This window comes from Neorhizobium huautlense (assembly GCF_030811685.1).
GTDB lineage: Bacteria > Pseudomonadota > Alphaproteobacteria > Rhizobiales > Rhizobiaceae > Neorhizobium > Neorhizobium huautlense_A.
The window spans coordinates 1-57,671 of record NZ_JAUSRF010000010.1; the positions used below are offsets into that span (position 1 = coordinate 1).

29 protein-coding genes (1 of these 29 running past the window's edge) are annotated in these 57,671 nt (G+C 59.8%); 18 read left to right on the forward strand and 11 right to left on the reverse strand.

Translation table 11 applies throughout. The annotated features are described in order from the left end of the window. Positions 1-125 precede the first annotated feature (125 nt). The 11 genes from J2T09_RS15515 to J2T09_RS15565 form a co-directional block, all read right to left on the reverse strand. The gene (locus J2T09_RS15515; protein WP_306836224.1) at positions 126-857 is read right to left on the reverse strand and encodes a thioesterase II family protein; all 732 of its coding nucleotides are present in this window, start codon (positions 855-857) and stop codon (positions 126-128) included. Between the two features lie 80 nt (positions 858-937). Next, positions 938-1,150 (reverse strand): MbtH family protein, encoded by a 213-nt coding sequence (locus J2T09_RS15520; RefSeq protein ID WP_306836226.1) that lies wholly within the window; start codon positions 1,148-1,150, stop codon positions 938-940. After that, complete coding sequence (locus J2T09_RS15525; protein ID WP_306836228.1) at positions 1,147-6,942, reverse strand: non-ribosomal peptide synthetase; 5,796 nt, start codon at positions 6,940-6,942, stop codon at positions 1,147-1,149. Before J2T09_RS15525 ends, J2T09_RS15520 begins: the two co-directional genes overlap by 4 nt. After that, positions 6,939-9,752 carry a type I polyketide synthase gene (locus tag J2T09_RS15530; protein ID WP_306836230.1) on the reverse strand — a complete coding sequence of 938 codons (2,814 nt, stop codon included), beginning with the start codon at positions 9,750-9,752 and terminating at the stop codon, positions 6,939-6,941. Before J2T09_RS15530 ends, J2T09_RS15525 begins: the two co-directional genes overlap by 4 nt. Then, entirely contained in the window at positions 9,752-12,988 is a 3,237-nt protein-coding gene (locus J2T09_RS15535) for a non-ribosomal peptide synthetase (protein WP_306836231.1), read from the reverse strand. The genes J2T09_RS15530 and J2T09_RS15535 overlap by 1 nt, the downstream gene beginning before the upstream one ends. After that, the gene (locus J2T09_RS15540) at positions 12,985-19,623 is read right to left on the reverse strand and encodes a non-ribosomal peptide synthetase (protein WP_306836233.1); all 6,639 of its coding nucleotides are present in this window, start codon (positions 19,621-19,623) and stop codon (positions 12,985-12,987) included. Before J2T09_RS15540 ends, J2T09_RS15535 begins: the two co-directional genes overlap by 4 nt. Further along, positions 19,620-26,798, reverse strand: coding sequence for a non-ribosomal peptide synthetase (locus J2T09_RS15545; RefSeq protein ID WP_306836235.1), 7,179 nt, complete (start codon positions 26,796-26,798; stop codon positions 19,620-19,622). The genes J2T09_RS15540 and J2T09_RS15545 overlap by 4 nt, the downstream gene beginning before the upstream one ends. After that, a complete protein-coding gene (locus J2T09_RS15550) occupies positions 26,799-36,308 on the reverse strand; it encodes a non-ribosomal peptide synthetase/type I polyketide synthase (protein ID WP_306836237.1) in 9,510 nt (3,169 codons plus the stop codon). Positions 36,309-36,439: 131 nt separating this feature from the next. Next, positions 36,440-36,772 (reverse strand): hypothetical protein, encoded by a 333-nt coding sequence (locus tag J2T09_RS15555; protein ID WP_306836239.1) that lies wholly within the window; start codon positions 36,770-36,772, stop codon positions 36,440-36,442. A gap of 168 nt (positions 36,773-36,940) precedes the next feature. Continuing rightward, positions 36,941-38,383 (reverse strand): M81 family metallopeptidase, encoded by a 1,443-nt coding sequence (locus tag J2T09_RS15560; protein WP_306836241.1) that lies wholly within the window; start codon positions 38,381-38,383, stop codon positions 36,941-36,943. Positions 38,384-38,403: 20 nt separating this feature from the next. Beyond that, positions 38,404-39,537, reverse strand: coding sequence for an ROK family transcriptional regulator (locus J2T09_RS15565; protein WP_306836243.1), 1,134 nt, complete (start codon positions 39,535-39,537; stop codon positions 38,404-38,406). 124 nt (positions 39,538-39,661) lie between these two features. On the opposite strand from J2T09_RS15565, the gene J2T09_RS15570 reads away from it, so the two are divergent. From J2T09_RS15570 to J2T09_RS15655, 18 genes are all read left to right on the forward strand, one after another. Continuing rightward, positions 39,662-41,215 carry an ABC transporter substrate-binding protein gene (locus J2T09_RS15570; RefSeq protein ID WP_306836245.1) on the forward strand — a complete coding sequence of 518 codons (1,554 nt, stop codon included), beginning with the start codon at positions 39,662-39,664 and terminating at the stop codon, positions 41,213-41,215. Between the two features lie 54 nt (positions 41,216-41,269). Continuing rightward, positions 41,270-42,190, forward strand: coding sequence for an ABC transporter permease (locus tag J2T09_RS15575; protein ID WP_306836247.1), 921 nt, complete (start codon positions 41,270-41,272; stop codon positions 42,188-42,190). Positions 42,191-42,192: 2 nt separating this feature from the next. Then, positions 42,193-43,071 carry an ABC transporter permease gene (locus tag J2T09_RS15580; RefSeq protein WP_306836249.1) on the forward strand — a complete coding sequence of 293 codons (879 nt, stop codon included), beginning with the start codon at positions 42,193-42,195 and terminating at the stop codon, positions 43,069-43,071. Then, on the forward strand, positions 43,068-44,024 hold the full coding sequence (locus tag J2T09_RS15585; RefSeq protein WP_306836251.1) for an ROK family protein: 957 nt from the start codon (positions 43,068-43,070) through the stop codon (positions 44,022-44,024). The genes J2T09_RS15580 and J2T09_RS15585 overlap by 4 nt, the downstream gene beginning before the upstream one ends. Continuing rightward, positions 44,021-44,758, forward strand: a complete 738-nt coding sequence (locus J2T09_RS15590; RefSeq protein WP_306836254.1) for a copper homeostasis protein CutC — start codon at positions 44,021-44,023, stop codon at positions 44,756-44,758. Before J2T09_RS15585 ends, J2T09_RS15590 begins: the two co-directional genes overlap by 4 nt. Before the next feature lie 77 nt (positions 44,759-44,835). Continuing rightward, a complete protein-coding gene (locus tag J2T09_RS15595; RefSeq protein WP_306836256.1) occupies positions 44,836-45,498 on the forward strand; it encodes an HAD-IA family hydrolase in 663 nt (220 codons plus the stop codon). 134 nt (positions 45,499-45,632) lie between these two features. Then, complete coding sequence (gene ccoN / locus J2T09_RS15600; protein ID WP_306836257.1) at positions 45,633-47,255, forward strand: cytochrome-c oxidase, cbb3-type subunit I; 1,623 nt, start codon at positions 45,633-45,635, stop codon at positions 47,253-47,255. Positions 47,256-47,266: 11 nt separating this feature from the next. After that, on the forward strand, positions 47,267-47,998 hold the full coding sequence (gene ccoO / locus J2T09_RS15605; protein ID WP_306836260.1) for a cytochrome-c oxidase, cbb3-type subunit II: 732 nt from the start codon (positions 47,267-47,269) through the stop codon (positions 47,996-47,998). 11 nt (positions 47,999-48,009) lie between these two features. Further along, the gene (locus tag J2T09_RS15610) at positions 48,010-48,165 is read left to right on the forward strand and encodes a cbb3-type cytochrome c oxidase subunit 3 (protein WP_306836262.1); all 156 of its coding nucleotides are present in this window, start codon (positions 48,010-48,012) and stop codon (positions 48,163-48,165) included. A gap of 3 nt (positions 48,166-48,168) precedes the next feature. After that, positions 48,169-49,032, forward strand: coding sequence for a cytochrome-c oxidase, cbb3-type subunit III (ccoP, locus tag J2T09_RS15615; protein WP_306836264.1), 864 nt, complete (start codon positions 48,169-48,171; stop codon positions 49,030-49,032). A gap of 162 nt (positions 49,033-49,194) precedes the next feature. Then, complete coding sequence (gene ccoG / locus J2T09_RS15620; RefSeq protein ID WP_306836266.1) at positions 49,195-50,793, forward strand: cytochrome c oxidase accessory protein CcoG; 1,599 nt, start codon at positions 49,195-49,197, stop codon at positions 50,791-50,793. After that, complete coding sequence (locus J2T09_RS15625; RefSeq protein ID WP_306836268.1) at positions 50,790-51,281, forward strand: FixH family protein; 492 nt, start codon at positions 50,790-50,792, stop codon at positions 51,279-51,281. Before ccoG ends, J2T09_RS15625 begins: the two co-directional genes overlap by 4 nt. Continuing rightward, positions 51,278-53,566: a cation-translocating P-type ATPase gene (locus tag J2T09_RS15630; protein ID WP_306836270.1), complete on the forward strand. Its 2,289-nt coding sequence runs from the start codon at positions 51,278-51,280 to the stop codon at positions 53,564-53,566. Before J2T09_RS15625 ends, J2T09_RS15630 begins: the two co-directional genes overlap by 4 nt. Further along, complete coding sequence (gene ccoS, locus J2T09_RS15635; RefSeq protein WP_306836272.1) at positions 53,563-53,715, forward strand: cbb3-type cytochrome oxidase assembly protein CcoS; 153 nt, start codon at positions 53,563-53,565, stop codon at positions 53,713-53,715. Before J2T09_RS15630 ends, ccoS begins: the two co-directional genes overlap by 4 nt. Before the next feature lie 151 nt (positions 53,716-53,866). Further along, positions 53,867-54,778, forward strand: coding sequence for a glycine betaine ABC transporter substrate-binding protein OsmF (osmF, locus tag J2T09_RS15640; protein WP_306836274.1), 912 nt, complete (start codon positions 53,867-53,869; stop codon positions 54,776-54,778). A 36-nt stretch (positions 54,779-54,814) separates the two neighbouring features. Then, positions 54,815-55,993 carry an ABC transporter permease gene (locus J2T09_RS15645; RefSeq protein WP_306836276.1) on the forward strand — a complete coding sequence of 393 codons (1,179 nt, stop codon included), beginning with the start codon at positions 54,815-54,817 and terminating at the stop codon, positions 55,991-55,993. Further along, positions 55,990-56,925, forward strand: a complete 936-nt coding sequence (locus tag J2T09_RS15650) for an ABC transporter ATP-binding protein (protein ID WP_306836278.1) — start codon at positions 55,990-55,992, stop codon at positions 56,923-56,925. Before J2T09_RS15645 ends, J2T09_RS15650 begins: the two co-directional genes overlap by 4 nt. Further along, a protein-coding gene (locus J2T09_RS15655) for an ABC transporter permease (RefSeq protein WP_306836280.1) crosses the window boundary here: on the forward strand, positions 56,922-57,671 show its 5' portion. Its footprint extends 3 nt past the window's final position; the window shows 750 of its 753 coding nt (coding positions 1-750); it begins with the start codon at positions 56,922-56,924; its stop codon lies beyond the right edge, outside the window. Before J2T09_RS15650 ends, J2T09_RS15655 begins: the two co-directional genes overlap by 4 nt.

Below are 57,671 nucleotides of genomic sequence, written 5' to 3' on the forward strand. Positions count from 1 at the left end.
TGCGAGATGCCCCTCGGTCTCATCCGTGAAATGAACACGAATGCATTGGATCGACAATCGAGCGACATGGTCTGCGGCCTTCACCGCATGCTTACAAAGAACGACCCAATCCGCAAAATATACCGTTATGGCCGGACTGCTTCGTGAAATGACGCGAAGTCCGCAAGCTGAGTGGACACGATCCTCGTGACATCCCCGCCATGGCTTTGCAGAAAAAAATGACCGCCGCTGATGAGATGTCGGCTGGAACCGGCAGACGTCTGGCGGGACCAGTGCCATACGCTCTCCGGACGTACCAGAGTGTCACTGCGCCCGGCAAACAGCGTCATCGGCATCGGCAACTGAGATGGATCCGGTCGGTGAATATAGGTCTGGCATAACTTCAGGTCGGCTCTCAATGTCGGCCCGATCAATTGGACGAGTTCCGGATGATCAGCTAACCGAAGAGCTGGACCACCAAACTGTCGGACGCGAGACAAAAAGATCGTTTCATCCGCGTTATGGAAGGCGGGCTCGGTGGCCGCGACATCAGGTGCGCGGTGCGCCGAAAGAAAGAGCCGAAACGGCAGCGGCATGTTGCGCCGGCGCATGGCCCGGCTGATTTCATAGCATAACAGGGCACCCATGCTGTGCCCGAAAAAAGCATAGGGTTTATCCAGATAACCTGCCAGAACATCCGAAAGGATTTCGGCTGCATCATGCGCGTTATCGAAGGCGGCCTCGTTTAAACGGGCCATTCTGCCGGGTAACTGGATCGGACAGACCTCGACCGATTCCGGCAGCAATGCATGCCAATCGCGATAAAGAAGCGCGTTACCGCCCGCGAATGGCAAGCAGAAGAGGCGCAGCTTCGCCAACGGGCGCGATCTTCTGAAGGGAAACCACGTCTGCTCGAAACTTCCAGCGATGGCTTTACCGATTTCCACAGCGAGATCGACTATCGTTGCGCCATTGCCTGTCGCAGGCTGAGCGGACGCATGTCGACCCAGACCTCGGAAATATATTGGAGGCATTCCTCCCTCGACCGGGGGATGCCAACGGCTTTCCAGCCGAGTGGCGGTTGCCGTTCTGCAGGGTAGATGGAATATTGTTCCTCGTGATTGATGACGACATTGTAGAGGATGCGATCAGATTCGTCGGCATTACTCATTGCAAGCTCCCTTGGAAATAAGACGTGTTGGACATTGGTGTAGCAAGCTTTCCACGCGCCTGAAGTGATGAGAGAAACCGTGTCACCATGGAGCCGTCGATAGGGGGGCAACAGGGGAGAGACAGTGCATTCACGATCATTCGTGCATTTCTGTTATCGGCTCTGGCCTCCCGTGCCGCTTTCAGAAAATCGGGAGAGTTGGGAGAAAGAAGCGGAAGGAGCCTGAGCAAATCCTTGCCGGAAGTTTCCGTATCCGACGACAGAAGAGCGTCGAAAACCAGCGAGCGCCATCTGTCATATGCCAGAAGGGGCAAAGAATAACCTGCCTGTTTCAGCCAGGTCTGCATATCGGCAAAACGGGCGGGCATGACATTGTTGAGATGGTATGCCGTTCCGGATGCTCCTGATCCGCGTGCAATGGCCATGATCGTCCTTGCCACGTAATCAACAGGCGAGACATCAAGCGGAAGATCGAGAGATGGCAACGCGCCGGCGACGATGGAGGCACGTACGACAAGCCAGAGCAGATCGTCCGGTGGACAATCACCCGTGATCGAATGGCCTCCAATGCGCCCGGGTCTCAAGATGGTGTAGGGCAGGCCTTGCCGCCCCGCCTCGCGTATCATTTCCTCCGACACCCATTTTGTCTGGCTATAGGCATCATCGAGAGTTTGCGGAAACCCAGGAACCCTGTCTTCCATCAAGACATGCGCCGCTGTCATGTCGCCATCATCGAATACACCAAGACTCGAGACATGATGGAACGGCTTGGTGGAGCCTGTGGAGGCAAAGTGAAGCAGGCGGCGTGTCCCTTCGACATTGGCGGCTCGCAGAAGGCTGTAGGGTTCCGCGAAATTCACGCGGCAGCCCGCATGCAGGATCGTACCGACGGATATTGCCATCTCTTGAAATCTTTCCGGCGTCATGCCCAGTCTGTCATGGCCGAGATCTCCCGCGACGGCATGCAGGCGCCGTGCATGTTTGTCTTCCCAAAGGTCATGATCCATCAATGTTTGCCGAAGGCGTATCGCGGCTTCGGCATCATCCCCTGCCCGCACAAGGCAAAATACTGTGTCAAAAGCATCATCCTGCAATGCTTCTTTTGCCAGATATGCGCCCAGAAAACCGGTGGCGCCGGTCACGAACAGGCCACGACCAGGCTTTCCGCCGACATGAACCGAAAAGTCGGCGGGCAGATGAGCCTCTTGTCTCCAGTAAGCCTCGCTTTCCTCGGCATTTGCGCGGGCCGCAGGCAGTGCTGTCTCGTAAGCGGACATGGCCCGCGTAATGGTTGCGGCCATGCCGGCAAGTGTCGAATTGCGAAATAGTGTCATCAATGGCACGTGTATGCCAAAGGCCGAAGAGACTTCGAACATCAGCCGGGCCGCAATCAGTGAATGGCCGCCAAGATCCCAAAAATCGTCATCGGCCGATACCGCCTTTAAGCCAAGCAACCTGCACCATATTTCTGCAAGTCGTGTTTCTTCACCTGTTTCAGGGGCTCGCCCTTTCGTTTCAGTGAATGTGGCATGATTTCTCGGGGAGGGGAGTGCGGTGATATCGAGTTTACCGTTCGCAGTCAGTGGAATTCGGGACAGCGGAATAATGAAATCAGGCAGGAGATGCGCTGGAAGGTTCATGCGCAGAAAGGTCTGAATATCGGCCAGGATGCTGCGTTCGGTGGCAGTCGCGAGGGGGTTGCAGATGACCGGTTCCGTCTGTTCGGCGACCACCATTTCCGGCAATTGCCAGGGATAGTCGAAATCAGCTGCATCCTCATGCGTCGCCATCACATCAATCAGGGCGGGCGTGACCGGTGAGGGCGCTATCCGTATGGAGTAGCCAAGCTGCAGCCCAATTGCCCAGATCTGTTCCGGATCGATCGCGCCGATTTCGTTCGCGGCGTGGCGGGCCTTTGTGACCATCATGTCCAAGGTCTCGGCCGTGTCGATGCTCGGAGACAAAAGCCATGTCGCCAGCAATGTATCGACATATACGCGGTTGTTTGGAACGGACAAAACAGCGAATGTCGCGGGGCGTTGAGCGCTCACCGTTTGCACCAGTGCTTCAATGCTTCCGACAGTGCTCCACGCGCACAGCCATTCCGGCTGAATCATGGTCGATCTCCCCGGATACATGATCACATCGTAACGAAAGCATGTCATCTCGTTGTGATGACGACCGCGTTTGATCTGGACATCTGCCCACGCGCCACGAGTTCGGCAGTGATCGTGAAAGAAGGCAGGTGTCGCGCGGATTTCACGAACATTGTCAATGGCCTGGCGAAGCAGTTGGCTCGCATACGAAGACGTGGTTGAAGGATCAAGTTCACGGCATAAAATGCCTGCATACAAGGCCGGGAGAAGCCGCAGGTCGGGAACGTCGCCGACAAAGATCGTCCCCGCTTCATTCATCGCCCGCTTTGCCTGGTCGAGAACCCTGGTCAGATAGACGGGGTCCGGGAAATACTGGATGATGGAATTGAGCACGACAAGGTCGAAATCCCCGCGCCCGATGCCCTCGAAGTTTTCTGCCTCCCGCCATTCGAGGCGCACATTTTCAAGGTTCCTTCTTTCAGCCAGATGGCGAACATGTCGCAGTGCCACCTCGGAAATATCGGTCCCGGTATAGGTTTCGAAGAATTTCGCCAGATCGAGCAGAAGGCCCATGCCGCAGCCAATCTCCAGGACATGTTTTCCCGGCAAGCCGACAAGACGGTTGAGGGTTGCGTCCGCCCATTCACGCATTTCCTCAAAGCTCATCTTCAAGCCGGAACCGCTATGGACCCAGCCGGATATATCGAAATCGGCGTTTGAGATTTCTGCCTCATCGGGCCTGTATGTGTCGTCGAAGACATTTCGATATGCTGCAACGATGTTCCGGCGTTCTGTCTCGTCGATTTCGGCTGGGCGCGAAACGACATAGGCGACGAGACCAAGATCGCCGTCGTTGCGTTCCACTGTCCGCACGACGGCATCCATGACGTGCGGGTGGCGCCTGAGGCAGGCCTCCACCTCTCCGGGCTCGATACGAAATCCTCTGAGTTTAAGCTGCTGGTCGATGCGTCCCAGATAGCTGAGCCTGCCATCCGGCAGCCTTCGTGCCAAATCGCCGCTGCGGTACAGTCTTTCACCGGGAGAAGCGAGATCGGAGCAGACGAACCGCTCTGCCGTCAGTGCCGGGTCGTCGAGATAACCACGGCTGAGACCGGCACCGCCCACCAGGATTTCCCCCGGCATTCCATCCGCTACGGCCAAGCCGTGCTGATCGACCAAAAATATGTCGAGATCTGCCAGCGGCATGCCAACAATGCTATTGGCGCCTTGTCGGGAGATGGACTGTTGGCTGATCACCTCGTGCGTGGCATGGACCGTGGTTTCGGTAATGCCATACATGTTGACGGGTTTCGGACGCTGATCACCGAAGCGTTCGAACCAGGGTGTCAATATCCGCCTGTCGAGCGCTTCGCCGCCAAAAATGACCAACCGCAGGCTCTCGGGAATTCCGCCCTGCAAGGCTGCGGGGATGAACGAGCGGAATGCCGAAGGTGTTTGACTGAGTATGGTGACGCGTTCCGCGTGAAGTCTGGTGCAGAGCGCGATCGGATCGCGACTGGTCTCGGTGTCAAGAATGGCTACACGTCCGCCTGTCAGCAGTGCCCCCCATATTTCCCAGACAGAAAAATCGAAGGATGCCGAATGAAACATGCTCCAGACATCATGATGGTCCGGAGAGAAAAGCGGTCTGGTTGCGTCCAGCAGGCGCATGACATTGGCATGAGTGACGACGACACCCTTCGGTGTTCCGGTCGAACCGGAGGTGAAGATCACATAGGCGGCATTGTCGGGATAAATGATCGGGCGATTATCACCTGCCATCGTTCCGGCGGGGAGATCGTCCTCGGTCATGTCATCGATAAACAGCATGATGCCGGTATCGTGCATCAGCCCCTGACGGGTGATGATGATCTCTGGCCTCGCCAGATGAACGAGCAAATCCAGTCTTTCAGGTGGGTAGGCGGGATCGAGCGGAACATAGGCAGCGCCGGCTTTCAGAATGCCAAGCATGGCAATGATGAGTTCTGGTGATCGCGTGAGACATAAGCCGACCTTGGCTTCCGATCTCACCCCCTTGGCCCGCAGGCGGCGAGCTATGTTTTCTGCCCGTCGTTCAAGTTCGCCATAACTCACCATCGCGCTGTCAAACGACAGTGCCGGCGCATGCGGATTTTGTTTCGCCTGCCGTGCTACTGCAGCATGCAAGGTGTCGCCGACAATGAAAGACGTCTCCCGTCGTCCTTTTTTGACGACTTCGGACTGTTGACCGGCACTCAACAATCGAACCCGGGAAATCGTCTGATGCGATGATGCAAGGCCATCCTCCAGAAACGAACTGTATGAGGAAAGCAGTGTTCGAGCCGTTTCGGCAGACATGACATCGCCGGAGAAATCGAGTGTGACACGCAGCCCATCTTCGCCCTCGTGTAGCGAAAGCATGAGGTCAAAAGCGGCCGCGCCGGCAAAAAGCGGCTTTGGCTCGACCGTGATCCCGGATATTTTGACGGATGGTGTTGCAAATTGCTGGTGATAGGCGAAGGCAATCTGCACCAGGCTACGCCAGACCGTTGCCCATTCCGGCCGAACTTCCTTGACAATCGCTTCGAACGGCATGTCTGAATTTGCAAATGCAGACAGGACGACTGCTTTCTCTTTCTCCACCAGTTTCACAAAGGACGGATCATCTGACAGATCCGTGCGAAGCGGCAGCATGTTGACGAAGAAGCCGACATGATGCTCGGTTTCCGGCCTGCCACGGTTCGCAATGGGTGTATTGATGCATATATCGGTCTCCCCCGCCATTCTGTGCAGAACAGCCTTGAAGGCCGCAAGCGTGATCATGAAAGGTGTTGTGCGTGTTTCACGCGCGAAGGTCGCAATTTTTCCGGCGATTTCGGGTGACAGAAGTGCGCTTTCCTGCCCGCCTGCCGCAGTCGTATCTCCCGTACCGTCACGCCATGGATAGGCAGATGGGGGAAGGTGCAAAAATTGCTCTCGCCAGTAATCAAGCTGTTTGCGAAGCTGCGGATGATCGAGATGCCGTCGCTGCCAGATCGCATAATCGTAGTAGGACAAAGTCAGTGTCGGCGGCAGGGGATGGGTCGAATTGGTCTTTGCGCCATAGAAAATCGCGAGATCCCGTGTGATCACCTGTAGTGACCAGCCGTCGCAGGCAATATGATGTATTGCCATGGCAAGGATGAACCGGTTCCCCCCGAGCCTGTACAGGCAGGCCCGCAAGAGTGGCCCGTGTTCGAGATCGAAGGGTGCCGCCGCCCATTGCTGCAGGTCTGCATCAATATCGTCATCCTGATCGCCTTCAGCATCCGTTTCCGACCATGAAAATTCAGGCTCGCTTCCGATCACGGGGCACGGTTCGCCCTTCTCTGAAACGAAGCGCGTGCGTAACGTGTCATGACGCGCGACCAGAAGACTGAGCGCTTCCCGCAAGGCCGTGACGTTGAGTTCGCCATTGAGAATCATGGCGCCAGCCACGTTGTTCATGGCCGTGCCAGGCGTCAATTGCTCGAGGAACCACAAGCGCTCCTGTGCAAGAGACAGTTGAAGCGGCTCCGTTTCCTGCCGTTTGGGTATTCGCTGATCCAGCGCCCGCCCGTGGAGCAAGCGCCGCATAAGGCGGCTTTTTGTATCGGAAACGGGTGTTGCCTGCGGCGCTGATGGCTCGCGTGAAGGCTCTGCGGATGTTTGTTGATACCCGATATCGGCGGAGGTCATGGCTGCAGATCCTCCATGCCGTCCGCATCGGCGAAAACCGCTGCCAGCTTTTCGGCTTCCTCATCGCTCATCTGATCGATCGCTGTTTGCAGGTGGGCCTCAAGCCTTTCGGCAAGCGTGGCCACGGTGGTTGCTTCGAAAAAGATGTCGAGCGGGATCTCGACAGGCAGGGCGGCTCTCAATCGCGCAACGACTTTTACGGCGAGCAGCGAATGGCCACCGAGATCGAAAAAATCGTCATCCGAAGAAATTGGCGCCGTGCCCAGGACCTCCTCCCAGATGCCCGTGACAAGAGCAGCCAACCCCGAGGGAGAAGAGGCTGGCTGATGTAACAACGGCTGCGTTGTCGGTGAAACACGCTCAGCCGCAAAGCACGGTCGATGATCGTCAACGGGCCTGTCTCCCGGCGGATCGATCCAGTGGCGTTTGCGCAGCAAGGCGGAAGGAGACAGAGCCACGCGCCGCATGTCCACGTCGGCGGTAAACCAGTCGACATCATGGCCGTCGAGCCACAACTGACCCAGGACATTGTTGAATGAACGCACGCTGTCTGTCGATTTTGACAGGCAGGTAATGGCAGGCAAATCAAGCCGTTTCGCCGAGTTTACGAAGCCGTCCTCGGTGCCCACTTCGATGACGGCCAGATCGGCTTCCCGGATTGCCTGAAGGGCACGATTGTGGTCGCTCGTCTCAAGATCATACCGATGAGCAGAAAGAGGTTCTTCGACCGTAGTCCAGACGCCTGTTTTTCCCGATAGCAAAGGTATCTTGGCAGTGTTCGGCAGGGATATCTGCGCGGGGCCGGATAACGGGCTTTTCAAAAACTCTGCTGCAGTGTCGAGATCGATCGCGCCGGATATGACCGAGGCAACCAGTTCGCCAAGCCCGAAACCGACCAGTCCTGCAGGGGATCCGATACGATCGATCAGAAGGCGGCCGAGAGCATACTGGAATGCAAATGCGCCATAGGTGGCGGTCCCTGGCTGTTCCGCGCCGGCCGGTTGATCGAGGCAATCGACGCCGGAAATATCGAGAAAAGCTTGGCGGCAAATGTCGAAATACGCTCGAAAACCGGGTTCTTCGTCGTAGAAAGCGCGGCCGTATTGCCTGTACTCACGGCCCAGATTGGTAAAGGCCAGGATGATCGCCCGGTTGCGAAAATCGGGCTTTTCAGTCGCAGGTTCTGCGGTGGCGATTGCTTGCGGGAGCAACAGGTCTCCAAGTCCGGCAATGGCTTCGGGAAGGCTTCTCGCCACCAGCATTCGCCGATATGCAAGTCGCGCCCTGCCTTGCTGTAATGTGTAAGCTACATCCGAAATCGTCTCTGCCCGCGAATGTGCGAGATCATCGCGCAGATTGGCTGTGGCCGCTTCCAGAGCCTGCGGCGTATGTCCGGACAGAAGCAGAACCTGAACGGAACGTGATGCCCTCCGGACTTGTCCGCGCTCCGGCGCCTGTTCCAGCACGACGTGCACGTTGCTTCCGCCAATGCCGAAGGAACTGACACCGGCGCGGCGCGGCATTCCGCTGTCTTCGACCCAATGTTCCGGCTCGGTATTGATGAAGAAGGGTGCCCGGGGGAAGGGTGCAAGAAACGTGGTCACTGCCGAGCCCGGTTGCGAAAAATGCCGGCTCGGCGGAATGATGCCGTGATGCACGGCAAGGCACGCCTTTATCAGGCCGGTGACACCGGAGGCGACATCCAGATGCCCGACATTGGCCTTGGCAGTGCCAATCGCGCATCCCCCGGGCCGCCTGTCTCCGTGCAGGAAAACATCGGCGAGTGCCGACAGTTCGATCGGATCGCCCAGCGCCGTTCCGGTCCCGTGTGTTTCCACAAGGCCGATATCTGCCGGCGTAACACCTGCCATGGCCTGAGCCTCGGCAATCACACGGGCCTGTGCCGCCGCACTCGGTGCGGTCAGGCCGGCCTTGTCGGCGCCCTCGTTCACCAGCGATGTACCAGCGATGACCGCCAGAATGCGATCGCCATCCGCCCAGGCATCCTCCAGCCGTCGCAGGACCACGATCCCGACGCCGTTGCCGAAAACCGTGCCATCGGCGGTCACGTCGAACGGGCGGCAGCGACCGCTGCGTGACAGGATGGAGCCGGGATTGTGAACATAGCCGGCTTTCTGCGGTACGCGCAGCGTGATCCCGCCGGCAAGCGCCATGTCGCATTCGCCCGACAGCAGGCTCTGGCAGGCAAGGTGAACGGCGGTCAGCGAGGTGGAGCAGGCTGTCTGCACGCCCACGCACGGACCGCGCAAATCGTAATGATAGGCGGCGCGGGCCGTCAGATAGTCCTTGTCATTTGCCAGCGCCGTCTCGAACACGCCTGTATCCTGAATGAAACCCGCATTCGGGAGCAGGTTCGAAATCAGGTAGGAACTCATGCTGCATCCGGCATAAAGCCCGATGGATCCCGCGAGCCTTTTCGGATCATGGCCCGCATCGTCCAGCGCCGTCCCGACACATTCCAGAAAAACGCGGTGCTGCGGATCCATGATGGCGGCCTCGCCGGCGGAAAGACGAAATCGCTCGGCATCGAACATGTCGATATCGTCTATCAGCGCAGCCGCGCGGACATAGTCCGGTCTGTTTTTGGTGGCCTCGTTTATTCCGGCATCTTCAAGATCGTCGTCATCGAGCGAGACGATGGAGACCCTGCCTTCAACAAGGTTTTCCCAGAGCTTTTCGACTGTGGGAGCGCCTGGAAAACGGCCGGCCATGCCGACCACGGCAATGCCATTTCTGCGTAATTGGGCATCTGTATGATGGGCGGGCGCGAGGCGGGAAGAATTATCCATCACGATTTCCTTCCTCTTTGCATCCCGGCACCGGCCAGGCGCTGTCGCTGTGCGATACGGTTGACCTGCGGCTGATCGAGGGATGGCGCGTGATTTCTGCCCTTCCCTGACAGCTCTTCCGCAAGTGTGCGGATTGTCGGGAAGCGGAGAAGATCAATAAGATCAACGTCCATCGCCAGCGCATCCTGAATGTTCGCCTGAAGCCGCGCCAGAAGCAGCGAGTGGCCGCCGATGTCGAAAAAGTTCGCATCCCTGTCGATGAGTACCGGCCTGCTGTCATCACTGCTGCCGAGAGGGGACAGGAGGCGGCGCCATATGCCTTCGAGCTGTTGTTCGAGCCTGCCCGCTGGTCTGTTCGGCAAGGTCGGCAGAAGCTTGACCGGCACATCTGCCAAGGCGGCGCGGTCGATCTTGCCATTTGTGAGCCGTGGCAAGTGGTCGACAATATGGATTGCTGACGGTCGCATCGCCATCGGCAGCCGCTCTCGCAGCATGTCGGCTAGGGACGAGGCGCTACCAATTCGATCATCGGCCACAACATAGGCAAGGATGATCGGTGTGCCGGATGAGCCGGGACGTGTAACGATTGCCGCATCTTCGACGCCCGTATGGCTGCGGAGAATGTCTTCTATGGCGCCCGGCTGTATCCGTATGCCGCGGATCTTGATTTCATGGTCGAGCCGTCCGCCAAGTTCCAGCATGCCGTTGCCATTCAGCCGGCCAATATCGCCGGTCCGGTAAAGGCGTTCTCCTGGCCGACCTGCCGGATGGGGCACAAACCGCTCGGCCGTCAGCGCGGGCTGTCCGAAATAACCGCGCGCCAGACCCGCGCCTGCTGCATGGATTTCACCCCAGGCACCCGGAATGACTGCCCGGGCCTTTGGATCAAGAAGCGTGATCAGCGTATCCGCAATCGGCTCACCGATCGGTATCGAGGCAGAGCGCATGTCGCTATCCATCACCCGGTGGCAGGTGACATCGGCCGCAACCTCTGCGGAACCATAAAGGTTGAGCAGCGTCGCTTGCGGGCAACGTTTCATGAAAAGCGATGCCAGTGCATGCGGCAGACGCTCGCCGCTTGAAATGCACAGCGTGAGGTCGGGAAGGAAAACCTCGTCCTCTGCCGCGCTTTCGAGAAGTGCGCCGAGAAGTGCGGGCACCAAGGTCAGGCGCGAGACCCGCTGCCGGCGGCAGATATCCAGAAAATCACTCGGCATGTAGCCAATGCGGGCGGGCGCCAGGACGACGGTTGTGCCGGCAAGCAGTGGGCCAAAAAGGTCCCAGACCGAATCGACGAAATTCAAGGAAACATGATGGAAAGCAACTTCGTCGGGCTTGTAAGGCCAGCGCTCCCACATCCATGAAAGCCTGTTCATGATGCCGCGATGGGTTCCCATCACACCTTTCGGGCGGCCTGTGGAACCGGACGTGAACAGCACATATGCGAGGTTGTCAGGCTGTATTCCCTCGGATTGGTTTGAAGAGAATGCGCCAGCCTGGTGGTCGCGTAACACGGCTGAGACAGCGAGCAACGTGGCGCCGGTTGCCGATGTCAGCCGTCCTGACAGTTCCTCCGGGATATCGTCATCGACACAGATCACCGGTGGCCGAACTGTTTCCGCTATGGATTGGAGCCAGCCCGCCGGATAGTCCGGATCAAGCGGCACATAGGCCCCCCCTGCCGTCATGATTGCCAGAAGCGTTGCGACCATATCGGGCGAGCGGCGCATGAGGACGCCGACGGGCGTCTCACTGCCTACACCAAGCGATGTCAGTCGCTTGGCAATCTGCTGGACGCGAGCAGAAAGCAACCGGTAGGTCACAGTTTCGTCGGGGCAAAGGAGGGCAATGTCATCAGGGCGTGATGTCGCCGTCTCAAAGAAGGCATGCGGTATGTTGTGATGGCGATCCGGGGCAGGCTCCGTGCGCACCGGCAATATATGAGGCGCACTGACAGCGTTCAGACCGATATCCATGTCGGCAGCCGCAGCATCCAGCATTGTCAGAAGCTGAGCATTCCACCGTTCAACGGATGCTTCGTGGAAAAAGTCGGCTGCATATTCCCAGGTGAGTGTCAGCCCATCGCTTGTTTGAGCCGTGTAGAGTGTCAGGTCCGCGATTGTTTCCGATGGCGAAAGCGGCATGACGCTGGCCACCAGCGGTGGCGGTAAGGAGGCCGGAAGGCTCGCGGTCTGGTTCTGATGGACAAGCATGACGTTGAGCAAGGGTGTTGCCGTTGGCGATCTGTCCTGCCGCAATTCCTGCAAAAGACGGTCGAAAGGCATGTCGGCATGCGCAAATGCGCTCAGGCAGCTGCCGCGCACTCTTCCCAGCAGGTCGCGAAAACTTTCCGTCTCATCCATCTCGATCTTGATGAGGGTCGCATCCAGAAACAGGCCTAGTTCATCGCGCGTGGCTGCGTGACGGTTGGCCATGGGGCAGCCGACAAAAACGGTTGGCCGGTCGCAAAGCCGCCCGAGCAGCAGGGAAAAGGCGGCAAGCAGCACCATGTAGAGCGTCGCTTTTTCCTTCCCGGCGAGGCGCTGGAGGCGTTCCGTCGTAGTGGTCGGCAAGAGGGCGCTGTATCGTTTTGCCCTTAACGTGGCGGCGCGCTGCCGATCGAAATCCTTGGGCAATTCGCAGCCGGAAGGTGCTGCGCCAAGATAGGATCGCCACCATGCGGACAAGGCGGAAAGTTTTTCAGGTTCCAGTTCGCCTGGCAGACCGGCTTCCGGGATACTGGCTGCCGCCGTCACGGCGTGAGGATGACCGGAAAGACGCGCCGTGTAGATGTCGCAAAGCTTCCGCCAGAAAACCATCATCGACCAGCCGTCGGATATGATGTGATGCGCCACTACGCAAAACACCGATTTTTCGGGCGTTATCTGCAGCAGGATGAAACGAACAGGACGTTCGCGCCGGATGTCGAGCGGGCAATTGATTTCGTCGTGAAGGGTTGCCGCCAGATCCTGCTCATCGACTGAACGTGTCTCCAGCGCGCAAGCCGGCGTATCGAGCACGTACCGAACGGGGTGCCCGTCTTCCAAGGGGAATATGGAACGCCAGGCCTCGTGTCGCTCCAGAATGTCGAGAAGCGCGCAATCCAAAACGTCGAGCCGGAGTTTGCCCTCAAATCGCAAAGCCGAGGAAATGTGCAGGGCAGAGCTTTTCGGTGAAAGTGCTGAAATGAACCAGAGACGTTTCTGGGCCGAAGAAAGCGGCTGTGCTGGTTTCATGACACGCGCCTTTCCTGCTCGACTTGTGCCGTGCGAATAAGCCCGGCAAGGCTTCGTATCGTGGTGGCCTCGAACAGGCTTTGCAGCGGCAGGGCGACGGGCCAGCGGCTGCGAATGCTGTCCACGATATCGACGGCGATCAGCGAATGTCCGCCAAGATCGAAGAAATCGTCATCGAGCGTGATTGCTTCCACGCCAAGCGCCGTTTTCCAGATCTCCAGAAGTGACGTTTCTATCGTATCGCCTGCCTGCTCCTCCGGCATGCGCCGATGGCCCGTCGCGTCGGCGCGATCCGGTTTTTCGTCCTCGCCGATCCAGTGATGATCCTCGGCAAAGGGGTAGGATGGGAGGGATACATGTTGGCGATCGCCCGAACGGCGCATGAAAACCCGCCAGTCGATCGCGATGCCATGGGCCCAAAGCATGGCGGCAGTCGCCAATATATGGCGTTGCGCCTCCACGTCGGACGAGTTTGAGGGCAGGGCGGAAAGTGACATCAGCGAAACGGGCAGGTGACCGGGAGCTGCACGGTCCCCAGCCATGGTCAACACGATAGCCTGCGATATATCGCGTGGATTTGGAGCGATCATGGACCGGCGTAAATGGCCCGCATCGGTCGCCGATTCATATTCCTGCTTCAGTCTTTGAATGGCGTCCTCAAGCGGAGTGCCTTCCATGAGGCATGGCACGATATGTCTGGCCGATCCCGAAGCGATGATCGCTGTGGGGCGCACACCCCAGTCCATCCACGCGCGGGCCAGGGCATATTGGTTCGCCACCGACTTCAGCCTTGACGCAACGGGCGAGAGTTTTTGGTCGTGATCGACATCCTTCGGCGTATTGAGGTCGATGCCGGCAAGGCGTTCGGCCGTTGCCGTGAAATCCAGCAGGGCTTGACGGTATGCGGGCTCGTTCCGGTAAGGATGATGGCCGATCTCCGGCCGGGCATCGGTATCGTCGATGGCAAAGACGAGCCGGGAGGTTTTCGCCTGCGAGAGATCATGTGCCTCGTAAGTCCGGTTGCGCAGGCCTGCCACCGCCGCCTGTGGATCGGTCACCAGCAGATATCGACGATGGTCAAAACCGCGGCGGCCGGTTGCCAGACTGGCGGCCATGTCGACCAGCCGTTCCGCCGACATCGGCGCTGCGGCAAAGCTGTCGGCCAGCCGGTCGGCCAGAATATCAGCCGCAACAGCGGTTTTGGCGGACCAGATCAGGAGATATGGTCCGGTTGAATTGCTCCGGTTCTGCTTTTCAAGGGCAGGCGCTTCTTCAAGAACGACGTGCGCATTGGTGCCGCCGATGCCGAAGGAGCTGACACCGGCACGCCGCGGCGTGGCGGATTGCGGCCATGGGTGGGTTGCCGTCGAAATCGAGAAACCGCTTCGCCCCAGATCGATGGCCTGATTGATGTCACGAAAGTTTCCGCTGGCGACCATCGTGCGGTGTTGCAGCATCAGCGAAGCCTTGATGAGGCCCACAATGCCGGCGGCTGTATCAAGATGGCCGATGGAGCCCTTGACCGAACCGATCTCGCATCCTGACCCGGCAGCGGTTTCCGCATCCATGTTCGGCCGAAGCACACGCTTCAAGGCCTCCATCTCGATCGGATCGCCGATCGGCGTTGCCGTGCCATGTGCCTCCACGTAAGTGATCGAGTGAGGATGGACGCCGGCATCGCTAAGGGCGGAGCGAATGACATCCGCTTGGCCCTCTATGCTAGGGGCTGTGTAACCGACCTTGAGATCGCCATCGTTGTTGATGGCGCTGCCTTTGATGATTGCGACAATCCGGTCGCCATTGGTGATTGCGTCGGCAAGTCTTTTCAGGACGACGACCGCACCACCGTTGCCGCCGACCGTCCCGTCGGCCTCGTTGTCGAAAGGTGCACATCTTCCGCTACGTGAGCCGATGCCTCCCGGTTTGTAGCGATAACCCGTTCGTTGAGGGGTACGGATCGACACACCGCCGGCAATGGCGGCGTCACATTCACCTGACAACAGGCTCTGGCGTGCCATGTGAACACAAACAAGCGACGACGAGCACGCCGTCTGCACCACCACGCTCGGTCCACGAAGGCCCAGCCTGTAGGATGTCTGGGTGGCGAGATGATCCTTGTCGTTGGCGATAAGCAGCCGATGCGCGCCGATGCTCTCCACCAGTTCGGGGGATCGCCAGATATTGTTGAGAAGATAGGTGCTGACGCCAGAACTGGCGAAAACGCCGACATTGCTGTCAATACAGCCTGCATCTTCCAGCGCATGCCAGGCAAGCTGCATGAAGATGCGGTGTTGCGGATCGAGGATGGCGGCGTCTGCGGGCGACATCCCGAAAAACGCCGCATCGAATTTTGAAACACCATCGACAACACCGCCGGTTGCCACATAGCCGGGCAGGTCGATTGTGTCGTCCGCCACGCCGGACAGTCGAAGATCGTCACGTGAAAGCTGGCGGATACAGTCCTTGCCGCTGCAAAGGTTCTGCCAGAAGGTTTCGACATCGCCCGCTTCGGGAAAACGGCCTGCCATGCCGATGATGGCGATCGCGCCGTCGTCACGCAGATTTTCGGTCGCCTTGCGAGAGAGGCGCTCGAGTGGCTTCTCGCCGTCGCCCGTCCGGGCGTTGCCGAGATACTGCGCCAGTGCAGCGGGCGTACGATACTCGAACATGTCGGTGAGTGGGATCGGGCGATTCAGAAAGGTCTGCAGCCGCGCGTGAACAGTCAGAAGAGCAATCGAATTTCCGCCGAGATCGAAGAAGCCGTCATGCCGGCCTATCTGCTTTTGGTCCGGCAGGACGGATAACCAGAGATCGGCGATCTTCCTCTCAAGATCGCTTTCACAGGGAACATGGCTGTGCGACCTGTCCTGTTGTTGCAGGATATCAGGCAGCGGCGCCCGCCGATTGCGCTTTCCCCGCGAGGTCAGAGGAAGCCGATCGACGAATGCAACGCGCATCGGCACCATATAGGCCGGCAGAAATTCGCAGCACTGGCGAATGACGGCTTCGGCCGTCAGCGGCGACGTATATTGCAGGTCCCGGGGAGCCACACCGGCGAGAGATGGCGCCGCGTCTTCGCGGCGGGCATAGAGATAGAAGATCTTCTGTTCGTGGCCGACGGACCAGTCGTTCTCGACAATGACCTCGAAACCCTTGTCTTTCAGAAGGCCGGTCACGCGCGCAAGCCGGTCGTCGAAATCGTGCAATTCGAGCACGATCTGTTTGATGCGAGGCCAATGGTCGGCTCGCAGGCCGGCGAGAACCGCCTCCTCGCTTTTTTCGACGTTGATTTTCAGGAGGTCGATCGTTTGCAAACCGGCTTCGTCGATCAATTGCGAAAGAGGAATGACGTCGACAGGAAATTCTTGCGATGCCATTTCATGGTCGAGCAGCGCCCCCCATTGATCCTCGCGTGTGTCCTGAGGCTCCGGCCTTGCGTGGTGCTGATCCAGATAGGAGCGAAGGAGATCCCTGTCCTGTCGTGGATCGGAATGCAGCCCGGACAGGAGCGAAAGGTTCGGATAGAACGTGAAGGACGATGTCTCCTGTCGTTGACCGGCCGCAACCGGCCATAGTCTGGCATCTGGAGCATAAAGCGAGAGATTGTCGGTCAGAATTGTTTGAAGATGTGGATTGGGCTCCAGGCAATGTATGTCGAGATCGGCGGCCATGGCGCCGACGGCGAGGGAAAACAGGCCGATATTGGCACCGACATCAATCACGCAATCGCCGGCAGAAACGGCAATTCCATTGCGGAAATAGGCGTTGCGGACGAAAACTTCGTCGTAAAGGAATGCTGTTTCGTTGCCGTTCAGCTCCATCATGGCCAACCCATTGGGCATGACACGACGCATGCGCCCGCCGATCTGTGGGGCATGGGGTGGCTTGGCGACCACCGCGGCTACAAGCTGCGGGTGACCGACCGGCTGTTCAGGCACCCAGACCATCGCATCATCGATCAGAGGATGGGCGCGCAGTATCTGCTCGATCTCGCCCGGCTCGATGCGCAAACCGTGCAGCTTCAGCTGGTCGTCCTTGCGGCCGAGCCATTCGATTGTGCCATCGTGCCTGATCCGGCCAAGGTCGCCACTGCGATAAAGCCGCCTGCCGGGGTCGGTCGACAGCGGATCGCAGACATAACGTTCGGCCGTCGGTCCGGCTTGTCCGAGGTAACCCAGCGCCACGCCGTTGCCGCGGATGCAGATCTCACCGGCCGCTCCGTTTCTGACTGGCCTCAGTCCATCGTCCAGTATGACGATATCCGTTCCGGGCAGCGGTGTGCCGATATGAGGAAGATCGCCACTCACCTCCGCAACGCTGGCATCGACAGTGCATTCAGTCGGCCCATAAAGATTGAAACATTGCGTATGTTTCAGGGTGCCAAGTCTTGCCCATAGCGGTGTTGAAATGGCCTCACCTCCGACCAGCAGGGCTTTGAGAGCATCGTGGGACAGGTCGGCGAGACCGGCGTTCAGCAACAGTTCGGCCTGTGAGGGCGTGCAGTCGAACAGATCGATGCCTTGTTTCTCGACATGTCTAAGAACCTCTGCGGCATCAAAACCCTGTTGCGCAGCGGGCAGCAGAACGAGGCAATGCCCGAAGCCGAGCTGGACCAGCTGCTTGATAGAGGTGTCGAAATGTAGCGGCCCGTTCAATCCGATGTTCAGGCGGCCCGGAAACCTGTCGTGGATGCGATCCTTCAATCCCCATGCCAGATTGGACAGATTAGCATGGGTGACCGCCACGCCTTTTGGCTGTCCCGTCGATCCGGACGTATGGATGACATAGGCCAGTCCTTCTGCCTCGATGTTCCGGTGGCTGATCGTACTGGAGAGAGAGCCGGCTTCCGGGTGGCATAGAGATGTGATTGCATCCTCGTCCAGCATCAGGGCGAGCCTCTCTGCTGACGTGATTTTCGCGCGTCGGCCGGGCGGCATTGTGGGGTCAAGCGGAACATAGACCGCGCCGGCGAGCCATATTCCCAGCATGGTCACGACCGCATTCGTGGATCGCGGGGCGGAAAGGCCGATCAGGTCTCCCTGTTTTACGCCCCTGTCTTGCAGGTTTGCCGCCACGCTCCATGCCCGCTGGACAAGGTCCTCATATGTCAGTTCGGCATCACCTTCACGGATCGCCACGGCATTCGGGTGCTTTCGCGCCTGTTCCAGAACCATTGCGTGGATCGGCTGGCTGGCTGGAACGCAGGAAAATGGCTGAAGCGGCCTGCTTTCTGTCCATGGAGCCTTGCCGAGTGCATCGCATCGGATGCCCGGTGTCGCTGCGATGTCTTCGAGCAGGGCGATGTAATGGGCGATGATGTCGGCAATGCCATCGGCGTCGAACAGGTCCGTCGAATATTCGAGAAGGCCCTTCAGCCCGTTTTCCGTTTCGGCAATGTAGAGCCCGAGTTCGAATTTCGCGGTGTCGCAAAAAATGTCCATCACCGAAGCTGTCAGTTCCGGAAGGTCCACGCGCTGCAACACGCCTGGCTCGAACACGAACATCACCTGTGGGATTTGATGTCGATGAGTGTTCATGCCGGGAGCCAGATCGGTCAGCAGCCGCTCGAACGGCAGGTCCTGATTGTCCAGCGCTCCTGTCACCGTGTCGCGAACGGCGGAGAGACATGTGGTGAATTCAGCCGTGCGGTCGACGTGCGTCCTCAGCAAAAGCGTATTGGCAAAACACCCGACGGCATGCTCGAACCCACGCTTCCGACGATTGGATACGGCGGTTCCGACAACGATGTCGTCCTGTCCGGTCAGGTTGGCCAGAAGCAGCTTGAAGCCGGCAAGCAGTGTCATGAACAGGGAACTGCCACATGAGCGGCTGATCTCGTTGAGACGGTTGGTCAGCGCAGGCGGTATCGTAAAGACGGCGGTCTTGCCGGCGAACGTGGATTGAAGCGGGTGCGGGTGGTCGTAGGGCAGCAGAAGCCGCGCCGGCATGTCGGCAAGCTGCCCTCGCCAGAACTCCAATTGTGATGGAGCTTCCGGTGCCTGTTCTGAAAACTTTTGGGTCTGCTCGTCGATGAATGTGCCATAGGACGGTTCGGGTGGGGTTTGCGGCGTTTTTTGCCCGAGCACGAAGCGGCTATAGGCGTTGAACAGGTTCTTCATCAGAATGCCGGCCGACCAGCCGTCCATTGCCATGTGATGCCCGGTTATCTGCAGGACATGCTCCTGTGCCGACTGACGGAAGAGCTTTGCGCGCAGCAGGGGAGCGTCGGTCAGGTCGAAGGCAAGATTTGCTTCCTTTGCCATTTGGTCGTGAAGTTGTTCCTGTCCAGGGCCCTCGGATGACAGGTCGATCATCGGCAGGGAGAAGCGCGGGCCCCGAAGCGGCAGGCGTTTCGGCACACCTTCTTCGAGGATGAAACAGGTTCTCAGGGTTTCGTGATTGTCGATGAGTTCCTGAAAAGCCGCCTGAAGGCATTTGGCGTCGAGATGACCATAAAGACGGAAGGCTGCGGGAATGTTGTAGAAGGGTGATCCCTGCGCCATACGGTGCTGGAACCAGAGACGGTTCTGCACAAAGGAAAGATCTTCCCGTCCCGGATCTCCGCAGACATCTGGCCTTCGATCGGGCTGATGCAGGTCCTCTGCGGCTGAGAGATTGCGTTCGATGAGGTTCATGGCGCCCCTCCCGTTTTCGCGTCAACTGCCCGTCGCCCGCCCACAAACGAGTGGAGCAGGACATCGTCTGCCGCGAGGTGGAAGCGGTCTCTGATGCTTCCGAAATCCACATGGCCGATCGGGCAAAGGCCCAATTGCATGCCATTCGAGGTCCCGGTTCTCGAGGCTTGCTCCCTCAATATCTGTGCGATGGCACCGGCCTCGATTCGGCAAAATTCGATGGATTTCTCGCCATAGAGAGGCGTAACGGCCGGCATGTGGGCCACGAGAAAAATGGAAAACGCCGATTGTGCATAAAGCCGGCGGTTGGATGGGTCATGGATTTCGGCCCGGATACCGGGCTCGGTGTCCAGAAGGGTCAATGTGGCGTGCCACGGATCGAGGTAATAAAGCCCAGCGCTGAGATCGGCCACCTTGCCGCCCTCGACGTGCAGGTAGGTCCGCACCGCGTAGCGGCTGCCTGCCGACGCGTAGGTGAAACGATACACGCCCTCGTCATCCTGTGCCGCAGTCAACGCAGCCAGCAATGTCCGGATTTCGGTCAGTGTCACCGGCTCGGCGGCAAACTCCCTGGCGCTTGCATATATGTGGTCGAAGGAGGGTAGCGCGTGCCGCTCCCCATCCAGCGCAAGTCGTGCACTGTGGCTGTTCTTGAAGGCTTCGCGTTCGGCCGGATCGAGAAGGGTACCGTCGGTCACGTCCAGTCGCCCGCCGGAAGAGGCCGCGAGGCCGGCAGGTGTCGGTTGTCGATAGAATGTGACGAAGTCGAGCTTGAGAGAAAGCTCCTGATCCATCGCATTGGCCAGTTTCACGATATCGACGGATGTCGCGCCACATTCGATCAGGTCGTCTTGAGGACCAACGGCGATATTGAGAATGTCGCTCGCCAGCGCTGCTATGCGTGTTGCTGCGCCCTCACGAGATTTTACCGGCCCTGACACGGGCTGATCGGCCGCAATTCTGGCGGCTGATCGTTCCTGTGCCTGCGAAACCAGCTTGCTGCGATCGACCTTGCCGTTCGGCGTCAGCGGGAAGGCGGTTAGCGGCTGCAGGCTGGACGGCAGCATATAGGCCGGCAGGCATGTTTCCAGATGCCGGCGAAGACTTGCGCTGTCGACCGCGCGGTCTGGAGACGGCACGAAGAAGGCGGCAATCTCCCTGCGTTTCCGGCCGATGGCGACAACGATTGCCTCATCGACATGCGGATGCCGGCGCAGTCTTGTCTCGATCTCACCGAGCTCGACGCGATAGCCGTTGATCTTCACCTGGTTATCGGCGCGGCCGATGATGTCCACATTGCCATCGGGAAGCCACCTGCCCAGATCGCCAGTATCGTAAAGCCGCTCGCCTGTTGCAGGGTGAAGAAGAAAACGTCGTTCCGTTTCCTTCGGATCTTTCCAATAGCCATTTGCAAGTCCTGAGCCGGCTATGAAAATTTTCCCCTGTGCCCAGACCGGACGGGAATTGAAGTTGTCGTCCAGCACATGGATGGTCTGGTTGCGAAGCGGTTTTCCATAGGGAATGCTCGTCCAGGCCGGATCGATGCCATGGATGGGGTATGCGATCGACCAGATTGCAGCCTCGGTTGCTCCACCCAGGCTGATCACGTCCACTCGCCTTGGATGCGAGCGATCGAATATGCGTTGCGGCAGGCTCACGGGTATCCAGTCGCCGCTCAGCATCATCAGCCGAAGACTTGACGGAAGCGTTTCTTCACCGCGTTCGACGCAATCCACCAGCAGTTCCGCGAGGGCAGGCACAGAGTTCCATACACTGACATCGCATTCGCGCATGCGCGCAAGCCAGTGTTGCGGATCACGCGCGCCGGCGGAATGGGGAAGAACAAGTGCTGCACCGGCAGCCAGCGTTCCAAAGACATCATAGACGGAGAGATCGAAACTGAGCGACGATATGCCGAAGATGCGATCGCCCGGCCAGATATCGTGACGTTCGTTGATGTCGAGGATCGTATTGGCCGCGGCCCGATGTGTAATCTCGACGCCTTTCGGCATGCCCGTCGATCCGGATGTATAGATGACATAGGCAAGCGAATCCGGCTTGGGTCTTGTTCCTGCCGGCGTGAGGTCTTGTGGCTCTGTGATGTCCTGATCGACACGAAACCTGCGAATTGTGTCCCCCCATTCTAGTCGCGCATCGATCCAGGATTGCGTCAGCACGAGGGAGGTTTGCGAGATTTCGAGCAGTTCGTTTATGCGCGCCGGCGGCAGATCGGCATCGATGGGAAGATAGGCGGCCCCGCTCTTCAGGATGGCGAGCGCCGCCACGACCTGTTCCCAACCCTTCTGCATGACGATTGCGACCAGTGTTTCCGATCTGGCGCCATTGGCCGCCAGCCATTGACTGATACCGCCGGAAGCGTCGTCCAGCTCCTGAAAACTCAGCACACGCCTTGGCGCCAGTATTGCCACGGCCTCCGGCGTCTTGCGGGCTTGCGCCTCGAAGAGATCCAGCAACGTCAGATCAGGAAATGCGTTTCCGGTATCGTTGGCTGCGGCCTGCAGTTCGATCTGCCGGGCGGAAAGGTCAAGCGGGTGTTTTTCGTGCCAGCTTTCCGGTTCCGTTGCCAATCTGTCGAGAAGCGCGCGATAGGCCTCGAACATGGTTTCCCAAAGACCGGCGGGAAAGAGCTCTTCAACGATATCCCAGTTGTAGCGCAGTTCTCCTGCCTCTTCGTAGACCTGATGATCGCAGAAGATCTGCGGAGTCTGGGTAATGCCATAGACGAGTTCGCCCAACTCCCGGAGTGTCGATGTATCCTGCCCTTCACCGAATTGCGGCAGGATGCTGCTGAATACCACCGGCATCATGGCGTGGCCTCGGCGGCGAGCCAGCTCCCGTAAAACGTCCAGGCCGCTGTAATCGCGATGATCGAGATCATCGAGAAGCTGGTTCTGGATCGCCAGAGCCCGATCGACAAAATCGAGGGTTGGAAATGGCTCGACCGTCAGCAGGGTAAGCGAGGTGAAATCGCCGACAATTGCAGTCACGTCCGGATGCAAGGGCTGCCGATTGAACAGGGTGATGTTCAACGTGAAGCGCGGACTGGCCGACCATGCGCGTAGGACCTCGCTGAACGCTGTCATCAGCAGAGCGGAAGGCGTAAGGCCAAAGCCTGCCGCCCGTTTTTTCGTTGCGGCCCATAATTCGGCGGGCATTCGACCTGAATAGCGTTTAAATCCGCCAGCGACCTTTGTCGCGGATCTGCCGGGGGCAAAGGGAAGATCAGGAGCGGGCGCGATATCATCGAGGCGAGCCTGCCAGTACCGGACACTGGTCTCGTTGCGGTTCTGTCGCTCGGTCGTAAGAATGTAATCGCGAAAGGTAATCCCCGGCTCCGGCAATACGGCCTGCGGATGACCGGCCACCAGCCCCCATTCCCTGCAGAAATTGATCCAGCTCAGCGCGTCGCCGATCATCAGGTCGAAGCTGATATGCAGCCTCAGGCAATCGTCGAGTTGGCTGCTGCGGATATCGAACAGCGGCCACCTGTCCAGAGGAAGGATCTGGTGCGAAAGGTTTTCGCGAAACTCGTTCAGTGCGCGGGCCCTGACCTTCGGTGGAAGCTCCCGCATGTCCGTGTGCCGGATGCGGTAATGCGGCACGTCGGCAAGAACGCGCTGCGTCCCGTCTGCCGCAACGATGCATCGCAACATGTCATGCCGCATGATCAGGCGATTGAACGCATTTTCGATGGCGGCGTGTGAAAAATCCTTGCAGTCGATTTCGACATAAAGGTGTGCAGCGGTGCCGCCCAGCGTCATGTCGCTTCGCCGACCGATCCAATAGGCTTGCTGAACGGCGTTGAGCGGAAAGGGCTCGAACCTGTTTTTCGGATCTGCCTGAAAGGCCGCAGGTGCCGGCGTATGCGGTGCCGGCTCGGGATTGGGCACCGGCATGGCTTCCATGATGCGCGCCTGCGCCGCTATCGTTCTCGCCTGAAACAGGGTGCGCAAGGGAAGGGAAATCCGGAAGACATCGTTGATCCGGCTGACCAGGCGGATCGCGAGCAGCGAATGACCACCGAGGTCGAAGAAATCATCATCCGTTGCGATGGCCGGCACGGGCAACAATTCCTGCCAGATTCGCAACAGCCGTGCTTCGGCGACGGAACGGATAGGCCGCCCCTCGGACAGGACTTCGTTCGATTTCTGAACCATGGTTTCGAAATAGATTCGCGAACGATCGAGCTTGCCGCTACTGCCGCGCTGTAACGATGGCGCGATGCAGATCCGTGTCGGTACCATGGCGTCAGGCAGATTTTGCGCCAGCCTTGCCCTGATCGCTGCCGGATCGATTGCCGCCTGGTCTTGCGGGACGATGACGGCGACCAATCGATCTCCGCGCGGTCCGCCACACAGGCCGACAACAGCGTCCTTTATCTCCTCCTGTGCCGTCAGGGCGGTTTCGATCTCGCCGGGTTCGATCCGCACGCCGTGCAATTTGACCTGGTTGTCACGCCTGCCAAGAAAGAGAATCTCACCATCGGTGGAGAAGCGGGCGAGATCGCCGGTCGCGTATAGCCGCGCGCCCGGTTCCCCTGAGAACGGGTCAGGCACAAATTGAGTGGCGGTGAGCGCGGCTTCAAATGCATATCCGCGCGCAAGGTTGTCGCCGCCGATAAAAAGCTGCCCGGGTGCGCCGAGCGGAACGGGTTGAAGCGCGTCATCGAGAATATGAAGTTGCGTATTGGCGATCGGGTGGCCGATCGTCACTATCGGCCCATCGCCCGGTCGGCAGGATTTGCGACTGACGTCGATGGCGGCCTCGGTTGGCCCATAGAGATTTTCAAGTTGCGCAGCCGGTATGCGGCGCAGGCATTCGTCGCGCAGGTCGGCACTCAGCGCCTCGCCGCTGCATACGATAAGTCGCAATGCGGGAAATGCCTTTTCCTTCGTTTCCTGCAGGAAGAGTGACAATAACGACGGAACGAAATGCATGACGGTGACGTGACGACCGTCGATCGTCTCCGCCAGATGCCGGCTATCGGTATGCATTCCCGGCCTAGCCATGACGATGGCGGCGCCACTCGTCAGCGGCCAGAGAAACTCCCAGACAGACACATCGAAGGTGGCGGGTGTTTTCTGAAAAACGCGGTCGTCCGCCGTCAGCCGGTAGCTGTCCTGCATCCAGAGAATGCGGTTGAGCAGGCCGCGATGGGTGTTGACCACGGCTTTGGGCGTGCCGGTAGAACCGCTTGTGTAGATGATATAGGCTGCGGCGTCCGGATCGATCCGCACGTTCAGATCGATGCGGGACAGAGCCGCCTCCTGCTGCGGAGAAATATCAGGCAGAGCCATATCCCTGATGGAGGCGGATAAGCCGCTGTTTGCCAGATTGCCCAGAACGAGCCTAGCGTCGGCCCGGTGGATCATCGTTTCCACACGCTCTACCGGTAGCGAGGGGTCTATCGGCAGGAATGCTCCTCCGGCCTTGAGCACCGCGAGCATGGAGACGACAAGCTCCACGCTCCTGTCGAAATAGAGAGCAACGGGCTTTTCGGGGCCAATGCCGGCAGCGTTCAGGCGCCGTGCCAGCTGATCCGATGCGTGGTCCAGTTCCTTGAAGTCGATGACTCGTTCATCCGTCACGACGGCTTCGGCAGTCGGGAAAAGCTTCGCCGCCCGCCGGATGACCGTCACGATATCCGGAGCATCATCCGGCCACCGAACGGAAGTGTCATTCCATGTGGCCAGCTTGGCCGTGTCGCGCGCAGAAAGCGACGTCAAACTATCGATCCGCTGATCCGGATTGATGAGGCCCGCTTCAAGAACCGCCAGATAGTGGTCGAAAATGCGAGTGATCTCATCCTCGTCAAAGAGGTCCGTGGCGTATTCAAGCGTGAGTTCGTATTGCCCTTCCAATTCGATGATCTCGAGCGTGAGATCGAATTTTGCCTTGCCGGTTTTCACCGCAAGAGGTTTCAGGGACAGGCTTGCGAATTCCAGTGACGGAATGGTCATGTTCTGCATCACGAAGGCGGCCTGGAAGACAGGGTTGTAGGCAAGGCTTCGTTCGGGCTGCAGGTTTGCGACGATCTGTTCGAACGGCATATCCTCGTATTCGAATGCCTGAACCGACCTTTCCGCCGTTGCGGCGATGGCTCGCCGGAATGAAAGGGTTTCGTCGAAGTCGAGATTGAGTGGCAGCGTATTGACGAAAAAGCCGATCAGCTTTTCGGATTGCAGCTGGCGTCGATTGGCGACCGGGCAGCCGATCGTGATATTTCCCTGGCCGGAAAAGGTGCTGAGCGTGATCTTGTAGGCCGCCAGCAGGATCATGAAGGGGGTGACGGCAAGGGTCTTGCCGGCGAGGCCGCCCTTTGTTGCAGCGCTACGCAGGCGTGCGCTGAGTTCCGCCCCCAGTGTTCGTCGCTGTTGCGCACCCGAAAAACTCGGCAGTGCCGGCCGGGGTCTGTTCGCCGACAGGGACAAGGTTTCGTTCGATGGCTGCAGGACATCTTGCCAATATCGCAACATCCTGTCGGCTGCCGGCCCGCTCACGTGCCGCCGCTGCCAGTTGATGCAGTCGGAATATTGCAATGGCAGGGGTGGCAGCTCGGAGCCCTGATAGAGCGCCTTCATCTCCTCCACGAACAACATGAGCGACCAGCCATCGGCGACGATATGGTGCATCGTCACGACGAGAATGTGCTCGTTTTCGGATCTGCGCAGCAGCGCGCAGCGGATCAGCGGCCCACTGGCCAGATCGAATGGCTTGGTGACCTCGGCCGTGATCCATGTCTCCAGCCATGCTTCTTCAGCTTCGGATGGCATTTCCTCCGAGATGAAGGGAAGCCGGACGTCCGGAAACGTCACCCGGGAGGGTTGCCCTTCTATCGCCGGAAACGCGGTGCGCAGGATTTCATGCCGGGCCACGATCGAGCGGATGGTGTTGTGCAGTCTGTCCGCGTCGAGCGGGCCGTCTATCCGAAGAGCGAGTGGCACGATATAGGCACCCGTATCACCGTAAAGCCGCTCGAGAAACCATAGACGCTGCTGCGCGAAGGACAGGTCCGTTGGTGGCGCTGCCGGACGATCCTCCTCTGCCCCTCTTCGGTCTGTACCGTCGCCCTCGACCTTCGCGGCAGCCTGTCGGACGAGTTCAGCAAGGTGTTTTTGATCGATGACGTCGGTATGCGGAGGACGAGTGGACATTCACGATCTCCTTCCGGCGGCCGAGGCGGGTGGGGCCTCCTGCTGCGCAATTTCGTAGAGTTCCTGCAGGATCAGGTCATGTTGGCCGGCGATTGTCGGCGCTTCGAAGATCCAGCGCAGCGGCACATCGATCGACAAGGCGTCACGCAAGCGATTGGCAAGCTGCACAGCCTTGAGCGAGTGTCCGCCCAGGGCAAAGAAATTGTCCTCAATGCCGATGCGCCGCTTCGAGAGAACATCGCTCCAGGCGTCTACGATAAGCTGATCAAGCGCATCCCTCGGTGGCTTAATCTCTGCAACGCGTATGACCGAACGAGGAAGCGGCAGGGCGCCGATATCCAGTTTGCCATTGCCGGTGATGGGCAGGGCATCGATCACGATGACCGCGTCCGGCACCATGTGGGCCGGCAGCCTCTGGGCCACGTGTTGCCGCAGGGTTTCAGCAAGCGCGGTGCGCTGTCGATGTTGCTGTGGGTTTCCTGCAAATCGGCGCCAGTTTTCCGAAAGACGGGATGGTTCGATAAACATCGCAGCTTCGGCCGCGGGGCGCGAGCCGTGCGTCTGCGGAACGAAAAGGGCGTCGAACATGCCATTCGCATGGCCCTCGGTCCATTGCAGATTGGCCCTGAACCCGTGCAAGGCAGCGGTTTCGGACAAGGCGACGGGATCGATGCCGGCCATGTCTATTTCGGCGGGAACTGCATTCAATGCGCCGGCCCAGACCGATATACGGCTGTTGGTTATACCACGCAGGCCGCAGATTTCGGAACTCGGCCGTGAACTGAGCCATTCGCCGATATCGTCGACATCCGAGATCAAGCCTTGAGCGAAGTGCCAGTCCGGCGGCGATACCGGAAGGGTCTGCCGCTGCCGATAAAGCACGGCGTCGAAACGGAATCGCGTCATCTCGTTATCCGCATGCGTCCGTTTCAGATGAACCGCGACACGCGACAGGGCAGGATGGCGGCGTGGCAGGCTTCGGAAATATTCCGGCCCGATCGTCAACTCCTTGTCCTCGGCACAACGCTCGGCCACGAGTGCTGTCAGTGTTGACTGGTCGAAGCTCGCAATGGTGTCGGGGTCGTCATGCGCCAGTACGGAAAGGTGGAAGGCTTCCTGAACCGCGTGGTTGCGCACATCGCCCACGAACATCGCCCCGTCGGCGGTCAGCTTGGTCAGCGCCTTTGTGATGACCCTCTCGAGATAATCTATGCTCGGGAAGAGCTGGGTGACCGAATTCATGACGATGGTATCGACGCTGCCTTCGGCAATATCATCGAGCGCATCGGCCGCGCCCTCGACAAGGTCTATCCTGTCGATAAGATCTCCCATGGCCGAAAGCTTGTCTGCGATATGCGCCAGCCCGACAGCGGAAATATCCATGGCGATGTAGCGTTCGACAGTCGGCGCGAGCCGCAACAGCAGCATGCCGGTGCCGCAGCCGATTTCCAGAATTCTGCGCGGCTGCAAGGCTTCGATCGCTGACACCGTATGGTCTACCCATTCGCGCATTTCGTGTTGCGGGATCGGGCTGCCATCGTGGCTGCGGTTCCACCCGGAACTGTTCAATGCGTTCGGGGCAGCGGTGTCGGCAGGCGCCGCATAGGTGGCGTCAAACACGTCTCGCCATTCGGCGATGGTCGCGGCATCACCGCCATCACCGTTATCCCCGGTCCTTGCAACGACATAGGCGATCAGGCCTTGGGTATCCCCGGCCGGTGACGGTATGACGATGCAATCCTCGACCGCAGAATGCTGCTTGAGCACGGCACCGATTTCGGCAGGCTCGATACGATAGCCGCGGATTTTCAACTGAACGTCGAGCCGGGCGATATATTCGAGGGAGCCGTCGGCCAGCCATCGGGCAGCGTCGCCGCTGCGATAAAGACGAGCACCGGGTTGACCGGAATATGGGTCGGGCACAAATCGCTCGGCCGTCAGGGCGGGACGGTCAATATATCCCGAAGCGACCCCGCCGCCGCCGACATGAATTTCGCCCGGCACCCCGACCGGCACGGGCAGACCTGCGTCATCGAGAAGAATGACCGAACGGTCATGCAGCGGTCGCCCGATCGGATTTCGCAACGAAAGATCGGCCTGCGTCATGGTTTTTGCCGTGACATGCACCGTCGTTTCGGTGATGCCGTACATGTTGACCAATCGCGGCCCGCTGTCCCCGTAGGCCGCGAACCAGTCCGTCAGGACCGCCGGGTCCAGCGCCTCGCCGCCGAAAACGATGAGACGCAGCGACGGCAGCAGGTCCCCCGCCGACAGATGATGGGCGGTGAACGACCTGAAGGCTGTCGGAGTCTGGTTGAAGACGGTGACACGTTCGTTGCGCAGGATGTCCTGAACAGCCTTCGGGTCCCGGATCATCGGGGCTGCAGGAATGATCAGCCTTCCGCCGTTCAGAAGTGCCGTCCAGATTTCCCAGACCGAAAAATCGAATGCCGGAGAATGAAACAGCAGGCCGACGTCCTGATCGGAAAAACCGAATTCGCTTCCCGACATATCGACAAGCCGCAACACGCTGTCATGGCTGATCGCAACACCTTTCGGGGTTCCCGTCGATCCGGACGTATAGATGACGTAGGCGGTCGTGGACGAAAAGATGCCGGAGCGCTGCTGGCGTGGGGGACGCTCCGCTGCGAGTTCCCCTGGACGTCCATGATCATCGAGGACGAGCAGAGGCAGGCTGATTTGACCAGGTTTTGTCGCTGCCGCGCTGTCGCATACCAGAGCCACAAGCTTTGCGTCCGCCGCCAGTTGCGCCTTGCGCTGTTCGGGCCATTCCTCATCCATGGGCACATAGGCCGCACCTTCATGCAGGATCGCCAGCATCGCGACGATGCAGGCGGTCGATCGCCCGATATCAATGCCGACGAGATCGCCATGGCCGACCCCGATATTGCCCAGCGCGCCGGCCAGTTCCTTCGCGCGGGACAAAAGCTCGCCATAGGTCACGGATCGGATATCCGATGCGCTGCGATACTCGCGCAGCGCAATTGCCGTCGGGGCGTTTTCTGCGATCTTCTCGAAGCGGGAAAACAGGGTTTCGCTGGAACCGGAAACAAGGTCCATCCGCCCGAACGCAATCGCCTTACCGGCCTCCATATCCGTCGCCCGGAAAAGGCATGCCAGGCTGGTATCGGATGTCGGTGCCCCATTCTCCTGCTGATCCGCCAAACGGGACAGGATGGCTTCATAACGCTGCATGAAAGTGAGGATGTCCGCGTCGTCATAGAGATCGGTATCGAACTCGCATTCGAACACCAGCGCTTCGCCATGCTCGGCTGCCTCGATGATGAGGTCCGCTTCCGATGTGCCGTTGTCGATCTGGATGAACGGTTTGAGAAAATTTCCTGTCAGGTCAGCGGAGAACTGCATTCTGCGCGTGCGGCCGTCGAATGCATGCAGAACGAAGGACACAGAAAAGAGCGGGGCTTCACTGCCCTCGCGCCGGGAGCCGGAGGCCGCCACGATCTGGTCGAAGGGGCAACGCCCGTGTTCGAAGGCGTCGAGCGATTGGCGGCGAACTTCCGCGATCAGATCGTCGATGGAGCTCGTAGGGTCGATCCGGGTGCGTAGCGGTATGAAATTGGTGAAGTCGCCGAGCGTGGATTCGGTATCGCTTGTCCGGGTGGACAGGACCGTGCCGATCGTCACATCGGTCTGGCCGGTGAATTGGTGCAGGCTGGCCGTCAATCCGCTCAACATGGTCATGAAAAGCGTGGCCCCATGGCGGGTGGCCGTTGCATGGAGCCCACTCACCGAAACGGATCGGGTCTGGTAGGCAAGCCGCCGTCCCTGCATGCGGCGGGTCGGCGGGCGCCGTCGTTCGGATGGCAGGCAGGTCGGTGGCGGCAGGTCGACAAGATTGGCCTGCCAATAGGCCAGATCGGTTTCGCTCGCTCCACCCTCTGCGGCCGGATCGGCAATGTATGTCCCGCGCTTCGCCATTTCAGGTAGCGGATCGCCCGCCGCAAGAGCGGAATACCATGCCTCCAACTCCGGAATGACGATGCCGCCGAGAGACCAGCCATCGGCGACCATATGGTGGAATGTCAGGGCAAGGACATAGCGATCGTCGCCGAGCTTGATCAGCAGCGCGCGAAAAGCGGCTTCGGATGAAAGGTCGAAACGATAGGCTGCCTCGCCCTGCAAAAGCCTGTTGAGCGTTTGCTGGCGCATATCCGGCCCAAGGTCGGAAATGTCGATATACATCAGACCGGCGATGACGGGCTGCACGGTTAGCATCGGTTCGGCGGCATGATCCACGATATGCGTTCGCAGAACCGGATGGTGGTGCTGTAGCCGTCTCAGGCACTGATCGAGCAGCTGTCGATCGACCGGCCCGGACAGCTCGATCGCCGTCGGCAGATTGTAGGCGGGGCTGTCGGGATGCATTTGTTGTTGCATCCAAAGTCTTCGCTGTGACGAGGACAGCGGGTAGCCTCTGCTTTCCTGCGGCAGGGATCGCTCGCCGGCCACTCCTGCGGCAGGCTGTGCCGATGCGTGCGATTGGAGACGTCCGGAAGGGGCATCGAGCAGAATGGCAGTGATGGAGGCAATGCTGCCGCCGCCCAACAATCCGGCAAGCGGGATGCTGATGCCGGTCTCGGATCTGATCCGGTTGGCCATGCGAATGGCCATGAGCGAATCCATCCCATAAGTAAGAAGCGGTCGGTGGAGATCCAGCTCGGCGCCATCCAGAAGCAGGATCTGCGATATCGCCAGACGCAGGTAGGATATGGCGCCGGGCTCATCGAAACCGGCAAGGCTCAGGGCTTCAGGGGTCGTTGCCGGCTCCGCCGGTGTCTGGCTGGATATGGCGGCGAGTGAAGTCTCCATCCCGTCCAGCCAGTAGCGCTTTTTCTGAAATGGATAGCCGGGCAATGGCACGCGGCTTCCATCCTGCACGGCGGCGCAATTCAGCGGCGCTCCCGCTTCCCACAGACGCGCGAACGACTTCAATGCCGTGCGGGCCGGAGAACCGGTTTTCTGCAGGGATGCAAGGCAGCGCTCCTCAAAGGGCGGATGTTCCGTCGCAGCATTCGAGACAAGGCTGCTGCCCGGCCCCATTTCGATCAGCCAGAAATCCTCGCCTGAACGGGATGCGGTGGTCAGGCTGCTGATGGCTGCCTGGAAGTCGACCGTGCCACGGGCCTGCCGCCCCCAGTATTCCGATGGGATCGATGCGCCTGGAGGCAACATGACCACGTCATGGGTCGTGATCATGGCGGTGCCCAAGGCCGCGGCCTTCAGGTTCTCGGCAAAATCGGCAATCGAGGTTGCGGCGGAAGACATGGCCGATGTGTGGAAGGCGCGCGAGACCGGAAGCAGTCTCGCATCCACGCCGCGGATGTTTGCCCGTGACAACGCTTCGGTAATGCCGTCATGCGGACCGGCAATGACGATGTTGCGTGGGCCGTTTCTCGCGGCGATTTCGAGGGCATCCAGGCCATTTATGATTGCCGCGGCCTCCGCGATCCCGGCCAGTATGGCTGCCATGCTGCCCGGCTTAACGTCTTCCTGCATGATACGGCCACGTTCGATGGCAAATCGCAGGCCGTCGGCAAAATACAATCCGCCGGCCACACACGCGGCCGAAAGTTCGCCAATGCTGTGGCCGATGCAGAATTCGGGTTGAAGGCCGAAGGATTGCCATTGCCGGGCGATGGCCACTTCGATGAGGAACAGAGCCGGCTGCGTCCAGATCGTATCGTCCAGCCGCCTCTCGACATCCTCGCCGTCCATGATTGCCCGCAATGAAGGGATGCCATGCGAACGAGCGATGGTCTCGCCTTCTTCAAGGGTTGCGCTTGCGGCGGCACCAAGAGCGCAGGCATCTCGTGCCATGCCGACATATTGTGCCCCCTGTCCGGGAAACAGGAATACCGGCCGGGATGCGGCCATCGAATGTGCATTCCCCGGGCGCCGGGCCGAAAGGCGTTTTGCCAGTTCGGAACCGTCGCGACCGCTTAATGCCAGCCGGCATGGCAGTGTCGATCGTGCCGTTGCGGCGCTGAAGCAGATATCCGCCACCTCCTGCAAGGATGCCGTGTGCAGCTGCTGTCGATATCTGTCGACGAGTTCGGTCAGGGCGCCGGTGTCGGCGGCCGAGAGCGGCAGCAGGAAATCACCCGACAGTTTGCCCGTTTCTGTCCTGTCGAGATCATGCGTCACGCCCGGTGCCGTTCCGACGATCACATGCGCATTGGTGCCGCTGATGCCGAACGAACTGACGCCGGCACGTTGACCGGGGACCCATGCGGTAGCGGTGGATGGCAGGGCGAGAGGCGAGAGGCTCCAGTCGTGCAGCGGGCTCGGCCGATCCGCCGTGAGATGATGCGGTAGGGTCCGGTGATTGAGGGCAAGCACCGTTTTCATCAGTCCTGCCAGCCCGGCTGCCGCTTCCAGATGCCCGATCTGCGCCTTCACCGAGCCGACAGAAACCTTGCCGGAGCGCCCGCCAAAGACGTCGGCCAGGGCCGCGAGCTCGATCGGGTCGCCAAGTTTCGTGCCGGTGCCATGCGCCTCGACGTAATCGATCTCGTCAGGCAGCGTATTTGCGTCGGCAAGCGCCTGCTTGATCACATCCGCCTGCGCCTGGCGGGATGGCGCGGTCAGCCCGTTGCTGCGGCCGTCGTGGTTGACCGCCGATCCGTGCAATACGCCGATTATGCGATCATGGTCGGCCTGCGCACGCGCAAGCTCTTTCAGAACGATGACGATGCAGCCTTCACCACGGACATAACCATCCGCCCCTTCCGCAAAGGGCAGGCAATGGCCACCTCGGCTCAACATGCCTGTCTTGCAGAAATCCAGATAGGTGTCGGCTGCCAGCATGAGATTGACGCCGCCGACCAATGCCGTGTCTGCCTCGCCCTGACGTATGGCGCGCATGGCAAGATGCGTCGCGACGAGGGACGACGAACATGCCGTGTCCACTGTCATGCAGGGGCCACGAAAACCCAATGCATAGGAAATGCGCCCCGCCGCAACACTGGCGGCATTACCGGTGCCGCTCCATGCATCCAGCCCATCCTGTTTCTTGTGCAGCAGCCTGTAATCGCTGTTGCTCAGGCCCACAAAAACGGCTGTTCGTGTTGCTTCCCGGGTGTCGACGGCAATGCCCGCATCCTCCAGCGCCTGCCAGCTTGTTTCAAGCAGCAGTCTCTGTTGTGGATCCATCGCGCAGGCTTCCCTGCCGGAAATTCCGAACAGGCCCGCGTCAAATCCATCGATGCCCTCGATAAAGGCGCCGCGATCCGTATAGATGCCATCGGGTCGCAAAAGTGGCGCGACATCGAAGCGGTCACGCGGGATATCGCCGATCGCGGTCTCTCGCGAAAGGCATAGTTTCCAGAACGCCTCCGGCGAATCCGCACCTGGAACACGGCAGGCCATGCCGATGATGGCGATCGGCGCATGTTCCTGTGCTGCTCGCGGTATCGGTGCGGAACCCGGGCTGTCCTTCGTCATGGAAGGCGGAACGTTTTCGAGTGCGGCAACGAGCGTGCGGATTGTCGGGTGATCGTAGAGAAGCGTCGCCGGTAGCTGACGGCCGAGTTTCGCCTCAAGCCGTCCGATGATCTCCAGCGATGCACGGGAATTCAGTCCGCAATCCGCAAACGCGATATGATCGGCAATCTGCTCGGCAACAAGCCCGGTCCTGTCGGCGATTTCGCGTCGAAGCCATTCGTTCAGCGGCCATGTCTGGCTGACCGGCTGCGGTTTCGCTGACGTTGCGACCGGGGTTCTGTCCCAGCGGTTCGTTTCGGCAAGCGATGCGGACAGAAATGCGTCGCGGCAAGCCCGCCGTTCGATCTTGCCGCTGGTCGTCATCGGCAGAGACCGCGATTTTACGAAGACGAGTTTTTCGACGGTGAGGCCATGTTCGTCGGCAATCGCCGCCACCACGCTGCTTGCGATATCGCTGATCGCCACCATGTCGGCGGCGCGGGTGTTTTCGATGGCAATGATCAGTTGCTCGTCACCCTGATCATCGATCGAAAAGGCGGCGCAACGGGATGTTTGAAGGCAGGGATGTGCACCGATGACGCTTGTCTCGATATCCTGAGGGTAATGGTTTTGACCGGCAACGATGATGAGATCCTTGATCCGTCCGGTAACATAGAGATGCCCGTTCAAGCGGAAGCCGAGATCGGCCGTCTTCAGATATGGGCCGTCGCCGGCCGCGGTATGGGCATGGAACGTCGCCCGGGTAAGGTCCGGATCGTTGAAATAACCGAGTGCAACGCCTGGGCCTTTCAGCCAGACCTCGCCGATCTCTTCGTCGGCAAGCGGTGAAAGCGTGTCCGGGTCGACGATCAGCAATTGCATGGACGGCACGGGCATGCCGCAGCTCGAAATCGCCGTTTTGCGGATGTCGGCCGGATCGGTTGCCTGGAACCTGCCTGCCGCCAGTATCGTGCGATCGGCATCCTGCCGGATCGGTCTTGTCGCCTCGTAACAGCCTGTCGCCACCAGAACCGTTTCGGCCATTCCATAGGCGGGAGCGAAAGAACCGTAGCTGAATCCGTGGCGCGAGAACCTTTGCGCAAAGGCCTCGAGTGTTGCCGGCCGCACGGTTTCCGCACCCACCTGCGCAATTTTCCAGCCCGAAAGATCGAGGTCCGGCGTCTCGCCCTGATCGATACGGCGGACACAAAGATCGTAGGCAAAATTCGGCGCGCCCGAAATGACGGGAGAAACGCCGGATATGGCCTTCAGCCAGGAGAAAGGACGCTGCAGAAACGAAGCGGCCGGTAACAATTGGCAAGGATTGCCGTTCAGAACCGGTGCGATGACGCCATCCGTCAGGCCCCAGTCGTGGCTGTGCGGCAGCCACACGACCGAGCGCATATCGGAGGTAACAGGAAAGGCGGCACGGTGGCCGTGCCATTGGTGGATGAGGTTTGCGTGGCTGACCATCGCGGCCTTGGGTTCGCCGGTGGAGCCGGAGGTGAACTGCAGATAGGCAAGCGTGTCGTCACGCAGGTCAGGCACATACCAGTCGTTGGCGTCATCGCGGGGCAGGTCATCGACCGTCAGCCATGGCAGATCTCGCCATTCCCCGCTATGCGACCGTATCATCGCCAGACGTTCGAAGACGGCGGATGTTGTCAGCACGATTGACGGCGCGGCGCGCACCAGAATGCGTCGAGTTCGCTCAAGGCTTCGTTCCGAGCGGTCCCTGTTGTGGGGCCGAACATGCGGAATAGCCATCGGGACTGCGGTCACTCCCGCATAAAGGCAACCATAAAAGGCGGCATGAAAATCAAGGCCCGCCGGAAACAGCAATATGGCGCGCATGTTCGACGCGTCATGGCCGAGCGATGCGCGCAAACGCGTGGCAACGGACCGCGCTCTCAGGTCCAGCGCTGCGTAGGACAGGCTGTCGGGTTGTGCGGAAATATTCCCATCCGGCCAGAATTCGAAAGCCGTCCGCTCGCCTTCGGTCGCGGCCCGCCTGGTCAGAACGTCAACGATGGAGGCAATATCCATGGTTCACTCCAACATCCGGCTCGGATTGATGGTCGTTGCGTTTTCAGGTTTTGATGAGCGTCCATGAGGACAAGAGGGGTTATGCGGCCTTCGACCCAGACGGACCGGCCGCATAACCGTAATCGACAGGCCTAGTGGCCGTCTTTCGACAGCCTCAGGATACGGCTGTCCCAGTGCTTGAACGACTGGGCCCAGCGTGCCAGTGCGTCGGCACCCTGTTTGTCGCCCAGGGTCTTGTAGACCAGATCCGGCGTGTGGACCCAGGCGTCCATTTCGCCGAGACTTTCAAGCGGCACGCGAACATAGGCACGCTCGCCATCGCCGACATAGGTCGTGTAGACTTCAAGTTCTTTCTGATTGGCTTCCCTGTGGGCCTTGAGAACGGTCTGAAGACCGTCGGCCCACTGCGAACCAAGTTCTGTCTTCACATCGAAGGCGATTTGATACACGAATGGCGCAGACATTTTCGCTCCTTCCCTTGTTTTCGGTGAATCGATGTATGCGAACTGCAGTGCGCCGCGACCTTAGGTTTTGCTCCAAATTGATACAACTTAAAGGTTTCGTATGTGCATCAAGATAACTGTCGGTTGTTTTTCGACGGGTGAATGTTCAGATGCGGGTATCAGTGCGACCTAAAAACTGTCCGATCGCGCTGTCGGCAGGGCTTTCGGTTGATAATCAAAATCCTTGTCGAACGGATAGGTCGGATGACTGCGCCGTTCGTTGGATAACCGTTCGACGAATTGATCCACCACGCCGGGCGAGAGCGCCATCAGGTTCGGGTTGGCGATCGGCGCCAGTTCCGGTGAAAGATAGCCGGACTTCACGACAATGATTTTTGCACTCTGCGGGTCGAGACGCAGTCGGGTGAAATCGGCAATATAGTGATAGGGACGCCGTTTGGCGGATAGTACCAGTTCGATCCCGCCGATCGTAACAACTGCCTGCCAGTCAGCAGGGTCCTCCGCCTCGGCCAGAAATCTGACCTTGGCCGCGACATGGATCGGCTTGCTGTTGATGGCATCCAGCGACGCGCCGATAGAAAGATCGAGTTCCGCCCCGATACCGGCAGAATAACAGGCTTCCGTTGCCGTCTTGTCGGCGATGCCGGCAAAGATTACCCCCTGAGCATCGTGGGTAATCAATTCGGCCAGAACCTCCGCCCGGTCGCCCACACCGCCACCGGTCGGGTTATCGCCGGATTCGGCGAGAACGACGGGCGCGGTGGCGCTCGATATGGCCTTGGCCACACATTCCTGGATGGAACCGGTTTCACAACCGAACACGAATTGTTCGCGCGCATCCCAATAGGCCTGCGCCACACGTTTGGCTTCCCGTTCCAGTGCGGACCGGTCGGTACCGGTCATGATTGCACAGGCCTTTGCCCGTGGTTCGTCGGCCCAGACATAACCGACCATCAATGACGCATCCCAGACGCCGGGCATCGCGTCGATTTCGGGCAGCATGGCATAGAGGCTGTTTGCCGGCTCATCGACGGTGCTGGTGCGCTCGCCCGGAAGAACGACGGGGATGGGTGCCCAGACGATCATCGGTTTTTCGCCCGTCTTCAGGCTGCGCACCAGCATGGAGACCGAGCGGCGCATGGTTTCTTCCACATCGATATGCGGCGCGGTGCGATAGGTGGAATACATGTCGAGCGCATCGAGAATGCGCTGGCTGACATTGCCATGCAGGTCGTAGCTGGCAGAAACGGTGCAGTCGGGGCCGACAAGATCGCGGGCGGCAGTGATCCAGTCACCTTCGGCATCCTCCATGTCCTCCACATACATGGCGCCATGCATGGCGAGATAGAGACCATCGAGCGGCAGAAGCGGTCTCAGACGTTCCAAAAACTCTGCCTTGAAACCCTCATAGGTAGCGCGCGCAACCGGGCCACCGGCAATGGCGCGTGCATGAATGGTTGGCAGGAATTCGGCATCATAATCGTTCAGGAAAGCGAAGTAGGGCGCGTTCGTCAGTTCATCGCCGCGGGTGACGCGAAAATCCTTCTCTTCGTTCAGGACCGGGTTGTAGGTACTGCATTCGATATGGATGCCGCCGACTGCAATGCGCATGGAAAACCTCGCCTAGATGCTCAATTCGTATTGGGGCCAATCAGAAAATTATGGGCGGCGATGCTGGCTGCGCCGCGCGCCCAGATATCGTCGGACACGCGGTGCAGACGGATCGGTGTCTGCCCGGCATAACGCGGCAGCACATTGGTCTCGATCGCCTGTTGCATGACCGTGCCGAACAGGCCTTGCAGTCCGTCTTCCGTATGCGTGATGAGGATGAGGCCAGGGTCATTGATCTGGATGAGATTGGCGATGGCCAGACCCAATGCCGAACCGGCGCGGTGCAGGATTTTTATGGCGGCCGCATTGCCGGTGGCGGCAATCTGTTCGATGTCGGACAGTGTGGTGCAGGCAAACCCTTCCACGCGCGCCATTTCCTTGATGGCGTTCATGGATGCGATCGTGTCGAGACAGCCGCGTTTGCCGCAACGGCAAGGCGCGCCGCCCAGTTCAATCGTGCAGTGGGCGATTTCGCCGGCGCCACCATGATTGCCGCGATAAAGCCGGCCATCGATCACATGCGCGCAGCCGATACCGTCGCCGAGCGAGACCACTGTAAAATTCTGCTGGTCACGCGTGCTGCCGAACAGTTTTTCGTGGACGGCGATCGCCTTTGCGTCGTTCTCGATAAACGCGTTTATCCCGGTATGTTCACGAACAATGTCTGCCAGCGGCACGCCTTGCCAGTTGAGCAGCGTGGACTGGATGCAGGTGGCCTGCCGTTCATCGACAAAGCCGGAAAGGGCAATGCCGATGCCGCCGATCTTGGCGGCGGCCTGCGGATGGACCTTGAAAAGTTCCGGCAATCGTTCGGCAATTGATTGTGCGATCGTCTGCGGATCACGTGACAGCGGCATGTCGATCCTGGCGATGACCTTGCCACCGAGGTCGCACAGGATCATCGGCGCCGGATCCTGAATGAGCGATATGCCGGCGAAAAAAGCCCATTCCGGTTGCAGGTCGAGCCGTGTTGAAGGGCGCCCCTGCCCATAGACCGTACCCGCCTCATGCAGAACGCCGAGATCGATGAGGTCGCGCGCCAATCCGCTCATGGCGGCCTTGCTCAGACCTAGCGCCACGGCCATCTCGGTACGACTAAGCGGTCCGGATTCGCTGATGACCCGCAGAAGCTGGCGATGGGATGTGGTGAGCATGGGAATGGCCGCGATGAATGAGAGGCTTGACACTAAGTTCACCGAGTGAACAAATCAACGATAATAAATAATAAAAATGACCTAAGGCGGCATGCCGCTGAAAGCGCAACAAGAGGGTGAACGAATGAAGATGATTCAGCAGAAACTTCGCCGCCGTCTGGTTCTGGGCTGTGCCCTTGCCATCGGATTTTCCATGCCATTCACGCTTCCGGCTCTGGCGGCAGCTGCAACGCTCACGGTGATGCAGAGCGAGGCGCCGCGGTCCATGGATCCGGGTGATCAGACGGCAACCTTTACGGCCGCGGTTCTCGATCCGATGTATGAAGGCCTCGTACGGCGCGATCCGGACCTCTCGTTGCGACCGGCCCTTGCCACCGAATGGTCGGCGGATGCGTCTGGTCTGATCTGGACCTTCAAGCTGCGCCAGGGCGTGAAATTCCATGACGGCACGCCGTTTGATGCCGATGCCGTGGTCAAGAATTTCGCTCGCCATCTCGATACCAAGCGCGGCCTCGCCGCCAGCGGACGCCTGCGGACCTTCCTCGACAGCGTGACGGCGATCGATGCCTCGACCGTGCAATTCAAGCTGAAGACAAAATATCCGGCCTTTATCGCGCTTCTGTCGACCGGGCCCTGCCTGATCGTCAGCCCAACGGCGGATGCAGCCGGCACGATCGGCACCAAGGCCGTCGGCACCGGCCCTTACAAGCTGATGGAATACAAGTCCGGCGAATATGTCTTGCAGGCCAAAAACACCGAGTGGTGGGATGGCGCGCCCAAGGGGTCCGATGAGATCAAGTGGACCTGGACGACTGAGACATCGGTCATGAGCATGGCGCTGCAGACCGGCGATGCCGATATCGTCAATCCGCTGCCGCCGGCCTTTGCCAATCAGCTGAAGAACAATACGGATATGGCCGTCAACGCGTCCGAAGGGTCGGCGGTTTTCTGGGTGTCGCTGAACACGAAGATGAAGCCGCTGGATGATGTGAAAGTGCGCCAGGCGTTGAACTATGCGACGGATCGCGACGGTCTGGTGCGTGCCTTCATGCAGGGCTACGCGACGCCGGCCAATTCGCCGCTTGCGCCGGTCACGCCCGGTTACGACAAGACTCTGGCGCCGTACGACTATGATGTCGACAAGGCCAAGGCCCTTTTGGCGGAAGCCGGTTATCCCGACGGTTTTGCGATGACCACGATCGTGCAGGATCAGGAAGCCCGTATCGGCGAGCTGCTGCAGGCCATGTGGGCCAAGGCGGGCGTAAAGCTTGAGGTCAAGCGCATGGAAAGCGGCGTCTGGTCCAAGGCCGCCTTCCTTGATCCGGCCGGCAAGGAGAAGGATGGCATCAGTTCGTCGATCGCCTCATGGTCTTCGGGTGTCAGCGGTGCCGATCTGCAGTTCCGCCCGCTTTATTATTCCAGGAGCGCCTCGCCGACGGGCGCCAATCTCGGTTTCTTCGCCGATCCGAAGCTGGACGAGCTGATCGACAAGGCGGCCTCCACGCTCGATGAAAAGGCCCGCAATACAATCTATGGCGAGGCGCAGAAGGTCGTGAACGAGCAGGCCCCGCATGTTCTGTTGTTCACGAAGCAGGATCTTTATGCGACCCGCTCCACTGTCAGTGGTGCCTGGATGATCCCGGGCGGTCTCGTCGTGGTCAAGGACGCCAGGAAGTAAGGGCATGAGACCGGTCGGCCGGAAACCCGGCCACCGTCTTGGCCGGGAAAGCTGATGAAATCCTATATTCTCCGAAAATTGCTGGCCTTGCCGCTGATCCTGATCGGCGTATCGCTGCTGGTCTTTCTCGCCATCCGGGCCTTGCCGGGCGATCCTGCACGTCTGATGGCGGGGCCGGAGGCCACGCAGGAAGCGGTAGACAACATGCGGTCCCGGCTGGGCCTCGATCGCACGCTGGTCGCCCAATATGCCGAGTTCGCCGGCAACGCCGTACAGGGGGATCTGGGCCTCTCCATCAAGTCGAAGCTGCCTGTCGTGGATGAGATTGCCGAGCGCATGCCCTATACGATCGGGCTGGCTGTTTGCGCTTATCTGCTCGCAATCAGCATCGGCGTGCCCGCCGGCATGATCGGAGCGATCTATCGTCACGGCTGGCCGGATCAGGCGGTGATGCTTTTGGCGATCGTCGGGGCTTCCATTGCCAATTTCTGGCTGGCCTTGATGGCGATGAACACATTTTCCGTCGGGCTCGGCTGGTTGCCGTTGCTCGGTGCCTCGTCATGGAAAAGTTTCATCCTGCCCTCGGTCACGCTGGCCGTTCTACCGACGGCGGTCATTGCCCGCATGACCCGCTCGAGCATGATCGAGGTGCTGGCACAGGATTATATTCGCACTGCCCGCGCCAAGGGGCTTGCACCGGGGTCGGTCTATTGGGGCCATGCGCTGCGCAATGCTCTCATCCCGATCGTCACGATCATCGGCCTGAATTTCGGCAGCCTGATCGGCGGGGCAGTGGTAACGGAATCGGTATTCAACTGGCCGGGTATCGGCCGGTTGCTGGTGGATTCCGTGCGGTATCGTGATTATCCGGTCATTCAGGGTGTCACGCTGGTGGCGGTCACCGGCGTGGTGATGATGAACTTTCTGGCGGAACTGGCGATTGCCGTTCTCAATCCCAAGATCAGGCTGGATTGACCATGGTTTTTCCAACAGACACTGAAAACAACGCCCAACGACCCTGGTCAAAGACACTGTCCCGCCTGTTCCATTGGGCAATGGCGCATCGCAGCATCGTCATTGGCGGCGGATTGGTCGGTCTGATCGTGTTGGCCGCCCTCCTTGCGCCTTTTATCGCACGGTTCGATCCTTACGAGCAGGATCTCCTGTCGACAATGATGCCGCCCTCCTGGGATCATCCGTTCGGCACGGATGACAATGGCCGCGATATCCTCGCCCGCGTGCTTTACGGCGCCCGTATCTCCTTGCTGGAAGTGGTGCTGAGTGTCGGACTGTCGATTCTGGTCGGCGTGCCGCTCGGCATTTTTGCCGGCATGTCGGGCAGGATGGTCGATCAGGCGATCATGTGGGTGATGGATATCCTGTTCGCCTTTCCCGGCATCGTGCTCGCCATCCTCATTGTCAGCGTGCTGGGGTCCAGCCTGATGAACCTGATGATCGCCATCGCCATCTTTTCCGTGCCGGTTTACGCCCGCCTCAGCCGCAATCTCACGCTCGGCGTAAAAAGCATGGATTACGTGGAGGCGGCGGTTTCGCTCGGCATTTCCCGTCGTCGTATCATGACCCATTACATCCTGCGCAATTCCGTCGGCCCCATCATCGTTCAATCGACGCTGACGGCCGGCACGGTCATCCTGTCTGCCGCCAGCCTGTCTTTCCTCGGCCTCGGCGCACAGCCGCCTTTACCGGAATGGGGCGCGATGATGAGTGACGGGCGCAATTATCTGGGCCTCAACATCTGGATGTCGCTGTTTCCAGGCCTTGCCATCATGATCACCGTGCTGGGTTTCAACATTCTAGGCGATGGCCTGCGTGATCTTCTGGATCCCCGGCAATGATGGCGACTGTCCCTCCGATCTATGCCGTCGATATCGGCGGCTCGTTCATGAAATTCGCCGTTTCAGCCGAACCCGGTGCGCTGCGCATGCTCGACCGTATCGAAACGCCGGCAGGCTCATGGCCGGATTTTGTCTCCGCCCTGTCATCGCTGGTAAAGCGCCATGTCCCGGCAGACCAAGCGGCAGCACCTCTGGCACTTTCGATCGCCGGCCTGATCGATCCGAAAGATGGCGTGGCGACCTCCGCCAATATTCCCTGCATTACCGGCCGCTCGCTCGCAAGAGAGCTCTCGGTAGCACTCAGTCGCCCGGTTTTTGCCGCCAATGATGCGGATTGCCTGACACTTGCCGAAGCGAATGAAGGGGTAGGGCGTGGCCATGCCGTCGTTTTCTGCGCCATCATGGGCACCGGCATCGGCGGCGGTCTGGCAATCGATGGCCGCCTGGTCAAGGGTGCCGGCGGCGTGACCGGCGAATGGGGCCATGCTCCGGTGCTGAACACGACAGTCGATTTCGGAAAGGGCGGTACCGTGCATGTTCCGCGTTTCTACTGCGGTTGCGGTCAATCGGGCTGCGTCGATACGATCGGCGGCGCGCGAGGCATGGAGCGCTTGCACACGTTTCTGCATGGTGAGGGTTGTACGAGTCATGAAATTCTTGATGCCTGGTCGAGTGGTGATGCAAAGGCTGACGGCACCATGACGGCTTATCTGCAACTGCTCGCTGATCCGCTGTCGCTGGTCGTGAACATAACCGGTGCTTCGATCGTGCCGGTCGGCGGTGGGCTTGCCTCGGAGCCGAAACTGATCGCGGCGCTGGATGCAGCCGTGCGAAAGCGCATTCTCAACCGTTTCGATCATCCGCTCGTCGTGCCGGCCATAAGGCAGGATGATGGCGGACTGGTCGGCGCGGCTGTATTGGCGCGGCAGGAACAACAAAGGGCGGCGGCATGACCATTCTGCTCGAAGTCTGTGTCGATGATCCGACCGGTCTTGCCGCTGCCGTCGAAGGCGGAGCGGACCGTATCGAACTCTGCGCAGCGCTCGATATCGGTGGCCTGACACCCTCGCCGGGATTGATGACCCTGGCTTCCCGCGCGCCCGTTCCCGTTTATGCAATGATCCGCCCGCGCGCCGGCGCATTCGTTTTTGATGATGCCGAAGAGGTCGCCATGGTGGCGGATATCGAGGCTGCGCTGACGGCCGGCCTTGCCGGCGTGGTGATCGGCGCGAGCCAGAATGACGGCAGTCTCGATGTAGCCATGCTTGCACGTCTCAAGGCCGTTACCGGAAATGCCGGCGTCACGTTGCACCGTGCTTTCGATCTGGTGCCGGATATGGAGCTTGCACTGGAACAGGCGATCGATCTCGGTTTTGAGCGGATTCTGACGTCCGGTGGGCAGAAAACGGCGATTGAAGGCGCCGATATGATTGCCCGGCTAAATGATAGGGCAGGGGCACGCATCCGCATCATGCCCGGTAGCGGTCTTCGTCCCGCTAATGTCGAGAACATGTTGCAGCTTGGTGTCGGCGAGGTTCACGCCTCCTGTCGCCGGCCTTTTGGCGCAAGTCACGATGATCGTGCCACGGCCTTCGGTTTCCAGCCGGAAACACGGTTTGAAACGGATATCGACCTCGTCCGGCAGATGCGCACAAGACTGGACGGCTGGCCCGGCGACAAAAAGTAACGCTGCGGTCGTTTGCATCCCGGCCGCCGGGCCGTTATCCAGAAGCCCCGACATCGTCCCGCCGAGGTATTTTCCGCATGTCCGATTCGCTTCCGCAAAAGACCTATGACGCCTTCCTGTTCGATATGGATGGCACCATTCTGAATTCACTGGCGTCCGCCGAGCGGGTCTGGGGTCGGTGGGCTGCAAGCCACGGACTGGATGTCGAAAAATTCCTGCCCACCATGCATGGCAAGCGCGGCATCGATACGATCACCGAACTGAACCTGCCGGGTGTCGATCCGGTGGCGGAAGCGGCGATCATCCTGCAAGGCGAAATCGATGATGTCGAAGGTGTCGTGCCGATCCCCGGTGCCATCGAGTTTCTGGCGTCGATCCCGCCGGAAAAATGGGCGATCGTCACCTCTTCGCCGATCACGCTGGCCAAGCGCCGGCTTGCCGCTGCCGGCATAACCGAGCCGCGCTTCATCGTGACGGCCGAGGATGTAAAAGTCGGAAAGCCCAATCCGCAATGCTATATTCTCGGCGCCGAACGGGTCGGTGTCAGCACATCGCAGGCACTGGTGTTCGAAGATGTCATGGCCGGCGTCAAGGCCGGTGAAGCAGCCGGTGCCGATGTGGCCGTCATCACGCATACGCATGCACATCCGTTCGAGACCAACCATCTCAAGATTGCCGATTACCGCGATCTCACCACGCATATGAATCCGGACGGACGCCTGTCGCTGCAGCGAAAGTAGAGCCTCTCTAAACTGCGCGCCGCACCTTGATCTGAATCAAGGTCGCCAAACACATCAAATGACATTTCTGCCTGAGAGCGGCGGTCGAACATCGGATTCGACCGTCCGTCATATGCTTCAGGGGGATGTTCGCGATGAACAATACCATTACCATTGGCGGGCTGGTTGCGGGGGCGTTTCTTGCGCTTCTGGGCGCTGGTTTCGCCCATGATGATCTTTTTGCCGCCCATATGTGGGTTCTCTTCTTCTGTCTTGCCATCAGCACGGTTGTTGTTGTGCGCCGTGTTGATTTTTCCGGTGCAGGCCGGGCAAGCAGCCGGGATGATCAGTCCGGCTACTTCGACGAGGTCATCCGTTACGGCACGATCGCAACCGTCTTCTGGGGCGTGGTCGGTTTTCTGGTTGGCGTTTTCGTGGCACTGCAACTTGCTTTCCCGGCGTTGAACCTCGAACCGTTCCTGACCTTCGGCCGTGTCCGGCCGCTGCACACATCGGCGGTCGTCTTCGCGTTTGGCGGTAACGCACTGATCGCAACCTCCTTCTACGTCGTCCAGCGCACATCGCGTGCCCGCCTGTTCGGTGGCGACCTGGCATGGTTCGTGTTCTGGGGGTACCAGCTGTTCATCGTCATGGCGGCCACCGGTTATCTCCTGGGCATCACCCAGGGCAAGGAATATGCCGAACCGGAATGGTACGTGGATATCTGGCTGACCATCGTCTGGGTCGCCTATCTACTCGTTTTCCTCGGCACGATCCTGAAGCGCAAGGAACCCCACATCTATGTGGCCAACTGGTTCTACCTCGCTTTCATCGTCACCATCGCCATGCTGCACATCGTCAACAACCTGTCGATGCCGGTTTCCTTCCTCGGGGTGAAGAGCTATTCGGCCTTCGCCGGTGTTCAGGATGCGCTGACCCAGTGGTGGTACGGCCATAACGCCGTCGGCTTCTTCCTGACGGCCGGCTTCCTCGGCATGATGTATTATTTCGTGCCCAAGCAGGCCGACCGCCCCGTCTATTCCTATCGCCTGTCGATCATCCACTTCTGGGCTCTGATCTTCATGTATATCTGGGCAGGCCCACACCACCTGCATTATACGGCTTTGCCGGACTGGGCGCAGACGCTCGGCATGGTCTTCTCCATCATGCTGTGGATGCCATCCTGGGGTGGCATGATCAACGGCCTGATGACGCTCTCGGGCGCTTGGGACAAGATCCGTACCGACCCGATCATGCGCATGATGGTCATGGCGATCGCCTTCTACGGCATGTCGACCTTCGAAGGTCCGATGATGTCGATAAAGGCCGTCAATTCGCTCAGCCACTATACCGACTGGACCATTGGTCACGTTCATTCCGGCGCTCTCGGCTGGGTCGGCATGATCACCTTTGGTGCCGTCTATTTCCTCGTGCCGAAACTGTGGGGCCGCAAGCGTCTTTACAGCCTCGCCATGGTCAACTGGCACTTCTGGCTCGCCACGCTCGGCATCGTTGTCTACGCGGCCGTCATGTGGGTTGCCGGTATCCAGCAGGGCCTGATGTGGCGCGAATACGATGATCAGGGTTTCCTCGTCTATTCGTTCGCGGAAACCGTCTCGGCGCTCTTCCCCTATTACCTGCTGCGCGCGCTCGGCGGCGCCATGTACCTCGCCGGCGGCATCATCATGGCCTTCAACGTCACCATGACCATTCTTGGTCATGAGCGCGAAGAACGCCTTACCGGCCAGGCCACGGCCAACCTGCAGCCCGCCGAATAAGGACGAAACTCATGTCTTTGATGGATAAACATCAGTTCATCGAGCGCAATGCGACCCTGCTTCTGGTCGGCTCGCTGCTCGTCGTGTCGATCGGCGGCATCGTGGAAATCGCGCCGCTCTTCTACCTGGAAAACACAATCGAGAAGGTGGAGGGGATGCGTCCCTATTCACCGCTCGAACTGGCCGGACGCAACATTTACATCCGCGAAGGCTGTTACGCCTGCCATAGCCAGATGATCCGTCCGTTCCGCGATGAGGTCGAGCGTTATGGCCATTACAGCCTCGCAGCCGAATCCATGTACGACCACCCCTTCCAGTGGGGATCCAAGCGCACAGGGCCGGATCTCGCCCGTGTCGGCGACCGTTATTCCAACGAGTGGCATGTCCAGCATCTGTCGGACCCGCGTTCGGTCGTGCCGGAATCGATCATGCCGAGCTACGCCTTCCTCAAGGAAACCAAGCTCAAGGTCACCAGCGCCACCATGGAGCTGACGGCAAACAAGCGCGTCGGTGTTCCCTATACGGACGACATGTTGGCCAACGCTCAGGCCGATCTCGAGGCGCAGGCCAATCCGGACGCGGATACATCCGGTCTTCTGGAGCGCTATCCCAAGGCCAAGGTCGGCAATTTCGATGGTGATCCGACACGCCTGACCGAGATGGACGCCCTGGTTGCCTATCTGCAGGTACTCGGCACCCTGGTCGATTTCTCGACCTATGACGACGCCACCGGTTATCGCTGAGGAGGGCATCGATGGAAACCTACACAGCAATGCGTCACTTCGCCGACAGCTGGGGCCTGCTTGCCATGGCCCTGTTCTTCGTCGGCGTCATCTTCTTCACCCTGCGTCCGGGCGGCAAGGCATCGGCGGACAGGGCTGCGCATATCCCTCTGAAGGATGAGGACTGACCCATGTCCGAAAAACATGTCGATGAAATCAGCGGCGTCGAAACCACCGGTCATGAGTGGGACGGCATTCGCGAACTCAACAACCCGCTGCCGCGCTGGTGGCTGTGGACATTTTACGCCTGTATCGTCTGGGCGCTTGGTTACACTGTTCTTTATCCGGCATGGCCGATGCTGACGGAAGCCACGCCCGGCATTCTGGGCTATTCCAGCCGCGCGGACCTGACGACGGAAATGGAAACGGCAAAGCTTGCCCAAGGCGATATCCTGGCAAAGATTTCGCAGTCTTCTTTGCAGGAAATCGTTGCCGATCCGCAGATGAACCAGTTCGCCATTGCCGGCGGTGCCTCCGCCTTCAAGGTCAACTGCTCCACCTGCCATGGTTCCGGTGCCGAAGGCAGTATCGGTTATCCGAACCTCAACGATGACGACTGGCTCTGGGGTGGCGACCTCGACACCATCCAGCAGACCATTGCACATGGTATCCGCGATGCCGTCGATCCGGACACCCGGATTGCAGACATGCCGGCCTTCGGCGACATGCTGCAGACCAATGAGATCCGTCAGGTCGCGGCCTATGTTGTCAGCCTGACCGGCACGCCGCGGGATGTCGCCATGGTCGAACCCGGCAAGCAGATCTTCCTCGACAATTGCTCATCCTGTCATGGTGAGGATGCGAAGGGCAATCGTGAGCTTGGTGCGCCAAACCTTGCCGATGCGATCTGGCTCAAGGTCAATGGTGAGGCGGAAATCGCCGAACAGGTTCGCGCGCCCAAGCACGGTGTCATGCCCGCCTGGCAGGCCCGTCTGAGCAGTGACACCATCAAGCAGCTGACCGTTTACGTTCATTCGCTGGGTGGCGGCGAATAAGCCGGAGCGGCGGATTGTCATCTGCTCTCGATCTCGGGCCGCGCTTTGCAAACCAGCGCGGCCTTTTCGTTTGTCAATTCTGTCGCACCAAAAACTTGACCTAGGTCAAGGTTTGTCACGCTGACGGGTGGGAAAAGGGCGGAACAGGAAGTGGATCGTCCCATGAATCTCTATACGGCCAATCACCTCCAGCCCGCTGGCGGAGCGAGAATATCCGGAAACGGTGCAGGAGGTGGTACCGGTTCGGCTCCTCCCTCCGAGCCGCTCTACGAAAAGCGCCAGAAAATCTTTCCCAAAAGCGTGAAGGGCCGTTTCCGACGCTTCAAGTGGCTGTTCATGGTCGTGGCGCTGGCCATCTATTACCTGACGCCGTGGATCCGCTGGGATCGCGGTCCGCACGCCCCGGATCAGGCAGTGCTGATCGACCTGTCAGCGCGACGCTTCTATTTTTTCTTCATCGAAATCTGGCCGCAGGAATTCTTCTTCGTTGCCGGCCTGTTGCTGATGGCGGGTCTTGGCCTGTTCCTGCTCACCTCGGCGGTCGGGCGAGCCTGGTGCGGGTATGCCTGTCCCCAGACGGTCTGGGTTGATCTCTTCCTGGCCGTCGAACGTTTCATTGATGGAGATCGCAATGCCCAGATCAAGCTCAATGCCAGTCCGTGGACTTTTGCCAAGATCTCGAAGCGAGTGAGCAAACATGCGATCTGGCTGCTGATCGCCGTTCTCACCGGCGGCGCGTGGATTTTCTATTTCGCCGATGCGCCAGGCCTCGCCTTCGATTTCGTCACCGGTCAGGCGGCACTGGTCGCCTATTCCACCGTCGCCATCCTGACTGCCACGACCTATATCCTCGGTGGATTGATGCGCGAGCAGGTCTGCATCTACATGTGTCCGTGGCCGCGCATCCAAGGCGCCATGCTCGACGAACATTCGCTCGTCGTCACCTATAACGACTGGCGTGGCGAGCCACGCAGTCGCCATGCCAAAAAAGCAGCGGCAGCCGGCCAGCCGGTCGGTGATTGTGTCGACTGTGATGCCTGCGTCGCAGTCTGTCCCATGGGTATCGATATCCGCGATGGCCAGCAGATGGCCTGCATCACCTGTGCGCTCTGTATCGATGCCTGCGACAATGTCATGGACAAGCTCGGCAAGCCGCGCGGGCTGATCGCCTATGCCACGCTCGACGAATACGACAGCAACATGGCTGTGGCGACAAATGGCGGACAGACGGTGATCGAACCGGCCCGTGTCCGCAATGCCGATGGCTCTTTCGTGGATCGTATCCGCCAGTTCCGCTGGCAGGTGATCTTCCGCACCCGCACGCTCATCTATTTCGGCATCTGGGCGTTGATCGGTCTTGGCCTCGTCTACGCGCTTCTGGCGCGTGATCGGCTGCAACTCAATGTCGTGCATGATCGCAATCCGCAATTCGTTCTGGAATCGGACGGCTCTATCCGCAACGGTTATACCGTCCGGCTGCTCAACATGGTGCCGGAACCGCGCACCATCATGCTGTCGCTGGATGGCTTGCCGCAGGCGACCATGCGCGTTGTCGGCATCACCGATGTTCCCGGCCAGATCGTCGCCATTCCGGCCGAGCCGGACAAGGCGATGGCCCTGCGTGTCTTTGTGACGCTGCCGCCCGACCGGGATCGAAAGCTGTCGCAGGTTCCGGAATTCCGCTTCGTTGCCGAAGATCGCTCGAGCCACGAGAGCGACACGTATAACGCCACATTCAATCTGCCGGGAGGAAAGAAATGATCCGCGCCGCAAACAAGCCCTTCACCTTTACCGGCTGGCACATGCTGGCGATCATGCTGTCGTTTTTCGGCGTCATCATTTCCGTGAACTTCTTCATGGCCTATCAGGCGGTGAGCAGCTGGAGCGGGTTGGTGGTGAAAAACACCTATGTCGCCAGCCAGCAGTTCAACTCCAAGGTCGCGGCCGAAAGGGCGCTGGCCGCAACCGGTGTGACGGGAAGCCTCACCATTGAAGGCTCAGGCATTCGTTATGAGGTGACCGGGCCCGATGGCGCGGTCAGCGCTGACGAACTGGTTCTGGCCTTTCGCCGCCCGGTCGGCGACGGCCAGGATTTTTCGCTGACGCTTGCGCCGCAGGATGCCGGCATCTTCTCGACCCGGCATGAAGTCCGTCCGGGCCACTGGATCGTGGAAGCGATCGCCACCCGCGACGGTAAGCCGATCCTGCATCAGACACGCCGTATTGCGGTCCATGGGGAACGGTCATGAGTTGCTGTGCGCCTGGAACGGAAGGTGCGCTCGAACTTCTGGGTGCGCTGCCCTCTGCCGAGGAATTGCATCTTTCCGCCCGCGATCTCGGTAATGGCCTGAAACAGACGGATCTCGGCGTGCCGGAAGTCTATTGCGGCGCCTGTATCGCCACGATCGAGAAGGCCCTGCATGAAATGCCGGCCGTCGAACGGGCGCGCGTCAACCTGTCGACCAAGCGTGTGTCTGTGGTGTGGCGCGATAGCGTGAATGGTGAAGCAACGGACCCGGTCGATATCGTCCGCACCCTCATCACCTCGACAGGGTATTCGGCACATCTCTTCAACGATGTGGAAGAAACATCGGATGCTATGAAAGCCAAACTGCTGCGTGGCGTGGCGGTCTGCGGTTTTGCCGCCGCCAATATCATGCTGCTGTCGGTTTCCGTCTGGTCGGGTGCCGATGCCTCGACGCGCGACATGTTCCACTGGATTTCGGCCATGATCGCCGCACCCGCGCTGATCTATGGTGGCCGGTTCTATTACCAGTCGGCCTGGAATGCGGTGCGCCGTGGCCGCACCAATATGGATGTGCCGATCGCGCTCGCCATCACGCTCTCCTATGTCGTGTCCCTGTGGGAAACCATGAACCACGGCCAGCATGCCTGGTTCGATGCGACCGTGTCACTGCTGTTTTTCCTGCTGATCGGCCGCACGCTCGACCATCTCATGCGCGAACGTGCGCGTGCCTCGATCAGCGGTCTTGCACGTCTGTCGCCGCGTGGCGCCATGGTGCTGGGCGCCGATGATAGCCGCGAATATCGGCCGGTGTCCGACATTCGTCCGGGGGATCGCATCGCCATTGCCGCCGGTGATCGTATCCCGGTCGATGGCGTTGTCGAAAGCGGGGCGAGCGATCTCGATGTTTCGATCGTCAACGGCGAAAGCGCGCCGCATCCGGTCTCAGTCGGTGCCGCCGTGCAGGCCGGCATGCTCAGCCTCACCGGCTCGCTGGTGCTGAAGGCGACGGCGGCGGCCCGGGATTCCTTCCTGTCGGAAATCTTGACGCTGATGGAAGCCGCAGAAGGCAGCCGCGCCGGTTATCGCCGACTGGCGGACCGCGTTGCGCAATTCTATTCGCCGGTCGTCCATCTTCTGGCCATTACCGCCTTCCTTGCTTGGGGCATTTTCGGCGGCGATTGGAAACATGCGATGCTGATCGCCATAGCCGTGCTGATCATCACCTGCCCCTGTGCGCTTGGCCTCGCAGTGCCGGTCGTGCAGGTCGTTGCCGCCGGCCGCCTGTTCAAAAACGGCATCATGGTCAAGGATGGTTCCGCCATGGAACGTCTCGCCAATGTCGATATGGTCGTGTTCGACAAGACAGGTACGCTGACCATCGGGCGTCCGCGCCTGCTCAATGCGGGTGAGATCGACATGTCCAGTCTTACGCTGGCCGCAGGTCTTGCCGCGCATTCGCGCCATCCGCTGTCTCAGACGCTTTATACGCGCCACACCGGGCCCATACCGTCGATCGACAATGTCGAGGAACGGCCCGGCGAAGGTTTGCAGGGGATCGTTGATGGCCGTTGTTACCGCCTCGGTAGCCGCCGTTTCGCCTGCGGTCTGGATCATGTCGGTGGCGCGGCTTCGTCGGAAGTCGTGTTGTCGGTCGATGGCGCCGAACTGGCGACTTTCCGCTTCGAGGACAGGCTGCGCGCCGGTGCGGAAGCGGCGGTACGCGATCTGCATTCGAGGCACCTGTCCACCGCCATTCTGTCGGGAGACCGGGCAGCCGTGGTCGAGCGTCTGGCAAGGCGTCTGTCACTGGATACATGGCAGGCCGATCTGTCCCCCCGCGACAAGACCAATGCGGTGAGTTCATTTGCCGAAGGTGGTTGCAAGGTGATGATGGTCGGTGACGGCATCAACGACGCGCCGGCCCTGCGCGCCGCCCATGTTTCGATGGCGCCGGCAACGGCCGCCGACATCGGTCGTCAGGCCGCGGATTTCGTCTTCATGCACGAAAGCCTCTCCGCCGTTCCCTTCGCCCACGACATGTCTCGGCGTGCCGGCAGCCTCATCCGCCAGAATTTTGGATTGGCCATCGGCTACAACGTCATTGCCGTGCCGATCGCGCTGGCCGGTTATGCAACGCCTCTGATTGCGGCGGTCGCCATGTCCACCTCGTCGCTGATCGTCGTCGCCAATGCGCTGCGCCTCAATCACATGCGCGCGGGTGAAAAAGAAGCGATCAGGGCGGAGAGTGCCGATCTCGATATTTCGACGGAGGCTCGAACCGCATGAACATGCTGATCTATCTCATTCCGGTGGCACTGTTCCTGGGGGCATTAGGGCTGGGGGCTTTTCTCTGGTCCCTCCGCTCCGGTCAGTATGAGGACCTGGATGGGGCCGCCTGGCGGATCCTGTCCGACGACAAGCCGGAGGATCGCTGAGCCTGGCGATCCTTTTTCGGTTCGGTACGTCAGCGTGCCCTGTTTTTTCTCCTGTTGAGACCTAATTGCAAAACCATGCCGCGACAGCGCCGGTCGGCCGTCGTTGAATGGTCAGCTGCAACACATGGCCTCACAGGGAGAGACAATCGTTATGCGTATGATCACGAAACTTGCCGGAGCCGTTCTCGCAACCTCCCTTGCCTTCAGCCAGGCACAGGCGCAGGTCGTTGTCTCTTCGAAGATCGATACCGAAGGCGGCGTGCTGGGCAATATCATCCTGTCGGTGCTCAATGCCAATGGCATCAAGACCACCGACCGCATCCAGCTTGGTGCCACACCTGTCGTGCGCAAGGCGATCACCGCCGGCGAGATCGATATCTATCCGGAATATACCGGCAATGCCGCCTTCTTTTTCGAAAAGGGCGGTGACGCTGCATGGAACGATGCCGCCAAGGCCTATGAACAGGCCAGGAAGCTCGATTACGATGCCAACAAGATCGTCTGGCTGACACCGTCGCCCGCCAACAACACCTGGGCGATCGCGCTGCGCAAGGATGTGACGGATGCGGGCAAGCTCGTCACCTTGAGCGATTTCGGCAAATATGTCGCTGATGGTGGCACCGTAAAACTTGCGGCATCATCCGAATTCGTCAATTCGGCCGCTGCACTGCCGGCCTTCCAGAAGGCTTATAATTTCACCCTCAAGCCAGATCAGCTGATCACGCTTTCCGGCGGTGACACGGCGGCAACCATTGCCGCCGCCGCCAACCAGACCAGTGGCGCCAATGCGGCCATGGTTTATGGCACCGATGGCGGTATCGCCCCGTCCGGTCTCGTCGTGCTGGAAGACGACAAGGGCGTGCAGCCCGTCTACCAGCCGGCACCGATCATCCGCGAAGCCGTGTTGAAGGAAAACCCGCAGATCGAAACCCTGTTGAAGCCGGTCTTCGAAAAGCTCGATCTCGTCACGCTTCAGGAACTGAACGGCCGCGTCCAGCTTGGCGGTGAGCCGGCCAAGGCCGTCGCCGACGACTTTTTGAAGCAGAACGGTTTCCTGAAGTAAGCCTGAACCTTGGGCAATCATAGAACAGGGGAGCGGATGCGGTTTGGCCTGAACCGGATTGACCGGGTTGGAGTGGTGGTCGCGCTGATTGCTGCCTACGGCCTTGTCGCGCCTTTTGCGCTGTTTCGTGCCAATCGCATCGTGCAGGGGGAGGGCAGGTCGCTGCTCTCTGCCCTGCCGCCTTCGCTCGGCGTCATCCTGCTGGCGTTTTCCGTCATCGCCATCGTGATGGCGCTCCTGCGTTTGCCCCTGTTCGTGAAGCTGCTCACAAGCCTTGTGATGCTGGCCATGCTGGCATTTGCCATCGGCAGTGCTGCCGGGTTCCTCACGCCCGAGGGCAATAATTACGCCCGGGTTTCGCCGGGTTCCGGCTTCTGGCTGCTCGGCGCCGCATTCGCCTTGCTGGCAACGGATTGCCTCGCGCGCCTGCGACCACCACCCTGGGGCCGCATCGCCATTTTAACAGCCACGGTCGCGGCCATCACTTTCGTCCTGACGTCAGGCCTGTGGGATGGCCTGTCGATCATAAAGGAATATTTTTCGCGCGCTGATACGTTCTGGCTGGAGGCCGGGCGGCATGTGACGCTGGCGCTTGGTTCGCTTGCCGTTGCGGCCGTGGTCGGCATCCCGCTGGGCATTCTTTGCCATCGTGTGGAGCCGGTCCGCTCAGCCATCCTCAACCTGCTCAACATTGTCCAGACCATTCCGTCGATCGCCCTGTTCGGCATCCTCATTGGGCCGCTGTCATGGGTGGCGACCAATGTGCCGGGCGCGGCCGATCTCGGCATTCGCGGTGTCGGCATGGCACCGGCCTTCGTGGCGCTGTTTCTCTATTCACTGTTGCCGATGGTGGCCAATACGGTCGGCGGCCTCGCCGGTGTGCCGGCGGAGGCCAATGATGCCGCTCGCGGCGTCGGCATGACGGATCGTCAGAGACTGGCTCAGGTGGAATTGCCGCTTGCCTTTCCGGTTATCCTCACCGGCATTCGCATCGTGCTTGTCCAGAACATAGGGCTTGCCACCATTGCGGCCCTGATCGGCGGCGGCGGTTTTGGTGTTTTCGTGTTCCAGGGGCTCGGCCAGACCGCGATGGATCTTGTTCTCCTCGGCGCCGTTCCGACCGTGACCATGGCTTTCGCCGCAGCCGTCATTCTCGATGCCATCGTCGAACTTGTGGCACCCGCAAACGCAGGCAGGAAGGAAGCGACCGCATGATCGAGATCGACGCAATCAGCAAGGCCTATGGCGATGTCACCGTGGTCGACAATGTGTCGATGACGATAGAGGCGGGGTCGATCACCGTTATCGTCGGCACATCCGGCTCAGGCAAGACGACATTGCTGCGGATGATCAACCGGCTGGTGGAACCAACCAGCGGCTCCATTCGCATCGACGGTGAAGACAATGGTGCGATCGCCCCACATGAACTGCGTCGCCGTATCGGTTACGCCATTCAGGGCCACGGCCTGTTTCCTCACCGCACCGTCGCCGACAATATTGCCACCGTGCCAAAACTGCTGGGCTGGCCGCAGGACCGTATCGATGCTCGTGTCGAGGAACTGCTTAACCTCTTCCAGCTCGATCCGGCGTCGTTCGGCCCACGGTTCCCGCACGAGCTTTCCGGTGGCCAGAGCCAGCGTGTCGGCGTCGCCCGCGCGCTTGCCGCCGAACCGAACCTGCTCCTGATGGATGAGCCTTTTGGCGCGCTCGATCCGGTCATCCGTGCCAAGGCGCAGGATGATCTCCTCGCCATCCAGAAACATTTTGGCACGACCATCATCCTCGTCACCCATGACATGGAAGAGGCTTTTGGTCTGGCCGACAGGATCGCCGTCATGGATGGCGGCCGCCTGCTGCAATATGCGACGCCGTCCGAGATGCTCGCCAGCCCTGCGACGGATTTCGTGGCGTCGTTGATCGGTACGGCGGAGAGACCTTTTCGCTTGCTCGCGCTTAACCCCGTCGAAAGGGCGGTTGAGCCGGGCGCTGCGGAAGGAAAACCGATTTCCGCGGATGCAAGCCAGCGTGATGCCTTGGCGGAACTGCTCTGGTCGGGCCGCCCGGCCTTGCCGGTCACCGGCAAGGATGGTGCTGTTGCCGGGCGGGTCACGGTTGATGGTCTCCTGAAACAGGCGAGGCCGGCATGAGGATTGGACTGCCGTTGCTGATCCGGCTTGTCGTCTTTCTCGCTCTGGCGATCTTTCTTGCCCGGCCGGAATGGTTTGCATCGCTGCTCACACCGCTGACCGAAAACGGTGCGCCACCCGTCTATGTTCAGTCCAGCCTTCTGTCGCTGACGATCTCGCATCTGCTGATGGTCTTTGCGGCGACCATCGCCTCGACCATCGTGGCGGTGGGCCTGGCCATCCTTGTTACACGTGAATCGGGTCGCGAATTCCTGCCTCTGTCGCGTAGCCTAGTGAATATCGGCCAGACCTTTCCGCCGGTGGCGGTTCTGGCTCTGGCCGTCCCCATGCTCGGTTTCGGGACCTGGCCAACGCTGATCGCGCTGTTTCTTTATGGCTTGCTGCCGATCTTCGAAAACACCCTCACGGGCCTCACCACCTTGCCGGGACCAGTCATGGAAGCGGCGCGTGGGACCGGCATGACAGGTTGGCAGCGGCTGATCAAGGTCGAGCTACCGCTGGCATTCCCGCTCATTCTCGGCGGCATCCGCCTGTCGATCGTCATCAGCCTGGCGACGGCGACGATCGGTTCGACGGTGGCGGCGCGCACATTGGGCGAGGTTATCATTGCCGGCCTGCAGTCCAACAATCTCGCCTTCATCCTGCAGGGCGGCGTGGTCGTCGCAGCGCTTGCGGTGCTGATCTACGACAGTCTGCTTCTGGCCGAACGGATTGCCGCGCGAAAATCCGGCCTGAATCGCGCGCCC

Bases quoted from the DNA above. Each gene is read 5' to 3' on its own strand.
- J2T09_RS15590 (WP_306836254.1), top strand. From the start codon at position 44,021: ATGACCATTCTGCTCGAAGTCTGTGTCGATGATCCGACCGGTCTTGCC.
- J2T09_RS15530 (WP_306836230.1), bottom strand. From the start codon at position 9,752: ATGGATAATTCTTCCCGCCTCGCGCCCGCCCATCATACAGATGCCCAA.
- osmF (WP_306836274.1), top strand. From the start codon at position 53,867: ATGCGTATGATCACGAAACTTGCCGGAGCCGTTCTCGCAACCTCCCTT.
- J2T09_RS15540 (WP_306836233.1), bottom strand. From the start codon at position 19,623: ATGAACCTCATCGAACGCAATCTCTCAGCCGCAGAGGACCTGCATCAG.
- J2T09_RS15545 (WP_306836235.1), bottom strand. From the start codon at position 26,798: ATGTCCACTCGTCCTCCGCATACCGACGTCATCGATCAAAAACACCTT.
- J2T09_RS15575 (WP_306836247.1), top strand. From the start codon at position 41,270: ATGAAATCCTATATTCTCCGAAAATTGCTGGCCTTGCCGCTGATCCTG.
- J2T09_RS15645 (WP_306836276.1), top strand. From the start codon at position 54,815: ATGCGGTTTGGCCTGAACCGGATTGACCGGGTTGGAGTGGTGGTCGCG.
- J2T09_RS15520 (WP_306836226.1), bottom strand. From the start codon at position 1,150: ATGAGTAATGCCGACGAATCTGATCGCATCCTCTACAATGTCGTCATC.
- J2T09_RS15650 (WP_306836278.1), top strand. From the start codon at position 55,990: ATGATCGAGATCGACGCAATCAGCAAGGCCTATGGCGATGTCACCGTG.
- J2T09_RS15625 (WP_306836268.1), top strand. From the start codon at position 50,790: ATGATCCGCGCCGCAAACAAGCCCTTCACCTTTACCGGCTGGCACATG.
- J2T09_RS15535 (WP_306836231.1), bottom strand. From the start codon at position 12,988: ATGAAACCAGCACAGCCGCTTTCTTCGGCCCAGAAACGTCTCTGGTTC.
- J2T09_RS15570 (WP_306836245.1), top strand. From the start codon at position 39,662: ATGAAGATGATTCAGCAGAAACTTCGCCGCCGTCTGGTTCTGGGCTGT.
- J2T09_RS15565 (WP_306836243.1), bottom strand. From the start codon at position 39,537: ATGCTCACCACATCCCATCGCCAGCTTCTGCGGGTCATCAGCGAATCC.
- ccoG (WP_306836266.1), top strand. From the start codon at position 49,195: ATGAATCTCTATACGGCCAATCACCTCCAGCCCGCTGGCGGAGCGAGA.
- ccoP (WP_306836264.1), top strand. From the start codon at position 48,169: ATGTCCGAAAAACATGTCGATGAAATCAGCGGCGTCGAAACCACCGGT.
- ccoO (WP_306836260.1), top strand. From the start codon at position 47,267: ATGTCTTTGATGGATAAACATCAGTTCATCGAGCGCAATGCGACCCTG.
- J2T09_RS15585 (WP_306836251.1), top strand. From the start codon at position 43,068: ATGATGGCGACTGTCCCTCCGATCTATGCCGTCGATATCGGCGGCTCG.
- J2T09_RS15550 (WP_306836237.1), bottom strand. From the start codon at position 36,308: ATGGATATTGCCTCCATCGTTGACGTTCTGACCAGGCGGGCCGCGACC.
- J2T09_RS15630 (WP_306836270.1), top strand. From the start codon at position 51,278: ATGAGTTGCTGTGCGCCTGGAACGGAAGGTGCGCTCGAACTTCTGGGT.
- J2T09_RS15610 (WP_306836262.1), top strand. From the start codon at position 48,010: ATGGAAACCTACACAGCAATGCGTCACTTCGCCGACAGCTGGGGCCTG.
- J2T09_RS15555 (WP_306836239.1), bottom strand. From the start codon at position 36,772: ATGTCTGCGCCATTCGTGTATCAAATCGCCTTCGATGTGAAGACAGAA.
- J2T09_RS15525 (WP_306836228.1), bottom strand. From the start codon at position 6,942: ATGACCTCCGCCGATATCGGGTATCAACAAACATCCGCAGAGCCTTCA.
- ccoS (WP_306836272.1), top strand. From the start codon at position 53,563: ATGAACATGCTGATCTATCTCATTCCGGTGGCACTGTTCCTGGGGGCA.
- ccoN (WP_306836257.1), top strand. From the start codon at position 45,633: ATGAACAATACCATTACCATTGGCGGGCTGGTTGCGGGGGCGTTTCTT.
- J2T09_RS15560 (WP_306836241.1), bottom strand. From the start codon at position 38,383: ATGCGCATTGCAGTCGGCGGCATCCATATCGAATGCAGTACCTACAAC.
- J2T09_RS15580 (WP_306836249.1), top strand. From the start codon at position 42,193: ATGGTTTTTCCAACAGACACTGAAAACAACGCCCAACGACCCTGGTCA.
- J2T09_RS15595 (WP_306836256.1), top strand. From the start codon at position 44,836: ATGTCCGATTCGCTTCCGCAAAAGACCTATGACGCCTTCCTGTTCGAT.